Origin of the sequence: Clostridium omnivorum, from assembly GCF_026012015.1 — a bacterium.
In the GTDB taxonomy this organism is placed as follows: Bacteria; Bacillota; Clostridia; order Clostridiales; family Clostridiaceae; genus Clostridium_AX; species Clostridium_AX omnivorum.
Map to the genome: position 1 here is coordinate 1,145,072 of NZ_BRXR01000001.1, position 57,671 is coordinate 1,202,742.

The window sequence follows — 57,671 nt, forward strand, 5'->3', positions numbered from 1 at the left end:
TTGAATAACATAGATACCTACCATTCCAATAAGGGATCTTAATGCTATTGCAGTATCTACTTTCCTAAAAACACCTTTGCTTACGCCTGCATTAATAAAGTTTTCAACAATATCTTTTCCTTTAGTTACTACACTTTTTATAAAAACTTCTCTCAAATCTTTGTGAAACTGCATTTCAGTAGCTACTATTTTTATCATATCCCAGTACTTTTCAAACATCTCTAATCTATCTTTTACTATTGTTATAAGAATCTCTCTCTCAGATTTTTCTTTATTTTCTTCAAGCAGTTTAGTTAACCTTTCAATAATTAACTTTTCACCTAGTATTTCTACAACCTTAGCCATAACTTTAATAAGAATATCCTTTTTCGTTTTAAAGTATCTAAATATGGTTCCTTCAGCTACCCCAGCTTCTTTTGCTATTTCACTGGTAGTGGCAGCGCTAAATCCCTTTTCTGAGAATATTTTAATTGCTGCCTCCAAAATCTCCTCTTCTCTATTTCCTCTTACCACTTTTATCCTCCTAGTTTTCATAATTTCACAAAATGAGTGATTACTCACTTTTATAATATTCCTATTTTTACTTATAGTCAATATAGTTCTAAACTTTTTTAAATCAATATTCTTTACGCAAAAAGCCTGCAAACCTAAATTAAGAGGCTGCAGGCTTTCACTTTTTAGTATTTATCTTACTCTATAAAGGTAGAACATTTAGTTCCTTCACTATTATCTGCATTAACTCCAGAAATTTGTACATTGCTAGCAGTACAAATCCTACTGCTGTTATATGCACATTTTTCTGCATCACATTTAATATAAGGACTCATTTGTATTGAACCATTACTAAATACTTGCTTTATCTCCCCCATGATATTCATGTTGCCTATATGGGTAACAGCATTTGTAAATCCTTTTTCAGCAAAAGTATCACATAGAGTTTGAGAACTTGTGGTGGCATTAGTACCACCTACATGAATTTGATTTGCAGTGCAAAGTCCTCCTTGATTATGTACACATGCTTCTGCACTACAGCTAAGAGCTCCTGGCATTGAAATTCATCCTTTCTAAAATATATTTCAAATTATAAGATTCCTAGCTATATTTTTAGATATAATAATATTTTTATTCACAATAATATACAGCAGTATTATAAATAATAAATTTAATAAAAAAAAGAGCAGCATAGCTGCTAAATAGAATCAGTTGCCTATTATTGTCCATCAAATAATGATGTCCCATTTTTTATAATTTATACATTTTATTATATTACTTATTCATTAAAACACTTTTTTACTTCTTTTAACATCTTTCTAATAGGAAGATCATACGGGCATCTCTTTTCACAAGCACCGCATTCGATACAATCCTTAGCTGTTGCTTTATTAGCAAAATATCTCTCTTCTGCCCAGGAAGCTAAGTTATATTTAGTTTTATATCCTTTCATAACAAACATAGAAGGTATATCTATACCCTTTACGCAAGGAGCACAATATCCACATCTCCTGCAAAAGTTTTCGCCTAATTCCTTTGCAATTTCATGAGCACGTTCTCTTTCTTCCAAGGTTAAGGGCTTTAATTCATTTCCAACAGCAGCATTTTGTTCTACTTCTTCTATTAATGCCATTCCTGGTATAGCTGTAGTTATATTTTCATTTTCAAATATAAATTTTAATGCCAACGAGCCATCTTCTAGATTACCCCCTGCCATTGGCTTCATAGCGATTACTCCTATGTTAAGTTCCTTTGCTCTTCTAAATAATTCATTAGCTTGGGTTTCAACTATGTTATATGGGTACATTATAGTTTCAAACTTAGAACTTTCAATAGCTATTTTAAGCATATCCATACTATGTGAAGTAATGCCTATGTGTCCTATTTTCCCTTGAGCCTTTGCTTCCAATAGCGCCTCATAGGCTCCATTTTCATTCATTATTTTATCATAATCTTCTTGTGTTCTTACATTATGGAACTGATAAAGGTCTATATAGTCTGTTTTAAAATTTTTAAGGCTTATTTCCACGTCTCTTGCCATAGATTCCTTATCCCTTGCCATAGACTTGGTGGCAATAATCCATTTGTCTCTTCTTCCTTCAATAGCCTCACCAATTAATTCTTCCGATACTGTATAGCCTCTTGCTGAATCAATAAAATTTATTCCTAATTCCTCAGCTCTTTCAATAACCTTTTTTGTTTCATTCATGTCAATTCTCTGTACTGGAATTCCACCAAAACCAACTACTGAAACTTCTAAATTACTACATCCTAACTTTCTATAATTCAAACCTCTCTCCTCCTTATTCAAGAATTCACAATTTAAATTATAATCCTTTATATAAAAAAAGCCAATAAACAAAAAATTAAAAGGCACAGCATTTGCTGCGCCTTGAGTTATATTATATTATACTAAATTAACTTTACCACCATAAATTAATCCACGTCTAGCATCCAAAGTTATAAAGGATCCTGTTTTTAATATTTCTGTAGCTCCAGTTGCATCTAGTATAACTGGAATTTCTCTTGAAACGCATTCAATAGCAAATTCTGCAGCTATTGCTTCATCTTCAACTACCACACCTTCAACTTTATCCAATAAATCTAAATACTCTATATCAACAGATTTTGCTACAAGTATATCTCCTTCTTGTATAACCTCTTGAGCCTGTTTAAAGTCTTTAACTATGTTAACAGCACCATATCCAGGTTTTGAACCCTTACCTTTACCTTGAACAAGAATATCACCAACTACGTGAACCTTCATCATATTAGTAGTTCCAGCATAGTTAACTGGTATACCAGCAGCTATAACTACAAGCTCACCTTTTTTAATGTAGCCAGTTTCAAGAGCTATATTTGCTGAAACATCAATTAATTCATCAGTAGATTCCATCTTGTTTGCAACTATTGGGAAAACTCCCCAATTAAGTGCAAGCTTTCTAGCCACTCCTTCATATGGAGTTACAGCTATAATAGGACATTCTGGTCTATATGTAGATATCATTTTTGCAGTGTGGCCGCTTTGTGTTGCTGTTATAATAGCAGCAGCCTTTAAATCCATAGCTGTATTACAAGTTGCAAGGCTAATTGCATTTGGAACATTAGGTATATGATTTCTTCTTCTTCTCTTAAGTTTTTCTTCATAGTTTAGTGATTTTTCAGCTCTTTCTGCAATTCTTGCCATAGTAGCTACTGTTTCTACAGGATATTTTCCATTTGCAGTTTCACCACTAAGCATTATTGCATCTGTACCATCAAATATAGCATTAGCAACATCAGATGCTTCAGCTCTAGTTGGTCTTGGATTTTTAATCATAGAATCTAACATCTGTGTAGCTGTTATTACTGGCTTTCCTGCTTCATTACACTTTTCGATTATCATCTTTTGAACAACAGGAACATCTTCAGTAGGTATTTCTACTCCAAGATCCCCTCTAGCAACCATTATACCATCTGAAAACTTAATTATTTCATCTATGTTATTAACACCTTCATGATTCTCTATCTTAGAGAAAATAAGTACGTCACTGCCGCCATGTTCCTCAAGGAACTTTCTTATAGCAAGCACATCTGCAGCTTTTCTTATAAAGGAAGCAGCTACCATATCAATTCCTTCTTGAATACCAAACTTAAGATCATCCATATCCTTTTCAGTAACAGCTGGAAGTGTTGTTATAACACCAGGCACATTTACATTCTTGTTGTCTCCTAAAGAACCACTGTTTTTTACTGTACAACTGATTCTTTTTCCTTCTACTGTTTTAACTTCGAGCCCTACCAAGCCATCAGCTATTAAAATAGAATCGCCAACTTTAACATCTTTATATAAACCTTCATAGCTCACTGAACAAATTGTATCATTTCCAAGAACCTCTTCACCACAAACTACAGTAAATGGGGTTCCTTCTTTAAGCTCAACACTTCCGCCTTCAAATTTTCCAGTTCTTATTTCAGGTCCCTTAGTATCTAATATAATAGCAATTGGTTTATTATATTTTGATCTAAGCTCTTTTACAAGCCCGATTCTTTTACCGTGCTCTTCATGATCACCATGGGAAAAATTATGCCTTGAAGCATTCATACCAGCTTCAATAAGCTTGGATAACACTTCCGGATTTTCACTTTTAGGCCCGATTGTACAAATAATCTTAGTTTTTCTCATAATCTACTCCCCTTATTAAATTATTTTCTAAGCATAATAAAACTTCCAGTAAAATTAATTTACCACATTCTTCTGAAAACTACAATTAGTAGGATAGCACTCTTGCAACCTCATATAATTTTTCATCGAATTTTCTTGGCATAGCTAATGCTTCATTTATATCCAAATCAATTACTTTTGTTCCCTCAACACCAATTGCTCTAGCTGTTTTACCCTCTGCTAAAAGTTCTACAGCTCTGTATCCCATTTTTGATGCAAGGACTCTATCAAAAGCAGATGGACTTCCACCTCTTTGAATATGTCCTAGTATAGTTGCTCTTGTTTCAACATTAGTTACTTCTTCTATCTTCTCAGCAAGTTCATTAGCTCCTCCAACACCTTCAGCAAGTATTATAAGATTGTGCATTTTGCCTTTTAGCTTACCTTCAAGTATTGTTTTACAAATTTCATCCATGTCATAGCCCTTTTCAGGTACTATAATACTCTCAGCACCACCTGCAAGGCCCGCATAAAGAGCTATGTCCCCACAATTTCTTCCCATAACTTCAACAATACTTATTCTTTCATGAGAAGTTGAAGTATCCCTTAACTTATTTATAGCATCTAGAACTGTATTTAGTGCAGTATCAAAACCCAAAGTATATTCTGTGTAAGGAAGGTCATTATCAATAGTTCCTGGTATTCCGATTGTTGCAACTCCAAGTTCTGATAAAAGTCTAGCTCCTGTAAAGGATCCATCTCCGCCTATAACAACAAGTCCGTCAATTCCAAATACCTTAAGTATTTGAGCAGCCTTTTTTCTAACCTCTTCTTGCTTAAATTCCTCGCAGCGAGCTGTTCTTAGTATTGTTCCACCTTTATGAATTATATCGGATACGCTGTGTCTGTTCATTTCAAAAATTTCACCATTTAAAAGCCCGCTATATCCTCTTTGTATTCCCATTACTTTAAAGCCTCTATCAAGTCCAGCTCTTACAACTGCTCTTATTGCAGCATTCATTCCTGGAGCATCTCCACCACTAGTTAGTATTGCAATAGTCTTCATATTTCTACCTCCTTATACTAATGACACATATTATTGTGCCCATATTCTATTATAACATAGCAGTTATTATATAACACGCTTATGTAACCACTATGGACAATTTGTGTCCCGCATTGTTTATAATAAATGGAATCAAGCTATATTATATAAATTTAAACTATGACTCCAACTTAATTTTAATAAAATTTTAAGATATTTGCAATAAATTTCGACAAGCTTTTAAAAAAAATGTAGAAGAGTTTATTTTATCTACCTCTTCTACATAAAATTTAATGAATATGGTAAGAGTGAATAAGTATAATTGTAAAAACTCGAAGAGTTTTATCCTTAACACTTACCTTTTCACTATTACTTCTTACCTAGTATAATTTCCAGATTACTGTACCTTAACATTTTCATCTCCAAATTTATCTCTAAGCTCTGATAAAACTTCAATTTCTGTATTTATCCAATAATCTCTATCAAGTCTATACATCTTTTTATCAGATTTAACATAAAGATACATTGGTGCAGTTCCTCTATTTCTTTGAGCAATGCTTTTAAGATCTGCTAAAGCAACTTTAATAAGTTTACCATCTTCAATCTGTACATATACTTTATCATTACTTAACTTTATCAATGGCTCAATAGATTCACAAAGTACCTTTGGCTGTTCATCTTCCCTAATGCTTACTCTTCCCTTAACCAGCACAACACTGTCTGCATCTAAAATACTTCTACACTTTTCAAACACCTTAGGAAAAACCACTGCCTCAATGCTTCCGTACATATCCTCTAGTCTAATAAAGGCCATCATGTCATTATTTCTTGTAACCTTCTTGCTTATATCAGCTATAAGCCCGCCTATTATTACTCTGTCTCCATCACTTACCGACACACTATCTTCAGATATTTGTTCTTCTTCCAAGGATTCATTAACTACAATATCCGAAATTCTTGTATCAGTTTGAGCATTTAAGGTTTCTTCATATTCTTCCAAAGGATGACCAGTAATATATAGCCCTGTCATTTCCTTCTCCATAGCTAGAAGATACTTTTTATCAAATTCCTTAATTCTTGGATATTTAACCTCTAAGTCATTTGCAGCACCTATACTGTCTTTAAAATCCACAAAGAGGCTTATTTGTCCTTCAATATTTCTCTTCTTTTCGCTATGAACACCTTCCAGCAGCTTTTCATATACCGCTAAAAGCTGAGAACGATAAATCTTAAAGCTATCAAAAGCCCCAGCCTTTATTAAACTTTCTACTGCTCTTTTATTTACAGCTGCTATATCTATTTTATTGCAGAAGTCTGAAAGGCTTGTAAATTTACCTTTCATTTCTCTGCTCTTTACAATACTTTCAATTACATTAAAGCCTGCATTTTTTACAGCCGCCATACCAAATCTTATATTGTTATCTTTAACAGTAAATTTAGCATAGCTTTCATTTATATCTGGTGGCAGAACCTGAATACCAAGTTCATTTGCAAACCTTATATAAAAAGCTACCTTTTCACTGCTTCCCATAACACTATTTAGCATAGCCGCAATATACTCTGTTGGATAGTAGCGCATCAAATAGCCTGTCTGGAAGCCTATAACTCCGTAAGCTGCCGCATGGGATTTATTAAAGGCATAACTTGCGAAGTCCATCATCTGGTCAAATATCTTATTAGCTATATCTTCGCTTATCCCATTTCTTACGCAGCCTGGCACTTCCACATTACCATTTTCGTCTACTATTCCATGAATAAAGTTTCTTCTTTCTTCTTCCATGACCTTATGCTTTTTCTTTGACATTGCACGCCTTACAAGGTCACTTCTTCCCATTGAATATCCTGCCAGCTCTCTAACTATTTGCATTACCTGTTCTTGGTAGACCATGACTCCATAGGTAACATTTAGAATAGGCTCTAATTGCTGTGTTAGATATTCAATGTTCTCAGGATTTCTCTTATTTTCAATATACCTAGGTATTTCTGCCATTGGACCTGGTCTGTATAAGCTTATACCAGCTATGATATCCTCTAGATTGTCAGGCTTTAAGTCCTTCATAAAACTTGTCATTCCAGGTGATTCCAATTGGAACACCCCAACAGTTTTACCTTCTCCAATCATTTTATAGACTTCCTTATCATCAAAGTCTATATGGTCTAGGTCTATATCGATACCTGTACTTTCCTTAACAAATTCTACAGCATCCCTCATTACAGTAAGAGTTCTTAGGCCTAAAAAGTCCATCTTCAAAAGTCCAAGCTCTTCTAAGGTTCCCATAGGAAATTGAGTTACTATGTTCACATCATTTTTCTGCATAGGAACATAATTTACTAGCGGCTGTGAAGATATTACAACTCCAGCAGCATGAGTTCCTGAATGTCTTGGAAGTCCTTCAAGGGATTTAGCAATATCAATTAATTCTTTTACCCTTGGCTCTTCTTCATAGGCATCATTTAGCTCTGGATTTATTTCCAGTGCTTTTTCAATTGTTATTCCAAGCATGGTAGGAATCATTTTTGCAATTCTGTCCACCTCTGCATAGGAATAATTCATAGCTCTGCCCACATCTCTTATACAAGCTCTAGCTGCCATTGTTCCAAAGGTTATAATTTGAGATACATTATCCACTCCATATTTTTCTACTACATAATCAATAACCTCTTGACGTCTTTCGTAGCAAAAGTCCGAATCAACGTCCGGCATGGACACTCTCTCCGGATTTAAAAATCTCTCAAACAGCAGGTTATATCTCAAAGGGTCAATTTTAGTGATTCCTAGCGTGTAGGAAACTATTGATCCCGCTGCAGAACCTCTTCCTGCACCAGTAGCTATCTTATTTTCATTAGCAAACCTTATGAAATCCCAAACTATGAGGAAGTAATCTACATAGCCCATAGTTTTTATTACATCCAGTTCGTAATCTAATCTGTCTGTAATATCCTTGGTTATATCCTTATATCTTTCCTTTAACCCTTTATAGCAGACCTCCTTCAAGTATTCAAAAGGGTCTACCCCCTCAGGTAAAGGAAACTTAGGCAGCTTTGACTTATGAAATTCATAGTCATAATTACACTGCTCAGCTATTTTTACAGTGTTGTTAAGCGCATCAGCCACATAGGAAAAGGTCTCATGCATCTCCTCTGGAGATTTCAAATAAAATTCATGAGAAGGATATCTCATCCTATTCTCATCATCAACAGTTTTTCCAGTCTGTACACATAGTAAAATATCATGTGCTCTAGCATCTTCCTTGTGAATGTAATGCACATCATTGGTAGCAATAAGAGGTATCTCTAACTCTTTAGAAAGCTTCAACAGTTCTTCATTTACCCTTAACTGTTCATCAATGCCATGGTATTGAAGCTCAAGGTAAAAGCCTTCCTTAAATATTTCTTTGTAAAGTAGAGCTACCTCGGTTGCTTTGCTTCTATTGCCTGCATTAATGTAGGATTGAACTTCTCCACCTAAGCAAGCACTTAAAGCTATTATACCTTCACTGTGCTCTCTAAGAAAGTCATGGTCAACCCTAGGCTTATAGTAAAAGCCATCAACTGATGCCTTAGAAACAATCTTCATAAGATTGCTGTAGCCTATGTCATTTTTCACTAAAAGCACTAAGTGATGAGTATCATTTTCCTTATTGTTAGTCTTATCATACATAGATTTTGCAGCTACGTATATTTCACAGCCCAAAATAGGCTTTATGCCCTGTGCTTTGGCTTCTTTATAAAAATCTACACAGCCATACATCACTCCATGATCAGTTATAGCTATACTTTTCATGCCGAGTTCCTTAACTCTTGCAATTAGCTCAGGTATCTTTCCGGAGCCATCTAACAAGCTGTACTCAGTATGCACATGAAGATGTACAAAATCCCCACACCATCCTTCGTTTATTTCATCAGTCAATTTATCACATCCTTTCCTGTATAAAATTAATAAAAGGATTACTATAATTTTATATTTAAGCTAATAGTTTTTCAACCTAATTTCAATGGAAAAAGAAAAGAACGTGCCTAGGTTTAAGCACATTCAATATTATCAAATTAAATAATATTATTTTCAAATAAAAAGCCTTCATCCTTCATTATCTCTTCATAATTTCCATCTCTAATAATTTCATGGTCGCTGGAAAATACAACTGCTCTTTGAAATACTCCCTCTACATATTGAAAATCATGAGTTGAACATATTATAGTCTTTCCTGCTTTATTTAAAGTCAGCATAAAATCCCTCAGAAATCTTTTAGTCTTAGGATCTAGTCCATTCATAGGCTCATCAAAAACATAAACCTCAGGATTTAAAACCACAACAGAAGCTATTGCTACTTTTTTCTTTTCACCACCGCTTAAGTGATAGGGCTGTCTGTATTTTAGATTTTCAATATTCAATAATTTAAGGGTATCCAGCACTCTTTTGTGTACCTCTTCCTCATCCATTCCCATTTGCCTTGGTCCAAAAGCTATTTCATCGTACACATTTGAGCAAAAAAGCTGTACTTCAGAATTTTGAAAAACAAAACCTATCTTTTTATGAAAAGCCTTTGAAAAGCTGCCCTTCTGTAGCTTTTTATGTGTTATTTCATCCCCTTGAAAAAAGTAACTGCCAGAACTTTGTGAAACTAGCCCAGTTAGTATTTTCATCAAAGTGGATTTGCCGCTTCCATTAACTCCAACTAAGGCAATTGCTTCGCCTTTATCAGCATGAAAATTAATGCTTTTTAAAGCAAGAATGTTTTCATCATAAGAATAATAAAGATTTTTTATATCTATCATAAAATCACAACCTATCAAGATAGTAGTAAGCAAATATAAATATTACATTAAACATTATACAAATATAATCTATATATTTTAATGTGAACTTTTTATATATCCTATATTCTCCATTAAAGCCTCTGCACTCCATGGCCCCCTGCATGTCCTCAGCCATCTCCTTAGACTTTATAAACAGTGTACCCATGATTCCAGCAATAGAAGCATTTTTATTTTTACTTTTCCCTACAGAACGAAGCTTAAGCGCATAAAGCATACTTAAGGAAAACTCCCCCAAGGTAACTATATATTTCATAGTTATATCAAGTACAAATATAAAAATATCCGGTATATGAAACAGCTTAAGTGCTGAGATTAGGTCATTCCACTCCGTAGATGCAGCTAGTACATTCACCATAGTTACTGTGCATAAAACCTTTATGGTTATCATAAGGAAGTTTGAGCCGTAACCTAAAAATATTGATGGCAGTAAAATAATACAAGTAAAAACTCCAGCTGCCATGCTGATTTTTAATATTTGCTTTATTTGCTCTATGTGCAGAAAATTAATTATTACAAGCAAACATACACCAGCTGTTAATACAAAGCTAAAGTTTTTAGCAGCAGCTACAAATACAATAAATATTATAGCTGAAATTAACTTTATAAAAGAATTAATTGGGAGCTTATTTACTCTATGTTTTGTGTGTCTTCTAAACTTTGTTAAAATATTTAATAGAGACAAGATGCTTTTATCTATAAAAGCATTTTTATCTCCATTAGGTACATATTTGTCATCCTTCAAAAGCCATTCTGGCATTGTAGTATTCCTTTCTTCTACTTTATTCACTAATAATATTATCCTTCTTTGTACTTGCTATTAATCTAAATATTATTATCAATATTGAAACTCCCGCAACTGCAGATAATATATAACCAAAAATTTCAGGCATGCCATTTATTGAATAGTCAGGAATCATAGCTTTGAAGCTAAACCCGTTTTTCATTCCTTTTGGCACATATCCCAAGGTTTTGCCTCCATGCATTATAGTACTAATCTCATCAGTTCCCCATTCTCCCCAAGCTGTTCCAGTGGCCAAAAGTCCTATTGGAGAAAGACATATGAGCGCTATTAATAACGCATAAATTGGTTTTCTTTTAGCTTTATTGTTTTCATATATTATATCTGGTGAAACCTTTTTAATAAAGCTGTACACACCAACTGTAGCTACTGCTTCCACAAAGCCAGCCACTAAAAGATGTGGAAGTACCATTGCAGGTATTGATATTGATAGTGGATAAGGGCAATATAATGGCATACCAGCTGCATCCTTAAAGAGCAATGGCTGTATTCCAAATTCTACGGCAGTAAACAATGCTGCTATATTAATAGCTATATAAGAACTTATAAAGGCCGATATGTAATCACCTTTTTCAGTTTTGAATATTAATTTTAAAAACTTATAAATATAATAACCTGCATAAGGCATAATAAATGCCATATTAAAGGCATTAGCTCCAAAAGCTAATATACCTCCATCACCAAAGAGCAGTGCCTGTAAAAGCAGTGCTATTGTAATTGAAATACACGCTGCTTCTGGACCAAGCAAAATTGCAAGCAGAGTTCCTCCTACAGCATGTCCAGTAGTACCACCTGGCAGCGGAACATTAAACATCATGATTAAAAAAGATACTGAAGCCCCTACTCCAAGTAACGGCATTTTTTTCCTACTTACTTCTTTTTTTACTTTTTTAACTACCCTTGACCATATAGGAACCATAGCTGCTCCTAGCACTGCACAAGTTGATGGACTTAAATAATTATCTGGAATATGCATTGCTATACCCCCTTAAGCTACACAAAAAATAAGACCACAAGTGTTGAAAATTTCATATAACAATCAACCCTCGTGGTTATAAACAAAATATTATATATTTTTTACTTTCATTAGTACACCCTCGTAGCGTACAAATTAATATTACTATATTTCAATTATATTGTAAATATTAACTTTGTTCTTCTATTCTTAATTTAACTCTTTCTTCTATATAATCCGTTAATTCTTGTACTCCATCCATGGTTACTGAGGACACTCTCATAACCTGAGCCTCTGAATTTATCTTATCTATGTTATTTTGAACTCTTTTATCATCAAAATTAAAGTACTTAACCATATCATACTTATTTAGCACTACAACCTCTGCCTTGGAAAATAGCAGTGGGTACTTTTCTACCTTATCGTCTCCCTCAGGTATGCTTAAAAGTGCTATTTTCAGATCCTCCCCTATATCAAACTCAGCAGGGCATACAAGGTTTCCTATATTTTCAATAAAGATTATATTAGTTTCATCTAAGTCAAAGTATTCCACTATATTCTTAATAGATAAAGCCTCTATATGACAAGCTCCTTCTGTATTCAGCTGCACCACAGAAATTCCAAGTGCATCTATCTTTTCTGCATCTACCTGTCCAGCTATGTCACCTTCAACAACAGCAATATTATATTTATCCTTAAGCCTTTTAATAATCTCTATAATTAAACTAGTTTTACCAGCCCCTGGTGATCCCATGACATTTATCATATATACTTTTTTCTTTTTAAACAGCTCTCTTATTTCACTGCTGCAGTCTTCATTCCACTCTAGTATTTGCCTTACAACCTTAATGTCCATGTGCTCACCATCCAATAAATAATAATTGAAATTAACCCTGTTAATAATAGAATCTACTTCTATTTTATTATATAATAATATTTATGCAAACATATTTATCATTAAATATATTTATATATGCTGCTGCTTAAGAAGTATACCAGGAGGATCCTAATGAAAATTGCTGTAATCGATGCACAAGGTGCAGGACTTGGACAAACAATTGTAAAAAAACTTCGCAAGGAACTTATAGATAAAGAGCTTCAAATAATAGCCCTTGGAACAAATACCTTAGCTACTTCCAACATGGTAAGAGCAGGTGCAAATGTTGGATTAAGCGGCGAAAGAGCTATTTGTACTTTTCTTAGAACAAATGAAATAAATGGTATAGTTTGTCCTATAGGGGTACTTTTTAATGGAGGTATTAATGGGGAGGTAACTTCTATGATATCCAACTCCATATTTCAAACTGCTTGTACAAAATACATACTTCCTCTACAAAAGCATAATATTTATATTCCTGGTACAAGAGAACTTCAAATCAAAGACATAATTGATGAAATTGTGTTAGATATTAAAAATAAAACTTTATAATTTATTGAGCTAAGGTGATGTCCTCCTGAGCTTTCTTTTTTATGTTCATAACTAGCATTCCTAAAAGAATACAAATTCCTCCTGCTACTGTTCTCATACCCAACTTATCTCCGAAAAACATTGAAAATATTGCTCCAAACACCGGCTCAGCAAGATATATTATAGCTGCATGTGTGGGTTCAATGTAGGATTGAACCTTATTTTGTACACTGTGAGCAATAGCTGTACTAAAGATTGCTGTAAATAAAACTGCACCTATAACTGGTAACGTTAATGTAAATTGAAATTTTTCAACTGCCACCGCTGGTACTGCTCCCATGAGTCCAACCACCAAAACTTCTACACAGGTTAACACTACAATATCCACATCTTTAGTGTATTTGTCCACAACAAGCACTTGAACTGCGAATAATATTGCTGCTACAAAAGTTAAAACGTCGCCTTTGTTTATACTAAAGTCAGAGTTAATTGACATTATGCTAAGTCCAATAATTGAAATAATTATTCCAACCACCGTTTTAGCATCAGGCAGCTTCTTATATATTAGAGCAATTATAATAGGTACAAATATTACATTGAGCCCCGTTATGAAACCAGACTTACTAGGAGTAGTATATAGAAGGCCTGCTACTTGTAACGCACAGCCGAAAAATAAAACTGCACCAATTATAATTCCTGATTTTACTGTTAACTTGCTGATATTTTTAAAGTTTTTATAAAATACTACAGCTAATATAAGTGCTGAAAGTGTATATCTTATTGCTATGAATGAAAAGGTAGGTATATCTTTTAATGCCATACTCATAAGTGGAAAGCTTGCTCCCCATAGTGCTGTAACGCCTATTAAACTTAAATCTGCTTTTAATTCTTTTATCATGAAGTCCTCCTTAATTTGCTCATGTTAGTACTAGTTGCTTAATTGATATAAATATAATCAATTTACATTATATCAAAGTTGGACACTTTAAAAAATATATTTGCAAACATTAAAGTAAAAGAAGCGCCTCCTAGCCTCATGGCCATAAAGCGCTTCTTACTTTAAACTCTAATAAAATTTCTTGTATTCTTTTTCTAAGCTTTTAAAACCTAGTGTTCGAATGGAATGCTCTTCAATAATTCTTGCAATTCTCTCTTCATCACACTTTTCATATTGTATGCATATACCACAGGAAACAGAAAGCTCCCTAGGGGTTGGTACAATAGTATATTTTATCTTTTCTCTCTTTAAATAACTCTCCAAAGCAATACCATAGTTATAAGATGGGAACAATATGTAGTGCTTTATCATATTTTCGCACCCACTGTTTATATCATTTCAAGGAAAGCTTCTACTCTTGTCTTTATTTGTCCAGCATCTTCAGAGGAATAATCTGTTTCAATATTTATTACTGGAATACCTGCTTTCTTAAGAGCCTCTTCTACTTTTTTGTACTCAACTGCATAAGAATGACAGAAGGAAAGATTTGAGTAAACAACTCCATCTACCTTATATTCTTCTACGTATCTTAGTATATCATCAATTCTGCCTGTGTTTGGAGTAAAGCAAGCACAGTTAATTCCTAAATATCTGTCAGCAAGGTTTGTAATTAAATCCTCAATAGTTTCTCCTTCTTCAGAAACCTCATTTTCAAAATATCTAGTTCCTGTACAAGTTTCTTCAACAACAACCTCTGCTGGAAGTCCTTCTATAATAGTGTGAAGCTTCCAATTTGGTATAGCCATTGGAGTTCCTGTAATCATTATTCTCTTCTTACCTTCGCCCTGAGCCGCCTTTACTCTTTCATCAAGCTCGTCACATAGAGCATTTAATTGTTCAGTAAATCTTACTGGATCATCATTGAAGGCTATTTGTGAAATAAGTAGTGAATCTAATCCACTAATTGGTGAAGGTGTGAATTTTCTTAAGTCATAAAGTCTCTTTAGTGCTCTTCTCTTATTGTTACATACTTTAATTGCAGCTTTAAGAGCTTCTACAGTTACTTTATTTCCAGTCAATTCTTCTACCTTATCTATGAATAGCTTTATTTCATCCATCCACATAGCATAGTCCTTATTTCTCTTCATTTGAGGAAGATCCATTACATGTACTGGTACAAAATCCTCTAATATTTCCCATGCCTTTTTCTTTCCATCACAAGTAGTTTCACCAATTATCATGTCGCAGGATTGGAAGTAAGGGCATGTTCCACTTACCTTTGCTCCTACAGCTGCCTTTATTAGCGGACACATATTTCTTGGAAGGTGCTTTTCTCCATCTTCAACCCAAAATTGTGAACCTGCACAAAGTCCTACTGAAATTGCATTAGCAGCTAATATTACTTCATCTGGTACAAATACGCAGAAGGTTCCTAAAACTTTTCCACCATTGCTTTTATGATCATTTAATTCTTTAATTCTCAAACCGTGTACTTCTGAAAATACAAAATTAAAGTAATTCATTCCTTCAGGTCTGTTTTCTTGACTTAAGTATACAGAACCAAACATTTCAGGTAGTACTGCGCATAATTGATCATGTTTATCCAAATCCATATCAAGACTCTTCCAAAGTTCTCTGTAATCTCCCATTGCTAAAACTCCCCTTTGCATTATTTTTCATACACAAAAAATTATAACATTTTGTAGCTGTAAACGTTATTTTGTTTTGTAATACCAGTTATCTCAACTATTATGAAAAACTATAGTTACCTTATTCTTTTGTCATACCCCTTGCAGTAAGGGCAGCACCTATAGCTCCAGCGTATCTAGCAAGTTCTACTGTTTTAACTTCTTTTCCAAGCTTTAAGGATAAACTTTGAATAATATAAGCATTCTCACAAAGCCCTCCTGTTAAAAAATAATTGAATCCTCCACCGTGTCTTTGACATAGTGATTTAACTCTAGAAGTAATGGAATCAATTACCCCAAAAGCTATGTTTTCTCTCTTCTCTCCATTTCCTATAAGTCCAATAACCTCAGATTCAGCAAATACAGTACACATGGAACTTATAGTAACCCCACTGCCATGCTTTGCTAAGTCACTCATCTCATTTAGACCTACTCCCAAAGTATTTGCCATAAGTTCTAGAAATCTTCCTGTACCCGCAGCACACTTGTCATTCATAGTAAAATTAGTCACCATTCCATTTTCTACTGTAATTACCTTAGTGTCCTGCCCTCCAATATCTACTACAGTACAGTTTTCATTGAACAGGTAATATGCTCCTCTTCCATGGCAGGTTATTTCTGTTACGGTTTTATGGGCATAAGGCACAGAAACTCTTCCATATCCTGTAGCCACAATAGTACTTCCCTCATAAAAATCTAATTCTTGCAGTCTTTCCTTTATAGCCCTGGCAGTTTCTACACTGCTCCAACCTGTGTGCTGAACAAAGTAATGGACTATATTATCCTTATCCATTACAGCTACCTTTGAACAGGTAGAACCAATATCAATACCTATATAGTGCATATAAATTCTCCTTATCAATCTAAGTCATAGAATAGTATTTTATTTATATTAAAGCTTTTACATAACCCTGGACCATTAAAAACTAAAGCATCTCAATAAAAGCGGCTATACGGGTTTTAAGCTGTTCAACATCCGTTTGAGAATAATCTGTTTCTAGACTAATATACGGCTTTCCATTATTTTCAGTTACATGCTTCTTAACGCTGTAACTCTCAACGTTATAAGTGTGGCAGGCTTGAAGTATAACATCTATAACTCCATCTGCCTTGTACTCATCTATTAATGTGGATATCAATTTAAGCCTGTCATTATTTGGACTCATACAGGAACAGGGTACACTAAGATATTTTTCAGTTAGAGCTTCCATTGGTTCTTTTTCTTCATCCACCAATACGTAATTACCCTTTACTCCACTGCAATTTTCAAAGCAAACCACCACTCCACCATTTTCCTCAATCAATTTAACTACCTTTTCTGTAGCTCCACCAATAGGACATCCAGTTATGAGAATTCTTTTTGCCTTCTTAGAAACTTTTGTAATTCCATTTTCATGATTATCACTAAGCTCCAAGGTAATCTTATTAAGATCTCTTATCTGTTCTTCCTTATCCATTTTAAAGCTTGCCCCATATAGTACTTTCAGCATCTCTAATCCTGATATAGGTGGAGGATCTAACTTTCCTAATTCATAGAACTCTCTTAGAGCTGTTCTTTCTCTGTTTCTTAGCTTTATTGCAGCTTTCAAATCCTCTTCCTTAATTTCTACATCAAATTCATCTTCCAGCCTCACCTTAAGCCTATACATTTCTCTCATCCATAGATGAAAGGCATCCTCCCCCTTGCTAGTATTAGGCAGCTGCATTACATGCATTGGCTTTATTTCCCCTAAATATTCATACATTTTCTTCTTTCCATCGCAGGTTGTCTCACCAATTAACATATCTGAAAAATAAAAATATGGACATTTATCAGTAATTGCAAAACCATAGCTGGATTTAATAAGTGGGCACAAATTTCTAGGAAGGTGTCTCTCAGCTTCTTGTATTGGTTCCTCGCTCATGCCGCAAAGTGATATAGGCACCGCGCCTGCCGCAATAATTATTTCCCATGGAGTAAATACACAGTACGTTCCTACTACCTTCTTGCCCTGATCCTTCAAATTCTTTACTTCAATAAATCCTTTTTGCCTTGCTTCATTAAATTCATTAAAAATCTTTGGCAATTCATTCATATTAAGTACCTCACATTCTAATATAGAAATAAGTAAGAACTAAGAAGTAAAAAGTAAGAGTTTTTGTAAAAAATTCAGCTAAGCTAAATTTTAACCGCAACTATTACCGCTTAGTTATTAACTATTACTTCTCCTCTACAAATTATAGTTTATTTGATTACTCATAATCTAATTGATATTTCAAATAAAAAAAAGCTCAACTATTGATAATTTCAATAGTTGAGCATGACTTTTATAATTCGTAATCTACTGCCGCTGATCCTTTAAGCATTGGCTTTAGCTTAGCTAGTACATTGTTAACATGGTATGGATGAACTTGATAAGCATCCAGGTCTGCTTTACAGTCAAACTTTGTAATCAAAGCTATATCGTAAGATCTTTCAGTATGTAATAAATCCACTCCTACCTCTAAAGCTTTCAGCATAGGAATTTGTCCTTCCATAGCTAATAGTAGGTTTTTTGCTTGCTGAACATGCAACTCATCGGGTTCATTTAATTTAAAAAATACAATATGAGTAAACATAAAATCCCTTCTCTCAAATAATAATTCTATAATAAGTTTACTAAAACCTTATATAAATTTCTATAGTTTATTATGCCAGCATTAAATAATAAATACACGAATTGATTAAATTATTTATTTCTGAAGAAAATAAAGTTGTATCCACAATTTGCATAAATTATCTATTTATATTATTGCATAACATGGTTATTTAGCACTATTTTGCATATAGCCAAGTATCTACTATTTTGGCTCTTGATTTTAGGAGGTGCAACTTTAATGGAAAATCAATCCAAATATATTATTTTAAAACAAACTAGCTTTAGAATTATTTTATATTCTTTGCCATCGATAATAACCTTTTTTATATACTTAATTGGTTATTATCCTGGCCAAATGAATATAGACAGTTTTGAACAGTGGGAACAAATGATTACACATAATTACAATGATTGGCATCCGCTTTTTCATACTTTATTCAATCAGTTAATTACAGATATTTTGGGAAGAAATCCTGCAGCCATAGCCATTGTACAAATACTAATGATTACCTTAGTTTTTGGCTATGGTCTATATTGTTTAGAGAAAATTGGAGTAAAAAAATCATTACTATGGTTTTTTTCCGCAGCATTTGCTTTATACCCTGCAGGTGGAATATTATCCATATGCTTATGGAAGGACATTCCTTATACTGCCTCTATATTACTATTAACCATTTGTACTATAAATATAGTCTTTACTAATGGTGAATGGCTTAATTCTAAGCTGCATATTCTCATATTAATCTTAGCAAGCTTGGGCACTCTTTTCTTCAGACATAATGGAATATTATCCTTTGCAGCAGTATTTATACTTCTCCCAATTCTTTTTAGAAACCATTTTAAAAAAATTGGTTATATGTTTTTAATTATTGCTGCATGTTATGTAATAATCAAATTTCCTATTTATAGAGCCTTTCATATAGAACCTACTCAAAGTAGTGAGGCTATGGGAATACCATTAAATATAACTGCAGGTATTATAAAAAATGATGGATATATTACAGATTATCAGAGAGAAGTATTAAATTCTTTTTATCCAATTGAACAGTGGAAAAAGCAATATAATCCATATTGTATTAATCCAATTAAGTTTGATTCAAAATATTTAAATATGCCGCTTTTGTTAAGTTCAAAGAAAAAGTTTTTTACAATATGGCTGCAGCTTATGAAACAAAATCCTAAGCTTGCTTTAGAGGCTTATGGCAAACAGACATCAGTACTTTGGCAGCTGACAAATCCATCAAATGGGTCAGTATACATTATGAATAATGGTATACAAGACAATAAGTTCGGACTTAAAAACATTGAACTAGTGCCTCAAATATCGAAGTTATGCTATTCAATTTACGATTTTACACGAAGTAGTAATGTTATATGGTTTTTCTGGAGACCTGCGTTACATATATATCTAAGTCTTATTATTCTAGTTATGTTAATAATAAAGATTGGTTTTAAATCAATCATAATCATTGCACCAGTAATGATGAACTTAGCTGGACTAATAGTTGCAATACCTGCACAGGACTTTAGATATCTATATTGTAATGTACTTGCAACATTTTTGTTTATTCCGTTAATACTATTTATGTATAATAAAAACTTTAAAAATGAACCTAGGAAATGAGGTATGCTGCATGAAGGTATTGATTATAATTCCTGCTTATAATGAAGAAAAAAATTTGCCAAAGCTCATTAATGATATAAAAAGAACCTGTCCTGATTATGATGTTTTAATAGTAAATGACTGTTCCACTGATAATACTAAGTCCTTGCAGTTAAATAATTCAATAACAAAAATAGATTTGCCTTCAAATCTTGGAATTGGAGGTTCTGTACAAACAGGTTACAAATACGCCTATTATAATAATTACGATATTGCGGTTCAAGTTGATGGAGATGGTCAACATGATGTAATTTACATTGACTCCTTGATAAAAGAGGTAACATCTGGAGCAGACCTTTGCTTAGGTTCCAGGTTCATAGATAAGCAAGGTTTTCAATCTACTAAACTTAGAAGAATAGGTATTAAATATTTTTCTAGCCTTATCTATATGGTTTCAGGTCTTAAAGTAACAGACCCTACTTCTGGGTTTAGAGCATGTAACAAGAAAGCAATAAAGCTTTTTGCAAAATACTATCCAACTGATTATCCTGAACCTGAGACTCTAGTATATTTAAAAAGAAAAAAGCTTTGTGTTAAAGAAGTATCCGTAGTAATGAAGGAACGTACAAGCGGAAAATCTTCTATTAACTTTATTAAATCTATATATTATTTTATAAAAGTTTCAATGGCAGTATGTTTTGCATCCATGGCTAAGTAGCCTAACTTAATATTTTATACTTGGAGGAACAATTAAATGAACTCAAATTTACAAATAATTTTATTGATTGCCTCTATACTATTCTTTGTATTTATTGTTAAAATGGTATTAAACTATAAATTAGACTTAAAGTATAGTATTACTTGGATTTTTTCAAGCATTATTTTTATATTGATAACTATATTCCCAAATTTATTGTCTTACTTATCAAAACTACTGTTTATAAGGGAACCTGTAAATGCCTTGTTCTTAATAGTAATCTTTTTTCTATTAGTTATTGCATTTTCTTTAACCTTAGCTCTTTCAAAAAAATCCAATAATATAAAATCTCTAGTTCAAGAATTGGGAATACTTAAGTTACAAGTAGAAGATCTTTCAAATCAACTAGAGCAATTGCATGGGGGGGATTAGTATAGAAAAATTCTTTTTAGTATTCTTAAACTGTATATTACTAGTATCTGGACAAATACTATGGAAAATAGGTTTAAGAAACATAAAAATAGCTGGAATAAAAAGCTTAATTACTGCATTTTTTACGCCTAACATATTTGGCGGCCTTGTTATATACGGTTTTGCAACCTTGTTATGGTTCTATATTCTTAAAAGATATGACTTCACAAAAGTTTATCCACTTCAAAGTATGAGCTATATTTTAGCTCTATTTGCCGGGTACTTTATCCTAAATGAAACTATAACAAGAAATACAATTCTTGGCAGTTTAATTATTTGTGTTGGTATTTTTGTTTTATCAAAATAAAAGTTGGTTTATAGTTTAAATAAAGGGTTTGTCTTATAATAATTTATAAGACAAACCCTTTAGGTATTTTATATTATTTTAATAATCTTTATACTAAAACTCCACATTTATCTCTTAGTATCTTTTCAAAGTCATCCACCATCAGAGGCTTACTAAAGTAATAGCCTTGAATCATATCGCACTCTATATCTCTTAGTGCTTCAACCTGCTCCTCTAATTCAACACCTTCAGCATTTACCTCTAAATTAATCTTGTGTGCTAATTGAATTATACCATCAACAATATCTCTGCTGTTAGAGTTAATATGCATATCATCTATAAGACTTTTGTCAATCTTCAAAATATCAAAGTGTATATTTTTTAAGTAATTTAAAGAAGAATATCCAGTACCAAAATCATCTAGGGACATTGTCATTCCAAGTTCTCTTATTTCGTTAAAAACTCTCAAGTTTTGTTCAGTCATGGCAATCAAGGTACCTTCTGTTATTTCAATATTAATCCATTCACCTTTACATTTTGTCTTTTCAAGTATACTTTTAAGAGTTTCTACAAAATCAGGCTGTCTTATCTGAATAGAAGAAACATTTACAGATGCCATTTCTATATCATAGCCTTTTGATTTCCATTCAGTTATTTGCTCTGCTACCCTTTCAAATATCCAGTAACCTATTGGAATTATAAGACCAACATCTTCTGCTATGCTTATAAACTCGCCTGGGGAGACAAACCCTAATTCCTTATTAATCCATCTAATTAGTGCTTCCATTCCTCTTAGTTTTCCAGTTCTAGAATCAACTATTGGCTGGTAATTTACAAACAATTCCTCTTCCTTAATAGCCTCTCTTAGCTTATGTTCAATCAATGCTCTTCTCACCATTGCATTATATATCTTTTCATCAAAAAAGGTAAATCTGTTTTTACCCTCCATCTTTGATTTATACATAGATATATCAGCATTTTTCATAAGTACATTAACATTGCTGCCATCATCCGGAAATAATGTAACACCTAAGCTGGAAGTAGCATATATTTGGTTGTTTCCAACATTAAAGTTTTCTGAAAAATCCAGTAATATTTTATTGCAGATATCTTGAACATCTTCTAAATCTTCTATACTTGGAACTATAATAGAAAACTCATCTCCACCTGATCTATATACAGTACCATAGCAGGCAACTCTTTCCTTTAATACATTACCTACAGCTTTTAAAATCTCATCACCTATATTATGACCTAAAGTATCATTAATATCTTTAAAATTGTCTAAGTCAATAAAAATAAGTGCTCCCCTCATGCCGCAGGATGTAGATTTGCTAACTTGCGTTTGAAGATTGTTTAAAAAAAGTGTTCTATTTGGCATTCCAGTCAAACTATCATAATAAGCAAGTTTGTACATATTTTCCTTATTGCTTTGCAGTACTTTATATTGACCTCTAAGTTCTTCTTCAGCAGCAACAAGCTCCTCATTTGTGGCCTCTAAATCCTCATAGCTCTCTACTAGCTTTCTAACAAGAAATTCGTTTCTTTTAACACTGCTTTTTATACCGAAAAAAAGTACAAAAGTTGTAAGTAAAACAAATAAGCATCCCCTTATTGTATACATATTTCTAAGCATTGTTACATTATTTATTGAAGAATAAAGCACTCTATCTAATAAAATAATGAAAAGGCATCCTACTGCAAAATAAATTCCTACTACTTTTGCAATAACGGCATTAGATCTATAGAAGTTTTTTTCCTTATAAATTTTCCAAAAGTCATTTCCAATATCTTTAATTCTATCCTGATAATTTTTTCTCATATCGTCTCCTATACTTTCCTAAGCATGAATGCATCTATCTTCTCATTATTTTTGCAGAAAGCAGTGCCTTTGCAATTAACTCTTTTTTATTATCAAACATATCAACTTGCACTTTGCAAAAGTTTCTACCCATATCTATAATTTCAGTAAATATTTCTATCATACCATCCATCTGAACTGGTTTCATAAAATATGTCATAACACTATCCACAGATACATTTATTTGATTTTTTTGTCTGAAACTCATTATTCCCATGGTAGTTAGCAGCATATTTAATGAACTCCAAGATGCAGTTCCTATTGGATCAAGCATTTCAGGTATAATCTTACCCCAAAAATGCATTTTTTCATTGCTGCTGGAAAACTCAAAGTTTTTCAGGATCAAATCTTCCATGGTTTCGCCAACCTGAGGCTGTCTAGACATATATTGCAGTGCCTTTATTACGTCATGTCTGCTTACGACCCCTATTAGCTTTCTCCCCTCAATTACAGGGCACAATTCAATGCCTTCCCATCCCATAATATGGGCTGCATAAGCTACAGTTGTTTTAGGAGTAACAGTTATTGGATCCTTGCTCATAAGCTTACCTATAGGTGCTGAGTTGTCTACTTCTGAAGTCATATCCTTTAATGTTGCAATCCCCATAACTCTCATTTCATTGTCTACTATAGGATATCTTTCATGGCTTGTCTCTCTCATCATATCCTTCCACTGACCTACAGTATCAGTGACTTTCAGATAAACAGGATTAGTTTTCATTATATCTTCTACCAATATTATATCCTTTTTAATTAGACTTTCAGAAATTGCCTTATTTATCATACTAGCTACAGTAAAAGTATCATAGCTAGAAGAAATAATAGGAAGGCACTTTTCATTAGCCAATTTTTTTACTTCATCACTGCAGCCAAAGCCCCCGGTGATAAGCACTGCACATTCGTTCATTAGTGCCAGTCTTTGAACTTCTTCCCTATTTCCTACAATCACAAGACAATTAGGGGTTATATATTTCATAATAGCATCTATCGTCATGGCACCAATTATAAATTTACTTAATGTCTTATATATTCCATCTTTTCCACCGAGAAGTGATCCATCTGTTATATTTATCACTTCAGCATAGGTTAACGCCTCAATACTCTTTTTTTCAACCTTTTCTATTCTTACAGTACCTACTCTAGGAATTGTACTTACAATTCCCATAGTTTCTGAATCCTTAATTGCTCTATACGCAGTTCCGTCACTTACCCCTAATTCGCTTGCAATACTTCTAACAGATATTTTACTTCCTACTTCTAGAGAAAGTATATATTTAATAATATCCTCATGCTTTGACATAAGAGTTTCCTACCTTTCCTCTCTTCTAAGCTCATCTGCTATCTTTTCAATTCTTCTCAATCTATGATTCACTCCAGATTTTCCCACAGGTGGATCAAGTAACTCTCCAAGCTCTTTCAAAGATTCATCTGGATAACTCAGTCTAAGCTCGGCTATTTCCCTTAAGTTTTTTGGCAATCTTTGAAGTCCTATTTCCTTTTGAATAAGTCTAATGCTTTCTATCTGTCTAACTGCTGCATTTACCGTCTTACTCAAATTAGCAGTTTCACAGTTTACTAGCCTATTTACATTGTTTCTCATTTCCTTCATTATTCTTACATTTTCAAGTTGAAGTAAGGATCCATGAGCTCCAATTATATTTAGAAGGTCCACAATCTGCTCCCCTTCTTTAATATAGATAATGTAGCTGCCCTTCCTTTGAATAACCTTTGCTGTAAGTCCGTAGGTGTTTATAAGATTGCACAGTTCATCTGCATAGTCATTATTATGCGTTACAAATTCAAGGTGATAAGTCTTTTCTGGGTTACTAACACTTCCTCCCCCTAAAAATGCCCCTCTAATATAGGCTCTCTTAGCTTCATCTGATGCCACAAGCTCCTTTGGAATACCATAGTCTAATGAAAATACTCCCCCATTGTCTTTAAGTACACCCACCTTTTGAAGCAGGTCTCTCACACCCATATCTTCTGAAATTACCACAATATAGATATTGCTCTTTTTAAAGGAATTTCCCTTTTTTACTAACAGCTTTGTATGAATATTAAAATGCTGCTTTAGCACCTTGAACATATATCTGGCAATAGACGGATTTTCCGTTGTGACCTTGAAACTCAATTGCTTGTTTGAACCCAGGCTTAATGTTCCACTAACCTTCATTATGGCGGAAAGAATTGCCTTAGCTTCTTCTGTTGACATATTTGTAATTCTGCAAACTTCACTTTTAACTTTTGCTGAAAAAGACATCTAATTGCCTCCTTGTATTGTCGTAAGAACTCCAATTCTTAACTTTAATTTCCAATTTTACTTATTTTTATTTTCCTTCAATCTTTCTGATAGATAGAAGTATTCTATAATCTTCTTCTTATCTGCAAGAAGCTTCTTATCCATTATAGTTTCAATTAAAATATCAGCTAATTTATCTGAATTGTGTCTGATAAGTCCATTTTTAACCTTAATAAAATCGCCTTCAATAATTTTTACATTCATACTCTTTACTTTTTCTTCATCAATAGAAACCATTCCTGATGTCTCTTCCTTATACTTCACTTCTAATTCTTTATCTATCTTTCCTACATTTACTACTGCATAATCCACTGTGCCATCTCCACCATGTTTAAAGATAGCCTTTAAATGATCTTCCACACCATACCCATCTGTTTCGCCTGGCTGGGTCATTATATTTGAAACGTATATTTTTATAGCCTTTGTTCTATGGAGTGCACCTGAAATATCCTTAATTAATAGATTAGGTATTACACTTGTATACAAGCTTCCTGGTCCTAGAATAATAGCATCTGCTTCTCTTATAGCATCAACAGATTCTTGTAATGCTCTAGCATTAGAAGGCTCAATAAAAACTTTTTCGATAGGACTCATTTGTTCCAATGCCTGTTCTGGAATATTGGATTCTCCAGAAATTACTTTTCCATTTTTAAGCTTTGCCTTAAGTACTATATTGTCTAAAGTAACAGGAACAACCTTTCCTGTTACTGCAAGAACAGAGCTCATCTTTTGTACAGCTTCTTCAAAGTTACTAGATATTCCATCCATAGCTGCTAGAAATAGATTTCCAAAGCTCTGATTTTTTAATCTTCCATCCTTAAATCTATACTGAAGCAGCTCCTCCATCAAAGGCTCTGTGTCAGCGAGAGCTAAAATGCAGTTTCTTATATCCCCAGGTGGAAGTATTCCTAAATCTTCTCTTAAATCCCCAGAACCGCCTCCATCATCTGCAACAGTAACTATTGCTGTAATATTGGAGGTATAGTGCTTTAATCCTCTAAGCATAGTAGAAAGTCCGGTACCACCACCAATAACTACTATTTTAGGCCCTTTAACTAAAAGTCTTTTTTCATATATAAGATTTTCTAGCTTTCTAGAGTCCAAAGAAACATTTATATAACCTTTGTTAATCAATATAATAATAGATCTCATTCCTTGCGAAACAGCAGTATAGAGTATAAATGAACCTGCTGCTATGAGAAAAATATAAAAAGCAATATACATAAAATAATATAACCTATGCTGCACAAACTCTATAAGTCCAAAAGCTATAAGTAAGATTCCAAGTATGCCCAGTAATATCCACCTTTTCACCCTTACTCCTGGTTTTAACCAGTCTATAATCCTCATAGCTTTAACCCACCTTTATGCGCATCCTCATTTATATCTCTATGGTCTATATTTATTTTGTGTCCATTTTGCTTTAATCTTTCATATATCTCATTTGCAATTGATACAGAACGATGTCTGCCTCCTGTACATCCAATAGAGATTATTAGCTGTCTTTTTCCTTCCTTCAGATAATGAGGTATTAAAAATTCAACCATATCCTCTAATTTATTAACAAATTCCTTGGTTTCATCAAAATCAAATACATAATCTCTAACAGGCTTATCATTGCCTGAAAACTGCTTAAGCTCTGGTATATAAAATGGGTTTGGGAGAAATCTCACATCAAATACCAAATCAGAGTCCACCGGTATTCCATATTTGAATCCAAAAGACAATACAGTTATCATTAGTTGAGTTTCAAGCTGGCCTTCTTCTCCATATATAGAATTAATCTTATCTCTAAGCTCCCTTGCGGAAAGCTTTGTTGTATCTATAATATTATCTGCTCTATCCTTGACTTCCCTAAGTCTATTTCTCTCCATATCAATTCCGTTCAGCACTCTGCCGTCTGGTGCAAGCGGATGCTTTCTTCTTGATTCTTTAAATCTCTTAATAAGAGTTTCATCATTTGCATCTAAGAATAGTATTTCATATTTATAACCTTGTTCCATAAGATATTTTAAGCTTGTGAAAAGGTCATCGAAAAACTTTCCGCCTCTAATATCAATTACCAAAGCTATCTTGTCTATTCTTCCTTCTGTTTGGTAGCAAGCTTCTGCAAATTTTGGTATAAGTGTAGGAGGCATATTATCTACACAAAAAAATCCTAAATCCTCTAAATTTCTAATTGCCTGTGTTTTACCTGCTCCTGATAGTCCAGTAACTATTACAAATCTCATACTATTCCTCCCTAATTATCCGGAACACGGGGTAACCTATTCTTGTCAGTTCCCACTGACAGGTTACCCGTAAAAGTCCATTCAGGACTTTTACCTCCCTACGATCAAATGCATTGTAGTCTAAATAAACTAATACAGCTTTATTTTTAGATTATAACACACTTTTTATTAATTTTTAACGATTTCCGTGTAAATTACTACCTTTAAGCAAAATTATTTCTATTCACATTTCTATTTTACTATAACAGTATAATTAATAGTCTCAACTTTAAATTATTGCTATAAATATTTTGTAATATCTTTTTTGGCACTTCAGAAATTAGCTCAATTAAGCCTACTCCAAGAACTTTTCCTGATTCCTCTAGCCTATTTGTTACATTTATATCTTCATTTGATGGTGATCAATACCCTTTAATGGTAATTTTGTAATTAAATTTTTTTTAAAACTAAGCTTTCTTACGATGAATATTAATTACTATCTTGATGTCTTACTATAATTTCTTAAATCTCTTACAAACTGTATTTTATGAAGCAATTTATTTATTGCATTTGGTATAAATTCTTCTGGAGTTATTAAAAGTTCTGTACATATATTTTCTATCCTCGCAATTACATCAAAATCTGTAAGCTCTACATTTATAATTAATTTTACTTTTATATCATTCATATAATTAAATCTCCCTTATTTCTTTTATATTTTTTTACCTTTCATTTCCTATACACTTGACATCTAAATAGCATAAGTATAACCTTTTACTCTTGTCCTCTTCCTTATGATATCTTTTAAACTTCTACCCAAAATCTGTTGCCATTTCTCTACTTCTTTCAACTTATTTTTTTGCACAGAAAAAGAAGCTAACGTTCTAAACGTTAGCCCTCAATGTTTCTATTTTCATGATATATATTTGATTTAGCTTAAATCAGCTATTCATGAAGTTTTAACTGTATGTATTATAATTTTCTATGATAGTGCACTATTATCCCTTTTGATACTCCCACATAGTTTTCAGTAAACTTTTTCACATGTTAATTTCTTCTCATTGCAAAATTTTAATTATGCAGTGCTTTTTACAAGAAAATATACACATTAAAAAATTGTTATACGGTTATAACTTTTTGAGTGAATTTATTAATTTTAATGTATCAAGTGTAAATTAGAAATCTACCTTCGTAACAGGTGTAGCCATCATATCCCATTCAGATTCCCTGTATAGTTTTAGTGCTTCATCTGCTATATAAAACTTTTTACACTTACTCAAATGCATACTTCTTTTTATCCAACCTGCATAATATTTATATTTATCTTGAAAATATTTATTTTTTGTTATAATTTCTTCGTTAACATAATATTTAAATTCAGCCCACAGTCTACCATAATATAATTCATTTTTTTTACTTTTCTCACATCTACTGTACTCAATTACATCTGATTTTTCGGTATCTAAATATCCATTAGATTTTAAATAGATATTTTCATTATTTAACGCAATATAAACCTGATAATCATTACTATTAACAACATCCTTAAATAGCAATCTTTCTCCCTTAGATGTTACCATATAATCTCCAGATTGCTCTATCACCTTTACAAATTCCACTTCATCATTATACATTTGAAAAAACCTTATTTGCTTACCCACACTAACCGCCTCCTAATTATATGGAACAAAAATTGACTGATATCCAGATTTCAGTAGGTCCATTATGGCATCTCTCTCTCTCGGCACAGGCTTCCCTGATAATGTTTGTTTTCCAACTTGAACTATCCATTTTTCTCCGTTAGGTTCTGTAATAAGCAAATCGCCATATCTACTGCGTTTAAGTCCATTTTCTATTGGAACATAAAATTCGCGCTGTACTTTACAATCATACTTTTCTAGCAGACTCTGAACTTTTGAAATAGCTTCTTGATGTGCAGGTGAACCCTTTTTTCCATAAGGATTTCTTACTATTTTTTGAGTTGCATTTACTGCCTTCTGTATTATGTCTCTTCTAGAAACAGTCCTTTCTACAGATGACTCTATCTCTGGCTGTGATTTCTCTGCCATTGTCATGGCACCTAGAGCTATAAGCCCTCCTAAGCCACCGCCGCCGCCTTCTGTTTGGTCTCTCCAAGAGAATCCATCTGGGTCTTCCCTACTTATAGGATTATTACAACAGTATGCAAACACGTTATGGCTGAGTAATTCCCCTATCTTTCCCGCTACTGCATCAGCATTGATAAACCTCCCCCACTCTGGATTATAGTAACGGCTTTGAATATAATACAGCCCAGTCTCGGTATCATACCTATACCCTCTATATCTGTAAGGGTTTTTAACTCCAACACTATCTTTTAAGCTTCCATCAATTGATATAAGCTTACCCCAAGTATCATAAGTATAGCTTACTACCTGAGTACCATTCTTATCAAATAGTCCTATAATATCTCCTTGAGCATTTCTTATATAGTAATATTCTACACCATTGAGGTTCATTGAAACAAGGTGTGCTGAACTGTCATAAGTGTAATATATCTTATCTGTACCATTATCCTCATAAGTAACTTTATCTCCAATTAAATGATACTTGGTTACTGTTCCATTATAACTTTTTTCAGTTCTTATTCCAGCATCATTATACTTAAACCCTAAAGTTTTACCATTTCCGCTTATAGATTTAAGCTGTCTTCCCTGTTCCCAAGCATATGTGTAACCATCATATGAAATTGGATTTCCAATATTATCATAATCTATACTCTTATTATCATAGCTCTTAAGCTTGTCTTTCCAGTTTGAATCACCATAAGTATAATTATAGATTTTTAGTGGATTATTCGTTTCTATTTTTGTACCACTTTCTACTATTCTAATATCATCCACTGCAAGCCAGCTATAAGCTGTAGCATTAAATCCGAACCTTAATTGTATTGAATTAACTCCATCTGGACAAGTCCATGTTTGTGTATACTTAGTCCATACTGGATTTTCTGCAAAGGTCATATTAAGTCCAAGATAGCTACCATTACTTAGCCTAACATAGCTTGAATGACCATTAAATTTACCCGATGTTGCTTCCCTATGATAAAAGCTTATATCATAAGTCTTTCCTGGTACTACTGGAGTTACTGCGTTAAGATATGCATAGTTATCTCCAGCTCCACCATCCATGAAGAAGCATCTGCTTCCTGTTCTTGGATTATTATCTCCTGCAAAGCCTGGTCCAGTTATCCTTGTTGCTCCTATTCCAACTCTTCCTTCTATATCTCTAAGATTAGCCTCAAAACCACCATCTATAAGCAAATTATTTGCACTAGTTTCTTCAATTCTTATGTCATCTATTGCTAGCCAGCTGTAAGCTGTAACATTGAAGCCGAATCTTAGTTGTATAGAGTTTACTCCTTGAGGGCAAGTCCAGGTTTGAACATGAGGTCTCCATACTTGGTCACCTACTAGACTCATATTAAGTCCAAGATAGCTTCCATTGCTTAATCTTGCATAGCTTGAATGATCATTAAATTTACCTGCAGTAGCTTCCATGTGATAAAAACTTATATTATAAGTTTTACCCGGTACTACAGGTGTTACTGCATTCATATATGCATAATTGTCCCCTGCTCCGCCATCCATGAAGAAACATAAATTTCCCGTTCTTGGATTATTAGGTCCTCCAAAGCCAGGGCCGGTAACTTTAGTTGCTCCTGAGCCTACTCTCCCTACACCATATCTTGTACCTTGCTCAAAACTTCCGTCTCCAAACAATTCACTTCTTGGTTGCTCTAATATTCCATCAGTTATCATAGGTGCTGTTGTATATGCATACTCGGACTTAGATAGTATATTTCCACCAGCATCGTATACATATTTGAAAGTTTTGTTTAAAGATTCATTATCTTCTCTTATAGCCTCATTTGCTTCATTGTAATAATACTTTATTTTTTTACCATTCTGAGTAATAGTATCAATATTGCCGTTTTTATCATAAGTATAATTTATTTTGCTGCCATTATTATTTACTTCACTAACCTTAGTAGTAGCAGAGCCATTTACTCCAGGCAAGTAATCATAGGTTGTACTTACTGATGCAGCTCCAGTGCTAATTATTTTTGATTTAAGCCTTGCTATAGCATCATAGCCATAACTAACGGTTTGTCCACCATTTATTGTTGTAATATTAGGTTTGTTGTCTTTATCATAACTATAAATTGTAGAGTAAGTATTATTGTTAATTTTATCAGTTAATTTACTTAGGTTATTATTCTTGTCATACTCATATCCTATTGTATTACCATTTGAATCCTGTGATTTGGTAAGCCTGTCAGCTGAATCATAGATATATCTGTAGTTAATATTATTAACCAAATCACTATGGTATCCTAGGTTTCCATTAGCATCATACTTATACTTAAACTTTTCAACTCCGTCAACTTTTTTTGATATTACTCTATCTAAAACATCATATATATTTTCTACCTTTTGTGAATTTCCATATGTGGAACTCAGAAGTTTGCCAGTTCTAGGCTCATAGCTATTATTTATTAAGTTTTGATTTCCTACAGCTACAGCAGTATTATTTCCTAAGGAATCATATCCAAAGTTATAGCTGAATCCATTATGAGTTATAGTCTTTATTCTATCTTTTTCATAGCCGTAGCTGTTAGTTATGGTTTGACCGTCAACACTCTTTGATACACTATTAAGTCTATCCAAATTAGGATCATATTTATATGAAGTTACATTACTTTTTGCATCAGTAACACTGTTTAAAAGTCCCTTAGTTTCATCATAATCATACTTAACAGTATTTCCTAGTGAATCAGTTAAGGATTTCATATAGTTTCCACTATCAGTGTATGCTGCGTTTGATTCTACAAATAGAGTGGCATCACCTATTTTACTCTTCTTAGGATTTCCATAGGAATCATATTCAAATGAACACACCACATTTTCAGCAGAAGTTGATTTTGTTATATTATGTTTTCCATCATACTCATAGGTAAAGTTATTTCCCTTAGGGTCAGTGGCTTTTACTAAATCATTATTAGTGCTATATTCATATTTTGATTGCTGGCTTGACAAATCTACTGTGGATACTACATTACCCTTTGAATCATATTGATAACTTGTACCAAATTCCTCTTTATATATCTGAACTCCATCAAAATAAGCTGTACCAACGTTATTTTTGTAAACAAGGTATACACTTATATAACTATAATCTGTATCCGCAACTATCACATCGGATACATACTGCCATTGAGTGGAATAATAGCTTGGCCTTAATATCTTCCACTGAGAACCTCCTACAGCAATAGCATATTCACATCTCCTATCCCCATCTAATGGTACCGAATTAGCCTTTATCCATGCTCCAACAGTGAGTACATCGCCTTTCTTTCCAGATACATTAATGCGCTGTTGAAGTTCCTTATCCTTATTTATTGCACCTGTAAGCTTAAATGCATTTAAATCTAAGTTGCTGGCACCTATCGCTACATCACTTTGAGTTAGTGTATCTGAAGAATCAGAATTTACTACCTTGCTCCAGTAGCTTGGTGTATCTGAACCATATTTAAAGTCAGCATTTTCAACTAGATTATATCTATTTGCTAAATCTCCATCTTCAAGCTGTAAACAATCAAAATATGCTGTACCTGTAGCTCCAACTATACCAGGTCTAAAATATACAGTATTATCAGTTGCATTACTTGGTATAGTAAAGGACATTTCATATCTTTGCCACTCTGTATCGCCTGTTACGAACTGTGTATTTGCATTCTGCCAATTGCCGGCACCGTCCTTATATAGAACAAAAATCGTAGCGCCAGCATTACTAGCATTTGATATCCCCTTAGCCTTTACATATCCTGACAAGGTATAAGTCTTGCCCTTTTCAAGCTTTAGTTCCTGACTGAAAAATTGTCTTTCTGTAGTATTAGTTTTTACAACCTTTAAGCTTCTAATTCCAGAATAATTTTCTTCGGTTGCATAACTAGAAGAACCTGTTGAACCAGTCCAATAATCTGATATCCAATCAGAATCTAACTCTGCATTATGATTTTTCAGATAGTTTACTACAGTTTTCTGAAGCTTAGATTCAAGTTGAAGCTTATTTACTCCACCATTTGCATCATTTTTATTATAGTATTTATAGTATTTTGCATTTCCAAGGTTATCCTTTACACTAATGGTATTCCCCATATCATTAAAATAGTAGGTATTGCTCTTTTTGTTTGGATCTGCTTCATCTACATAAGTTGTACTGTTATTACTATAGGAAATGCTATACTCTCCTCCCATAGTACCATCCTTATGTTTTTCAATCACTTTACTTACCCTATATGGTACTGGGTTATAATATTGGTACTCAAGTCTATAGCCATCATAGTTTTCAGCACTTAACAACTTATCATCAGCATCATAAGAATACACTGTTTTATTTCCATCAGCATATACTATTTCTGTTAATCTCTCGCCATCATAATTATAGGTAGCTACTGTCCTTTGACTTGGGTCTACTATAGTTTTAAGCCTCTTATTAGCATCTACAAATAAGTTCGTAACTCTTCCTGCACCATCTTTTATAGTTCTCAGTGTAGTTCCATCATAACCAAGAATCATCATATTTCCATTTTTATCTTGAATATCTATTAAAAGTCCATCACTTCTAAAGTGCAGCTTGTTATCTTTATTATCTTTTACAGTATATGTACCATCAGAATTTTTAGCCATAGTTAAATCAAGGCCTGATTCATCCTTATATACACCTGAATTATTTTTAAAATAGTGCATAGTACCATCTTCATCAATATAGGTATAGTACATTTCACCATTCATAGGAACTTCATTAACCCTTTGATAATAATTAAGTCTCCAGCCTGATCCATATCCTATTTGTGTGTGCTTTTCATTACTATTGAATACATGCTTTATATTCATTGGAAGTCTGCTTCCACTCATACTATAATCATCATGAGTAAAGACTAAGTTTCCACTATAATCATTAATATAGCCTGTTCCTGCTCTTCCAGCACTCTGAGAATGATATATCCAGTAGCTTTCAAGTCCTGCATTACTTGTATAGTTTATTTGTGCGTAAGGTAGATACCCTCCAACATAACTTGTATTATCAGAGGCTGTAAATTCACAATAACCTGCATTCCCTTGATTTTTTAATGCTAGTCCATAATTAAAGCCAGAGGAGTACCAGTCCTTTGCAATGTTAGTAATGTTCCAAGTGTAATTTTTTAAAAAGGCTCCATGAACTATCTGATAGTCCTCTATTCTTTCATCAATGAGTGACCTATATCTCCATGTTATATTTTCTGATATCCAATCTTCTTTTACCTTGTGTACGTTTACTTGATTATCAATACCTGAGTCATTTTGAAGCGATAAGTTCAAATAGGCTCCAGTAACAACATCTGAAGATTTTATATTTGGTAGATTAAATTTAATATAAGTAATATTGTTGCCGTAGCTGCTGCTGTATCCTGTTCTAAGCAGCTGATTTGTATAATAGTTAGTATCTGGATATTTATCCGATACTACAGTGTCCTTTATTTGATTAGATCCTACAGGCGTAATAACTGGTGGATCAATAGTAACAGGGTATTTCCTTTCCTTATCATTAAGCCACTCTTTGTCTGGAATTACACTCAATACATATCCTGCAGGGTCCTTAACTAAATTTAATTTTATACTGCCGCTTGTTTTTTTATTAGCATCTATCATATAAGGTGCTGTCATTGTAAACAATACTTTTTTGCTATCTTTTTTATCATAAAACAGTACTGTGCTTTCATTTTCAAGCTTCGCTTCTAAATCTACGGTACCTAAATCAAATTTAAACTCTGGCTTATCAATTTGCTTATTAATAATTATATTTTCTTTTACCTTTTTTCCTGTTAGTATGTACTGCAAATCTACATTATTTAAAGCTTCTTTGAAAGTAACTGTAGAAGAGTACTTTTGTAAGGCTTTTTTCTTCTCATTGTTAGCAATAGTATCTTTAATGCTGTTCTTTTCTTCAGCACTCTTATTTTTAAATTTACTATCATTTTCTATCTTGTCTTGCGCTTCTTTATCTGCTTGCTTATTTATATCTTCTTCAGTAATTTCTTGAACTTTTGCCTTGGAATTATTAGCGTCCCTTAAACCCCAGTAGATTTCATAATTGTCTTTTTTTAAGCTTACTAATTTATTTGAGTTAGCATTCTTTGCTATTTTTGTTTTAAATTCATTATTTTTATTTTCAATAATATTTTTATCACTATCAACCCAATTGCTTAAGTTCTTTTTATTTCTTAATAATTCCTTATACATATTTCCTTCGGATTCATCGCTTTGTCGTATATCCGAAATCTTATCTTGAACCTTTAAATTCACATCATCTTTTTCTTCCAGAGTGTTATCAATGTCCTTCAACTTTCCGTCTTCTTGATAATGCACAGCCTCCGGATATACTACAGCCTCGTAGGTCATATCTTCCTTTAGGAAGTGTTTAACATTTTCCTCTCTTTTATCTTCCACCTCTTCTAGAATTTTAACTTCTTTACTCTTGTCTTCCTGGTCTTGTCCCCCATTTACTTTAGCTGCGCTCTCTGTGCTCTTATTGGAGTTAGATGTTACATTTTCCGCCAAAACTCTTGATGGTATTGCAGTGATTAACATCAAAACAGACAAAATCACAGAAATAACCTTATATTCTTTCTTCATAAAACCGCCCCCTGAAGTTGTAATAATAGCATAATTTTACATAAATTGTATCATAAATATGTTATTTTGTAAAATATTAGTTTTACCTATCAATAATTATACTATTTTAAAATCAATAATATCAAAATATAACTTTACTTTAATATCTTTTTGTATATAAGGTTCTAATATTAAATGGAGGCATATAAAAAATAATGCACAATATTACATTGTGCATTATAAATATGTTGCTTAAAATCTCTTTTCGTTATTTTACAAATCTTCCCCAATAATTCTTACTTCTGTATGAAGTTCCACTCCAAAACTTTCTTTAACTGTGTCCTGCACCGCTTTAATTAGGTCAAGAATATCTTTAGCTGATGCCTGACCTCTATTTATTATAAAGCCTGAGTGTTTTTTAGAAACCTCAGCATCACCGATGCTAAAGCCCTTAAGTCCACAGTCTTCAATTAATTTTCCTGCAAAATATCCTGTTGGTCTTTTAAAGGTACTACCTGCTGAAGGATACTCTAAAGGCTGCTTATCTTCTCTTCTTCTAGTTAAATCCTCTATTGTATTCTTAATTGTATTATAGTCTCCCTTTTGGAGTTTAAAGGTTGCTTCAAGTACTGTATATCCATATTTTATTACAGCGCTCATTCTATATCCTAGCTCTAACTGCTCTTTATTTAGTCTTAGAATATTTCCTTCTTTGTCAACCACTACTGCCTCTTCAATAACATTAGCGATTTCACTGATGTATGCTCCAGCATTCATAGTGACAGCTCCACCTACACTTCCTGGAATACCACAGGCAAATTCAAAACCTGTTAAGCTCATTTCTAAAGCTTTTTTAGATACATTAGAAAGTTCAGCTCCACTTTGAACTATAATTTTTTCACCATCTACTTCTAGTTTATTAAGACTTGTAAGCTTTATAACTACTCCTCGTATCCCGCCATCTCTAACAAGCAGGTTTGAACCATTCCCAATAATATAAAAAGGTACCTTTTCAATATTACAACTTTTTATAACGCTTATAGCCTGATCAATATTTTTTGGTGTAACTAAAATATCAGCAGCTCCACCCACTTTAAACGAAGTGTGATTCTTCATTGGCTCATCTATTGCTATATCTTCTGGATTTAATATATGTTTCAAATTTTCACTAAAATTTTTATATTGGTTCATCATGCCTCTCCTCAAAAATTATTAAAATTACGCATATATCAAGTATAATGTATGCTTTATGTGTGTATCAAGTTATTCTCGATTAACACTCATTCTAACACAAAACTATTTTACCATTTTGTGTATACTTTATCAATTATTGTCCTTAAAGTAGCTTAATATACTATCTGCAGCCTTTTTTTCTATAGACGGTGTATCTAAAAGTTCCTCCAAAGAAGCTTTTTTGATACTTTCAATACTTCCAAATTTCTTTAGAAGTTCTTTTCTTCTCTTTTCACCTACATTAGGTATATCTTCAAGTACTGAGTGTAAAACTCTTTTATCTCTTAAAGTTCTATGATAAGTTATTGCAAATCTGTGCACTTCATCCTGTATTCTAGTAATTAAGTGCATAACATTGGAAGTTGGCTTTATTTCAACCTCAATATTATTATATATTAAACCTCTAGTATTGTGCTTATCATCTTTTACCATACCACATACAGGAATATCTATATTAAAGCTTCTTAAAACCTCAAGTGCTATATTTACTTGCCCCTTACCTCCATCCATAAGGATAAGATCAGGAAACACACAAAACTTTCCAGAACTTAATTCTAGGTTTCTCTCCTGAATGTTCTGAATTTCATCTAAGCCGTGTTGAAATCTCCTCTGAAGTATTTCTCTCATACTATCATAATCATTAGCACCTTTTACAGTCTTGATCTTAAATCTTCTATAGTCACTATTCTTAGCCCTGCCTTCCTCAAAAACCACCATTGTTCCTACAGAATCTACGCCCTGAATATTAGAAATGTCATAAGCCTCAATTCTATGTGGCAATTCTTCTAAATCAAGAAGATCTGCAAGTTCTCCAAGGGCTACCTTATATAGTTCCTTATCTTGCATATATTTAAGTTTAAACTGTTCCAAAGTAATCTTTGCATTTTTTTCAACCATATTAAGCATATTTTTCTTCTCGCCCTTTTGAGGAAGTTTAATCCAAACCTTAGAACCTCTCTTCATTGTAAGCCACTGTTCTAAGAGTTCACCGTCCTCTAAGTCTGGAACATAAATGTTTTTAGGAACAAACGCTGTTCCTCCATAAAAACTCTTAATGAAATCTGAGAGAATTTCGCCCTTTTCTTCTCCTGAAGTGTTCTCTAAAATAAAATGCTCTCTTCCTGAAACCTTGCCATCTCTTACAAAGAACACCTGAGCACAACTGTCCATTTCATCGCTAAAAATGCTGATATAATCTTCGTCTTCAAAATTTCCACTCATCATCTTTTGTTTTTCTCTTATTTTCTCAACAGAAAGTATCTTATCCCTAAGAGAAGCTGCCTTTTCGAATTCAAGATTTTCAGCAGACTCCTCCATCTGAACCTTTAAATTATTAATAATTTTTGTGTCCTTTCCAGAAAGTAACTCTATTACATCATTAATAATCTTTCCATACTCCTCCTTACTAACATAACCGCCGCAAGGAGCATTACAAAGGCCAATATGGTAATTCAAACAAGGCCTTACCTTATTTTCGCCCTCTTTTATATGCATTTTACAGGTTCTAATAGGAAATATTTTTTTTATTAACTCCAAGGTTTCATATACAGCAGTAACATCTGTATAAGGTCCAAAATATTTTGCTCCATCTTTTGCTAACATTCTTGTCATAAATACTCTTGGAAAATCTTCATTTGTAGTTACTTTAATAAAAGGGTAATGCTTATCATCCTTAAGTAATATATTATATCTTGGTTTATATTTTTTTATTAAATTGCACTCTAAAATCAAAGCTTCCATTTCAGAATCAGTAACTATATACTCAAACTCCGCTATGTTTTTAACCATAGCCTTTACCTTTTCTGAATGGTTTTTAGAACTTTGAAAATACTGTCTTACTCTGTTTTTAAGTATCTTTGCTTTTCCAACATAGATAATCTCCCCAAGGGAATTTTTCATTAAATAAACCCCTGGTTTATCAGGTAAGTTCTTCAAATGGTACTCAAAGTCAAACATAAATTCTCCTTTCGTCGAAACACAGGGTAAGTATCTATTAAATATACGATATTAACCAATAATTTAAATGGGTATAATCTCACATATTGTCAATTTACCACCTATTTCCTTGAAAACACATAAAATATGCAAAATATTTCCCTGGAAATGTCGTTAGATGTTAATATATATTTCTCTTTTTAAAACAAAAAGAGCTCAATATCTGCAATATACTGCAAATATCAAACTCTATTATACCATAAAACATTTGTATATAAATAGGAACTTACTTTTTAAGTGCTGATTTCATAACTTGCCCAGCAATTTTTGCAGCAGCTATTCCTCCCTGACCACCGTCTTCTACAATAACAGCTACAGCTATCTGTGGATTGTCGTAAGGTGCAAAACCTATAAACCAGGAGTGAGGAATTGAATTAGGCTCATCATTATGATCCGCAGTCCCTGTTTTTCCTGCTACTTTTATTCCTGGAACCTCTGCATTTCCTCCAGTTCCATTTGTAACAACCGCTCTCATATAATCCTTCATAATAGCTGCATTATCCTTAGAAGTTACATTTGAAAGAATCTGAGGTTCTATGCTTCTTACTAGATTTCCCTTTGGATCAATAACTTCCTTAACTAAAGATGGTCTCATCATAACACCATCATTAGCAATTGTACTTGCTACAAGGGCCATTTCCATAGGAGTTGCCAAATCAGCTCCCTGTCCTATAGCAGTTTGAGCTATATTTCCAGGTTCAGTCTTAGGAACTTTGGGAAATTTGCTGTTCTCAATAACTAATCCCTCTGAAGGGATATTTTTATTAAAATAAAACTTTTCAGCCGTTTCCTTAAGCTTATCATTTCCAAGCTCCATACCTATAGTTCCAAAAAAAGCATTACTTGACTCATAATATGCCTCCTTGAATCCTATATTGCCAAGTACTTCTCCACCAAAATTATTTAAAGAGTACTTGTTATTAAAATATATCTTACCCTTATCTTCAAATCTTCTTGTGGTTATACCCTTTATATTCTCTAAAGCACTTACTGAAGTAACAGTTTTAAAGGTTGATCCCGGAGGATAAAGTCCTGAAGTTGCTCTATTAAGTAACGGTCTATTGCTGCCTTCCTTATTTAAATCAGCCCAAGAATTAGCCAAATCATTAGGATCAAAAGAAGGCTTTGATACAAGTGCAAGAACTTCTCCTGTCTTTGGATTTAACGCCACCACTGCACCTCTATTATCTCCCAGCATATCAAAGGCAGTCTTTTGAACATTATAATCCAAGGTTGTCTTTAAGTTCCTTCCTATCTTTTCTTCAGCCTTACCCTTATTTTTTATATACTCTATTAAACTTTGGCTCTGTGCATGCATTAAATCTGGGTCATAGGTGTTTTCTAATCCAGTCATGCCGTATTTAATATCTACGTATCCAAGGGCATGAGCAAACAGAGCACCACCTGTATACTCCCTTTTCTGAGTTTCTGTATTAACTCTATCACTCTTGGTTAGTGGCTTCATATTTCTATCATAAATTGTACCTCTAAGAACCTCATTTCTAATTGCCCAAAGTCTTTTATTATACTGACTCTTAGCAATATCCTGAGCTTTAAAAAGTTCGAAATATGTTATGTAGGAAATTATACTTATAAAGCAAAGTAAAAATACTATCATAACCTTTTTTATATTAATTGATATATCATTTTCCATTACACTCTCTCCTTCCTGCTAAGCCTCAGATATCTTTTGAATTATACCTAAAGAAGCAAAGGTAATTAACATAGAGGTCCCTCCATAGCTTACGAGAGGTAAAGTAATTCCTGTTAACGGAATAAGATTAACAACACCGCCGAGGATAACCAGTGCCTGTGAAGCTATAATTGCGCTATAGCCAACTGCTAAAAGCCTTGAGAATTTATCCTCTACATATATAGAAGCTCTCATACATCTGTAAAAAAGCAAGAAGTATATGATTATTATACCTAAACCCATTACTATTCCCAGTTCTTCGCATATAACTGTGAAAATAAAGTCAGATATATTTACCGGAATATATTTGGGAAATCCATAGCCTAAGCCAGTTCCAAACATTCCTCCCCATGCAATAGCAATTAACGACTGAACAATTTGATAACTTTGATCAGTAGCATAAGGCCAAGGATTCTTCCATATCATAACTCTTAGCCTTACATGACCGAACAGCTTATAGCTTAAAAATGCACCTATTATAAAGAGCACTAAAGCAGTAAGTACATATTTAAACTTTGAGGTAGATATATAAAGAATAGTAATAGAAAGTGCAAATATTATTAGCGCTGTACCAAGGTCCTTTTGAAGTACTACAAAACCTAGGCATACCATAACTACTATAGCAGGTTCAATTAAATCCTTAAAATCCTCATAATCTTTAAGTGCAGAAGCTAAATATGCAGTAAGAAAGAGTTTTCCCATTTCAGAAGGTTGAAAGCTAAAGCTTCCAATAAAAACCCAGTTCTTAGATCCATATCTTGCACTACCTATAGCTAATGCCATTCCCATAAAAATTATGGTCATAACTAAATAAAAGTATTTATATTTTTCATACTTTTTTAAATCTGGAAGCATGACAACAATAATTATATAAGCTGCAACACCTAGTGCAAACCAAATAAGCTGCTTTACAGCTGTAGAAGGCTCCAATCTATATAGTGTCATAATTCCAATTACAGAAAGTATACTTGCAAAAATAAATATGTATTTATCCCCATCAGGATAAAATCTTCTTATTACAAAGTGAGAATAACCTATTAATACACAGATTATTGCTGCAAAAACTAAGGCCCCTTTATCAAAGGGCTGCTTTAGAAGAGCCAAGTTTCCAAAACATACTAGACATAATAGATATGTGTACCTTAGAAGCTTCCTCTCATCTCTTACGCTATCCACATTATCACCTATCCTATTACTTTAAAGGCTGCGCTTCCTATTTCGATTTCATCCCCAACCTTTAATATGATTTTACCATCAATTCTTTCACCGTTTAATAAGGTTCCGTTAGTACTTCCCAAATCCTCAAGCATATAATCCGTATTCTTAATAAATACTCTTGCATGATGACCAGATACAAATTGATCATCCATCACAAGCACATTATTCTCTTTTCTTCCTATAGTCACTTCTCTGTTTATTGGAAGCACAGAACCTTTTTTTAGTATAGAGTTACGCCCTGGATCTAAAACCTCGAGTCCAAAAGCTTTTTTCCTTGTAACCTTTTTTCTTCCTCCATTTTTTATGTCCTTATACATAATCCTTAGAGCAAATAATATTATTATATATACTATCCCTATTATTATAAATCTAAAAATCACTGTAAGTCTGCTGAAATCCACTAAATCCACCTACCTTAAACCTATATTTTAAAATTAAAAAATTTTAATTAGCCTTTGATTCAAAATTGTAAATCGTCAACGTCAAAAGACTAGCATTAATTTTATATGCTAGTCTTTTATAATTATAACATCTTTTTTAAATATTGTCCTGTATAAGAATTTTCATTCACTGCAATTTGCTCAGGGGTACCTGTGCAAAGAATAGTTCCCCCATTATTGCCTCCTTCAGGACCTAAGTCAATAATATAATCAGCGGACTTTATCACATCAAGATTATGCTCAATAACTATTACAGTATTTCCACCATCTGTAAGTCTTTGAAGTATTGCTATAAGCCTGTTCACGTCATCTATATGAAGTCCTGTAGTAGGCTCATCTAGAATATAAAGTGTCTTTCCAGTACTTCTCTTTGAAAGCTCATAAGCGAGTTTAATTCTTTGAGCCTCTCCTCCAGATAGTTGTGTAGATGGCTGCCCAAGTCTTACATAACCTAAGCCCACATCCATAAGCGTTTGTAACTTATTCTTAATTCTAGGTACATTTTCAAAAAATACTATAGCTTCTTCTACAGTCATATTAAGAACTTCATCAATGTTTTTGCCCTTATATTTTACCTCCAACGTCTCTCTGTTGTACCTTTTTCCTTTACAAACCTCACATGGCACATAAACATCAGACAAGAACTGCATCTCAATCTTTATAATGCCATCACCACTGCAGGCTTCACACCTTCCGCCTTTTACATTAAAGCTGAACCTTCCCGGCTTATAGCCCCTCATTCTGGACTCAGCTGTAGTAGAAAACACCTCTCTAATCAGGTCGAATACCCCAGTGTAAGTTGCAGGATTAGAACGAGGTGTTCTACCAATAGGACTTTGATCAATATCTATAATTTTATCGATATTTTCGACCCCTAAAATCTCCTTATGCCTTCCTGGATTATCCTTTGAGTTATTTAATTTTTTATGGAGTCCCTTAAATAATATTTCATTAACAAGAGTACTCTTTCCAGATCCAGATACTCCAGTAACAGCGGTAAATACTCCTAATGGAAAGTCTACAGTTATATTTTTAAGGTTATTTTCTTTAGCACCAGCTACGGTGATTACCTTACCTGTTACAGCTCTTCTTTCACTAGGGACCTCAATCTTCTTCTTTCCGCTCAAATACTGACCAGTAATAGACTCTTCACATTTTTTTATATCCTCTAGAGTACCTACTGCAACTACCTTTCCTCCATTTTCACCGGCCCCTGGTCCTATATCTACAATAACATCAGAAGCTATCATAGTATCTTCATCGTGTTCAACAACAACAAGAGTATTTCCTAAATCCCTGAGATGCTTTAGTGTTGCTATAAGCTTGTCATTGTCCCTTTGGTGAAGTCCTATGCTAGGTTCATCCAATATATACAGTACTCCTACAAGGCTTGAACCTATTTGCGTAGCAAGTCTTATTCTTTGTGCTTCTCCCCCAGATAAAGTTCCTGCATTTCTTGCCAAATTAAGATAATCAAGACCTACATCTACTAAAAACTTTAATCTGCTTTTTATTTCCTTTAATATTTGATTACTGATTATAACATCCTTCTCTGAAAGCTTTAAGCCCTCAATAAAATCTAATTCTTCTTTAATGGCTAACCTGCAAAAATCACTTATATTTTTACCCCCAACTGTTACTGCAAGCGCTTCAGGTTTAAGCCTATCGCCCTTACACTTAGGACATGGAGAATTACTCATATAGTTTTCTATTTCATTCTTTATATAATCTGAATTACTTTCAAAGTACCTTCTCTTTAAATTGTTTATTACACCTTCAAAAGCATGATTAAACTCACCAGTCCCTGACTCTCTCTCATATCTAACCTTTACCTTATGTCCATTAGTACCATAAAGTAAAATATCCACAATTTCCTTTGGCAGCTCACATATAGGTGTATCTAAACTAAACTTATATTCCTTTGATAAGGCCTTTAAAACACTGTAAGTCCAAGAATCTTCTTTGCCGCTGGTGCCACTCCAAGGTACAATAGCTCCTTCAGCTATACTTTTGTTTTTATCAGGTATAACCAAGTCTTCATCTATTTCCATAAGTGTTCCTAGTCCATCACAGCTATCGCACTTACCAAAAGGAGAATTAAAAGAAAACAGTCTTGGAGCAAGCTCATCTATGCTTATTCCACAATCTGCACAGGCAAATTTTTCGCTAAATAGAATGTCCTCTCCACCAATAACATTCACTATAACTAGTCCTTCAGCTTGAGTAAGTGCAGTTTCTAGTGAATCTGAAAGTCTGCTTCTTATATCATCTTTTATAACAAGTCTGTCTACAACAGCTTCTATATTGTGCTTTATATTTTTTTCCAGCTTAATTTCTTCATCAGCAAGCTCTATTATTTCTCCATCGATTCTAGCTCTAACAAAGCCATTCTTCTTTATATTATCAAGAACCTTAACATGCTCTCCTTTTCGTCCTCTTATTATAGGTGCAAGGATCTGTATCTTTGTTCTTTCAGGCAGTTCTATAATTCTATCCACCATTTGATCTATTGTCTGCTGCTTTATTTCCTTACCGCACTTTGGACAATGTGGTACTCCTATTCTGGCATATAGAAGTCTTAAGTAATCATATATCTCAGTTACAGTTCCTACCGTGGAACGTGGATTTCTGCTGGTGGTCTTTTGGTCGATAGATATAGCTGGCGACAAACCCTCTATATATTCTACATCAGGTTTATTCATTTGGCCTAAGAACTGTCTTGCATAAGCAGAAAGTGATTCTACATATCTTCTTTGTCCTTCTGCATAAAGCGTATCAAAAGCTAAAGAAGACTTACCAGAACCTGAAAGGCCAGTGAATACTACAAATTTATCTCTTGGAATCTCTAAATCTACATTTTTTAAATTGTGCACCTTTGCACCCTTAATTATAATTTTATCTTTCATGCATTTCTTCCTTTCACTACTTTGTCTTCTGCTTTTTAAGCTTGAAGATTATATCTCTAAGCTGTGCTGCTCTTTCAAATTGAAGATCTTTTGCTGCCAGCTTCATTTCACTCTCGTATTTTTCTATGAGTTTATCAATATTTTCATTATTACCTTGAACTGCTTCTTCTAGACTGTTATATTCTGCATTTTCTTCTGCAACTGTAGATATTTCAATTAGTTCTCTTATTTCCTTCATAATAGTCTTAGGTACAATACCCATTTTTTCATTATATTCCATCTGCAGCTTTCTTCTTCTATTAGTCTCACTAATAGCAGCCTCCATAGACCTTGTAATATTATCAGCATACATTATAACTTTACTCTCGGAGTTTCTTGCAGCTCTACCAATGGTCTGAATAAGTGAGGTCTCTGATCTTAAAAAGCCCTCTTTATCCGCATCTAGAATGGCCACCATTGCTACTTCTGGAATATCTAAGCCTTCTCTTAAAAGGTTTATACCAACAAGCACATCAAATTCACCCTTCCTAAGATCTCTTATAATCTTAGTTCTCTCAAGGGTGTCAATGTCTGAGTGCATATAGTTGATCTTTACATTCATCTCTTTAAAATACTTTGTTAGATCCTCAGCCATTTTCTTGGTTAGTGTAGTAACAAGCACTCTAAACCCTCTATCTATAGTTTCATTTATTCTAGCATAAAGGTCATCAATCTGTCCCTTTACAGGCTTAATTACTATTTCCGGGTCCAGCAGCCCTGTAGGCCTTATAATCTGTTCCGCTACAACTTTAGAATGCTCTAATTCATAAGCTGCAGGTGTAGCACTTACAAATAAAACCTGGTTCATCTTTTGTTCAAACTCTGAAAACTTTAGAGGTCTGTTATCAAATGCACAAGGTAGTCTAAAACCATACTCTATTAAGCTTTCTTTTCTTGATCTATCGCCGCCATACATTGCTCTTACTTGAGGCAGTGTAACATGGCTTTCATCAATAAAGATCATAAAATCATCTGGAAAGTAATCAAGTAAAGTCTTAGGTGGAGTATTTGGTGCTCTGCCATCAAGTACTCTTGAGTAGTTTTCTATGCCGCTGCAATATCCAACTTCTCTTATCATTTCTATGTCAAAGTTTGTTCTCTGCTTTAACCTCTGAGCTTCCAGAAGCTTATCTTGAGCAGTAAGCTCCTTAAGTCTGTCTTCAAGCTCAAGTTCTATTTGCTTTATTGCAACTTCCAGCCTATCCCTTGAGGTAGCAAAGTGGGAAGCTGGGAATATAGATACATGCTTTAGTGAATTAATTATTTCTCCAGTTAATGAATCAAATTCCCTTATCCTATCTATTTCATCACCAAAGAATTCTACTCTAATAGCCTTACTTGTTGATGATGCCGGAAAAATATCTATTACATCCCCTCTAACTCTAAAGGTTCCTCTCACAAAATTGATTTCATTTCTCTCATACTGAATTTCAACTAGTTTTTTTATCACTTCGTCCCTGTCTTTAACCATACCTTCTCTTAAAGATATAGTAAGGTTTTTATATTCTTCTGGGTTACCTAGACCATATATGCAGGATACTGAAGCAACAATTATAACATCCCTTCTCTCAAATAGCGCAGATGTAGCAGAGTGTCTAAGCTTATCTATCTCATCATTTATAGATGCATCTTTTTCTATAAAGGTATCAGTCTGAGCAACATATGCCTCAGGTTGATAGTAATCATAGTAAGATACAAAATATTCCACACTATTTTCAGGAAAGAACTCTCTAAATTCGGAACAAAGCTGCGCAGCCAAGGTTTTATTATGCGCAAGTATTAAAGTTGGCTTTTGAACTCTCTCAATAACATTAGCCATAGTGAAGGTCTTTCCTGAACCTGTTACCCCTAAAAGTGTCTGAAATTTATCTCCTTTATTTATAGACTCAACCAATTTGTCGATGGCTTGTGGTTGGTCTCCCGTAGGTTTAAATTTTGAATGTATCTTAAATTCGCCCATATTCCCTCCTGAATTCCTTATATTATGCTAAATTCCAATATCCCATAAGATGTTTATGTCATATATTACTTAATGTACAATCGATAGTAATTATTGAACATTTGTTCGCTATATTAATTTTATACTTTCCTATTATTACTGTCAATAATTCTAATAGAATTGTATTAAAATTTCTATAGTAGATTTAAGGGGATTTTTAAATAGGGTTCCAAACAAACCGTCCCCGTAGCAAAAAAATAAAAGCAGAAAACCTCTGCTTTTACTCCTGACTGCTATTATTATCGTCCTTATTATTATCATCTTTATTGTTATCACTATTATCTTTCATTTTATTTAGAATGTCTCTAAACTTTGATTCTTCAAGTTTTACGATAGTACTCTCACTTGGAATATTTTTAGGCACAAATACTATTCCAAGCCTTTTGTTAGAATTAAGTTTATTGTACTCAACATCTTTTATTTCTTTTTTAGCATTTTTAAGTTTAAAGGATATAAAATTACTACCTTCCTTGGATGCATTGAGAATATCCTGCTCGTTCTCTATTTTCCTGCCATTAACATCTATTAGTAGATCTCCACTCCTTATTCCCATCTCTTCTGCAGGTGAGCTAGGTGCTACTTCTAATACCATAATACCTTCATCAGAACTAACATATTTTGGTTTACCTGATACCTCAAGGTATCTAGTATAGTACAGCATTAATTCGTGAGCTACAGGAGCAAATATTAGAACTAACGCTTTATAGAAAATTCCATATACAGACACTTGAGCTAATAGAAATAATGCAATACTATAAATTATAAGTGCTGTCCCTGAAACAAAAGTTTTTTCTTTTTTACTTCTAGTAAAAGTAATGCTGTTGTATCCAATTACCCCATAAAAGGCAAATAATCCAAGAGCTGCATCTTTAACAAGCGAAATTGGAGAAGTTCCTTTAAGAAGCGGCCACCAATTTGGAGTTGCCACTTGCTCAGTAAGTCCAACGCTTCCAGTTTTATGAACTATAAAAAACAATGCTATTGGAAGAGCCCAGTATCTTTTAAGGGCAAATCCACCTATAATTTTGTTATCTCTATTCGTAAACACAGGTAAAGCTCCTCTGCTGCCATCAACCATAACTAGTATTCCTTCTACCAAATGGAGCACTGCAACCATAGTCATTAGAGAGGTTATATCTATATTAAGTACATTTATATTAGCCATATCTATAGTATTTCCAGCAATATTTATACTTGTACCAGCATAGCTTTTTGCTATTATATCTAAAATTAAACTTATAGCTCCCAGCAGAGCACCTGAATAGGCAAAACAAATGAACTTTGGATTCCATAACATAAAGAAAATTGAAATTAAAAAAATTAAATATATGGCGGAATTTTCACTAAAAGCCACTCCAAGATATGATAGTATAATGCTTCCAATGGCTCCTGCAAAAATACCAATAACAATTTGAGAAACAGTAAGTTCCAAAGGCGAATTCATACCCTCTCCAATTATCATCTTTTGCATAGTTACTGTTTTCCTATTTTGACTATGTAGTATAAACGCTAAAATAATTAATATTAAAACAAGCTCTGGGTCAGTTATTGCATACGCCACAGATCTTAGGGTGTATATCAAAATGTCCATTAAAAAAAAGTTCTCCTCTCAACAGTAATATTATGGCATATACAAATTACGAACTTCCATAATTCATATATGCCTAATATACACTACAAATTGTATCTTAGTCTATTTCATTTTATCTTTTATTACTTCTATTGCTTTATTAAATTGAGGATCTAAGCTTCTATCGTACTTTTCAGCAACGCTCTTAGGTAATTCTACTTCTATATCCGGCTTTATTCCTGTACCGTGAATGTTCTCTCCATTTGGTGTATAATACTTTGATATTGTAACTTTAAGAGCTGTTCCATTTCCAGTGTCTAGGATAGTTTGAACTACACCCTTACCAAAAGTTTTCTTTCCTATTAGTGTACCTAACTTATAATCCCTTACTGCACCTGATACTATTTCTGAAGCACTAGCAGTACCTTCATCTGTAAGTACCACTAAAGGAAGATTTATAGCCGCTCCACCTTTAGAATCATACTTTTTCTCATTCTTATATTTATCAATTGTTGATACTATTGTTTTTCCCTTAGGAATGAAATTAGATACTACATCTACACATTCATTAAGAAGTCCACCTGGGTTTCCCCTTAAATCAAGCACTAATCCCTTCATACCTTTACCTTGAAGTTCTTTAAGCTTTTTATTAAAGTTTTTAGCTGTATTTTCATCAAACATGGATATTCTTATATATCCTATATTATTTTGGAGCATTTCACCTGTTACAGTTACCATTTCGATCTGTTCTCTATTAACCTTTACATCAAAATCGCCTTTTCCATCTCTAGTCAAGGTCAAGCTAACTGAAGTACCCTTTTCTCCCTTCATCATGCCCACTGCCTTTTCTAAATCCTGTCCTGTAACATCTACTCCATTTACCTTGTCGATTACGTCTCCAGCAAGAATTCCAGCTTTTTTAGCAGGTGAATCTTCAAAAGGAGCTATTACAACTATCTTATTGTCCTTTACTCCAACCTGTAATCCTAGTCCTGTATATGTACCTTCAGTTTGAGTGTTAAAAGAGTCAAACTCTTTTTTATTCATAAACACTGTATACGGATCTTGGAGAGCACTGGTCATTCCCTTTATTGCTCCTTCAACAAGTGCATTGTCATCTATTTTTCCATCATAATATTTGTATAGCTGATTTCTAACCATAAACATCTTTTCAAATTTAGAAATATCACTATATTGCTCCCCACCTATAGCTTTTCCGTTTGGAAGTACGAAAGAAAGCTTACTGCTAGCATAAAAAGTTAGCCCATTTGTAATTATTAGTGCTGCAACTGTTCCAATTATCCACTTCTTCTTGCTTGTCATTTTCACCCTCCTGAATTTCTTATTCCATATATAAACACCCTACTTATATATATTTATATAAATACTACATAATTATAACATTAAAAAAAATAAATTTGCAAAAACAATTGCAAATTTATTTTGAACAATCTATTTTAATTTTTTATTACATTTATTGGGCTATATCCCATAGGATCAACTGTTTCGCCATTAGCTTGTCTTATTTCAAAATGCAAGTGAGGACCAGTTGAATTTCCCGTACTTCCTGAATGACAAACAACTTGTCCACCTTTTACTTGCTGTCCCTCACCAACACTTATTGAAGAGTTGTGTGCATATAGACTAATAATATTTCCATGATCAATCATAACAACATTGCCATAGCCGCTCATCCAACCAGCGTAAATAATTTTACCATCAGCTAATGCATGTACGGCAGTTCCAGTTCCTACAGCAATATCTATTCCTGTATGAAGTATTCTCCTATTTAATATTGGATGTATTCTATATCCATAAGGAGATGTAATTCTATATGAGCCATCTAAAATTTTATAATACTTTCCATTAAAAGTAGGAGTCCCAGGCTTAGGTTTATCTGTAGGAGTTTTTCCCCCATTCTGCTGTTTTTTAGCTTCCTCATCCTGCTTTTTCTTATCAGCTTCTTTTTGCTTTATCAAAGCAGCTATATTTTTCGATTGAGCCTCTTCTTCAGCAATAGCCTTTTCATAAGCAGTTTTATCATTATCAAGATCCTTCATAATATCTTTTTTCTTATCAGTTAATTCCTGCAAATTTTTTACTTCTGCATCTGCCTGCTGCTTTAAGGAAAGAGTAGTTGTCTTTTTCCTTGCTACCTCTGCCTTCCAGCCTTCAAGATTCTGCTTTGCATATTCCATATTCTTAAGAAGATTTCTATCGTAATCCATTATCCTCTTAACATACTCAAATCTTGTGAGCATATCCGAAAAATCTTTTGAACTAAAAAACACATCCAAATAACTTGTAGTACCTGATATATATATAGCTCTTGCTCTTTCTCTAAAAACTTGAGCTTGTTCATTATATTCCTTTTGTGCCTTTTCTAACTCCTTTTGAGAAGTGACAACTTCGCTGTTAAGTTGTACTATACTATCGTTAAGACTGTCTACCTTACTAGCTGCAGAAGTCATGCTGGTATCCAAGCTTTTAATATCCTGTTCAACCTTCTGCTTATTCTTATTTATATTGTTAAGCTCTTCTTTTTTAATTTTTAATGAATCTTGCACTTTATTTAGTTGATTTTGTGCATCCTTCAAATCATCAGCTTTAACAGTGATGCCTCCAGCCAGAATAAAACATAAAATTAAACTTAGAACCCTTCTCATTGGCCCGTCCCCCATTCAAACTACACAAACTTTATGGTTATACGGTTAAGAATTTTCTGATTGCCATTATACTTCCTACTCCACCAATCAATATACCAGATAACAAAAATTCCCATGAGATTATACTTAGCACATAGCTTGGTCTAATAAATTGCATTGTTACTACTTGTGACATCAGTTTTACATAGGCAAATCTATAAGCAAAATACAACAAGATTAAAGATAGCAATGCTCCCAGTACACCTAGTAATACACCTTCCATTATAAAAGGCCATCTTATAAACCAATCGGTAGCCCCAATGTACTTCATAATTCCAATTTCTCTTCTTCTTGAATACACAGTAAGCTTGATAGTATTTCCTATAAGGAATAGTGAAACTCCTATAAGCAGCAAGAAAATAGCTATACCAACCCACTTAATGGTATTTACAACACTCATAATCTTATCCACTAATTGTCTTCCGTCTTTTATACTATCTATGCCTGGCATACCCTTTACCTTATCAACAACAGTAGTAACCATTTCCGGTTTTTCTACTTTTACAATAAAAGAAGTTGGCATAGGGTTATCCTTTTCTAGACCTTGTACAAGATCCTTGTTTTCTTCACCTAATTGTTCTTGAAGCTTTTTAAGCGCATCATTTTTACTTTCAAAGGTTACATCAACTACTCCTGCAGTATCTTTTATAGCCTTTTCGATATCGCTCTGCTCATTCATTTTAATGTCTTCTTTTAAAAACACCTTAACTTCAACTTTTGATTCTACATCTTTTATTGCAACATTTACATTAAGAATAGTAAGCAAAAATACACCTAAAATAAATAAGGAGGCCGCTACAGTAGCAGCTGATGCTGTACTTAAAGTTCTATTTCTTCTAAGGTTTCTTAAAGCATCTAAAAGAAAATGCTTATATGTGTTAATCTTCATATCCGTAGCCTCCTCTTAGCTCATCTCTAGCAATAACGCCTTTTTCTATAGCAATAACTCTCTTCTTCATATTATCCACAATTTCCTTTGCATGAGTAGCCATTAGTATAGTAGTTCCTGCATGGTTAATATCGTTTAAAAGTTCCATTATTCCCATTGCTGTTTCAGGGTCTAAATTTCCTGTTGGCTCATCGCAAATAAGCAGTGATGGGTTATTTACTATAGCTCTGGCTAAAGACACCCTCTGCTGTTCCCCCCCGGAAAGTTCATTAGGAAAAGCCTTATACTTATTTGAAAGACCAACCATGGCTAGTACCATAGGAACCTTTTTCCTAATATCCTTTTGCGATGCCTCAATAACTCTCATAGCAAAAGCAACATTTTCATATACACTAAGAGTAGGTATTAATCTAAAGTCTTGAAATACTACTCCTATCTTTCTTCTGTAAAAAGGAACTTGTCCTCTTTTTATACTTGTGATATCAGTATTAGTAACAATAATCTTTCCGCTGGTTGGTTCAACTTCCTTAAGAATCATTTTTATAAATGTAGATTTACCAGCTCCACTAGGTCCAACAAGGAAAATAAATTCTCCTCTATTAATTTTTACGCTTACGTTAGATAGTGCAGTAACGTTATTGTCATATATCTTACTAACATTTTTAAACTCAATCATTGTTATTTCTCCTTATAAACCTATATTTTCACTACAAAATTCATAATTCACATAAACATTATAACATAATATGACTTTAAATCAAAAATTAATTTGTATTAAATTTTTTCCAATTAACCTTTTAAAGCACAAAAAAGAGTATCATTTTTGATACTCTTCTGAATTATTCTTCTATTATATCTTTAAAACCCTCTCCTAGTACTTCATGAGCTTCACTAACTGTTATAAACGCCCTATTATCAACTTCTTTTATATGAGTTTTAAGCTTTATAAATTGCTTTCTGCTTAATACAGTATAAAGGATAGAAGAGTCCTTATCTGTATATCCTCCTCTTCCCTGAAGTATAGTACACCCTCTATCAAGTTCATCCATAATATACTTACCAATCAGGTCAATTTTTGAACTAACTACAACTATTTGCTTACAGGAGTTTAAGCCCTCAATTACATTATCAATTATAAACCCATTTATTATAACCGCTAATAGTGCATACATACCTACTTCAGCACCAAAGGATGCTAAAGTAAATAATACTACAATAAAATCTACAGATAATAATGCCTTTCCCATATCTAAATGTACAAATTTATTTAGTATTTTTGCAAGAATGTCTGTACCTCCTGTAGATGCATTTTGATTGAATACTATGGCCATACCTATACCAGATATTAGAGTACCAAAGATAGTTGCTAATAGAAGGTCCTTTGTAATAACGTACTTTGAAACTCCTATTTTGTCCATTAGCCATATAATTCCTGATAAAGCCAAACTTGCATAAATGGTCTTTCCACCAAATTTATTTCCAATAACTATAAAAGCTATAACAAACAAAATTATATTCATTATAAGCATTAACAATCCTATTTGAAGACTTGGGACAAAATGATTAATTATAATTGCAATACCACTTACTCCACCTGCTGCAATATTGTTAGGAGCTAAAAATAGTTCCAGTGAAAAGGAAACTAATATAACGCCTATTGTTATAAGCATATATTCCTTAAATTTCTTCATTAAATCACCTCATTTACATGAACCTCAATATATATGCTGTGCCTTGGAAAATAAACTTATACTAAATACCAAAATATATTTATCACTGTTCTAGTTTAGCAGATGTAACACTTCCTAGGCCTCCATCTGCTGGAAGTTTATTATCCTTTTGAAATTTAATTAAAGCCTGCTTTGTAGCAGCATCAAAAATCCCAGTAATATCTCCATTATAACATTTGTTCTTCTTTAATAAGTACTGTAGCTTTTTAACATCATCACCCTTTGAATTTTCTGCAAGCACTCTAGTAAACTTTACATTAGAATAATCCTCATCTTTTTGTGTAGCTGTAGTATTATCAGTTGTTGGCGATGTTGTAGTATTAGTTGTTGGCTGTGAAGCTTCAGTAGTTGATACATTGCTCTTATCTTTTTCATTAGATGAGGTTTCAACTGCATTCTGCTCCTTATCCTTATTTAATTGTTCTTTTGCCTTGTTCACTACACTTTTGTAATTAAAATATGTCTCTCCACCTCTAGCTATCTTATAACCCGAAAAAACAACAGTTACAATAATATATATAATAAATATAAGTAATATTTTTTTATCAATTTTCATATCTAATCCCCCTTAACTATCTTATTATATCTTGTATTATAAAAGCTATGGCAATGATTACTGATGATATTATTAATATAACAAAGGGTAAATTAAGCTTTTTAAAATATGTTTCCCATTCTCTTTGATAATTAAGCGGTCTCATAAGGTCAGTTTTCACAAATGATATACCTGCAAGTGCAAGTCCTGTGCAGCCTAAGTATTGCACCACTCTGCATCCCCAAATTATTATTTGCATCATATCCCTTCCATGTAAAATAAGTCCTATAATAGCACCTATAGCAAATGGAATAATAAAAAAATAAATAGATAGCTTCAAACAGTACAGTATGTCCTCAATATATTCCTTCAAGATAATTTCCTCCTTAGCATCCGGAACATGGGATAATTAATTGTGCCAATTCCCATCGGCAAATATCCAGGGTAATTTAGCTAATTATAATTAGATAAATTACCCGTAAAAGTCCATTTAGGACTTTTACCTCCACATATCACAAAAATTCTGATTATAATTATATCATAAATTTAAATGTAAAAACATACTATAAAAATACATTAATTTACACCAATTTAATAGTAGTATCTTTCAATCTACAAATTCAACTATATTTTTAAGTATAAAAATAAGGGGCTAAATTAGCCCCTATTGTAAATCTAAGCTTATCAAAAGTGCTTCATCCACTTTAATCATGTCTTCATCGGTCATGTGCCCTATTCTTTCTTTAAGCCTTTTCTTATCGAGAGTTCTTATTTGTTCAAGCAAAACTACAGAGTCTTTATTTAGTCCATACTCTTCAGAGGATATCTCCACGTGAGTAGGAAGTTTTGCTTTGTTTATCTGAGAAGTTATTGCAGCAACAATAACTGTTGGGCTGTACTTATTACCAACATCATTTTGAATAATGATAACCGGTCTTATTCCACCTTGTTCTGACCCAACTACAGGACTTAGGTCAGCATAAAATATATCTCCTCTTTTCACTACTGTTGTCATTTGGAAAATCACTCTCCGAAAGCTTCGCTTCATACTTTTTTAGCTCATCTATATCTTTTGCAAAGCCCATTTCTGAAATCTCAACATTTAATTGAGCCATCTCCATATATCCCTTCCTCATCTGTTCAATGAGGCTTAATCTTTTTTTCTCCTCAATATATAGTATTATAGCTTCCCGAATAAATTCACTTCTTTTTTTACAATCTTGCTCAAGTGCCTTATTAAATTCATTATTAAGTGATTCGGACAGGTTAACTACTAATTTTTTTGAACTTGACATGGGAACATTCCTCCTGGTAATCCTTATGTGCTAAATGCACAGGTAATTACTTCAAAATATACCTTCTCTTAAGCCTCTAACTAAAAGGATTTATAATAAAATATAAATAATATGTCTATATACGCCATATTCTTCCCTCAATGGCAATAAAAATATTTTACGTCTAGAGATAGACGCAAATATGTATATTTTAATTATAATTCACAGCATGTCAATATGTCAAAATAATTATGCATATTACAACATTTTTCCACAAGAAATACTATACATAATTTCTTATTTTTACAACCTTCCCCTGTCTTACATACACTCTTGGAACCCGTTTGCTTATCATACAAGTTACTTCGTAATTAATGGTTCCCAAAAGCTCAGCTATATCATCTGCTGTAAATTTAATTCCATTTTGTTCTCCCATTAAAATTACTTCATCTCCAACTTTAACTCCCTCAACTTCTGTGACATCAATCATACATTGATCCATACATATCCTACCTATTACAGGTACAAGCTTATCATTTACTATTACTTTTGCCTTGTTAAAAAGAAGTCTTGTATATCCATCCGCATAACCTACAGGAAGGGTTGCAATAATGCTTTCCTTACTTGTTTGAAATTTTCTTCCATAACTTATATATTCCCCAGGAGGAACCTTCTTTATGTGAACAATATTGGTTTTTAAAGACATTACTGGTTTTAAATCAATTTTTTCTTTATAAACTTCATTTGATGGATAATAACCATATAGTATTATTCCTGGCCTTACTGCCTCAAAGTGGGTCTCAGGCAAATCAATTATAGCAGCACTATTAGCAATATGTCTTATATTAATATTAATATCTTTTTCTTTTAATCTGTCATAAAACCAATTATACTTTTCAAACTGCATAGAAGTATA

At 33.2% G+C, this 57,671-nt stretch carries 47 protein-coding genes (2 of these 47 running past the window's edge); 5 read left to right on the forward strand and 42 right to left on the reverse strand.

What is annotated here, in order from left to right:
- From bsdE14_RS05270 to hypB, 10 genes are all read right to left on the reverse strand, one after another.
- A protein-coding gene (locus tag bsdE14_RS05270; protein ID WP_264848914.1) for a TetR/AcrR family transcriptional regulator crosses the window boundary here: on the reverse strand, window positions 1–513 show its 5' portion. 96 nt of this gene lie to the left of the window's left edge; 513 of the gene's 609 nt are visible here — the first part of the coding sequence; it begins with the start codon at window positions 511–513; its stop codon lies beyond the left edge, outside the window.
- A 176-nt stretch (window positions 514–689) separates the two neighbouring features.
- Entirely contained in the window at window positions 690–1,049 is a 360-nt protein-coding gene (locus bsdE14_RS05275; RefSeq protein ID WP_264848915.1) for a DUF1540 domain-containing protein, read from the reverse strand.
- A 221-nt stretch (window positions 1,050–1,270) separates the two neighbouring features.
- Window positions 1,271–2,281: an aldo/keto reductase gene (locus tag bsdE14_RS05280; protein ID WP_264848916.1), complete on the reverse strand. Its 1,011-nt coding sequence runs from the start codon at window positions 2,279–2,281 to the stop codon at window positions 1,271–1,273.
- A gap of 117 nt (window positions 2,282–2,398) precedes the next feature.
- Window positions 2,399–4,156, reverse strand: coding sequence for a pyruvate kinase (gene pyk, locus bsdE14_RS05285; RefSeq protein WP_264848917.1), 1,758 nt, complete (start codon window positions 4,154–4,156; stop codon window positions 2,399–2,401).
- An 85-nt stretch (window positions 4,157–4,241) separates the two neighbouring features.
- A complete protein-coding gene (gene pfkA, locus bsdE14_RS05290; RefSeq protein WP_264848918.1) occupies window positions 4,242–5,201 on the reverse strand; it encodes a 6-phosphofructokinase in 960 nt (319 codons plus the stop codon).
- Between the two features lie 376 nt (window positions 5,202–5,577).
- On the reverse strand, window positions 5,578–9,090 hold the full coding sequence (locus bsdE14_RS05295) for a DNA polymerase III subunit alpha (RefSeq protein ID WP_264848919.1): 3,513 nt from the start codon (window positions 9,088–9,090) through the stop codon (window positions 5,578–5,580).
- Window positions 9,091–9,227: 137 nt separating this feature from the next.
- Window positions 9,228–9,956 (reverse strand): energy-coupling factor ABC transporter ATP-binding protein, encoded by a 729-nt coding sequence (locus tag bsdE14_RS05300; RefSeq protein ID WP_264848920.1) that lies wholly within the window; start codon window positions 9,954–9,956, stop codon window positions 9,228–9,230.
- A gap of 4 nt (window positions 9,957–9,960) precedes the next feature.
- The gene (locus tag bsdE14_RS05305) at window positions 9,961–10,785 is read right to left on the reverse strand and encodes an energy-coupling factor transporter transmembrane component T family protein (protein WP_264848921.1); all 825 of its coding nucleotides are present in this window, start codon (window positions 10,783–10,785) and stop codon (window positions 9,961–9,963) included.
- Entirely contained in the window at window positions 10,778–11,773 is a 996-nt protein-coding gene (gene cbiM / locus bsdE14_RS05310) for a cobalt transporter CbiM (protein ID WP_264848922.1), read from the reverse strand. The genes bsdE14_RS05305 and cbiM overlap by 8 nt, the downstream gene beginning before the upstream one ends.
- 169 nt (window positions 11,774–11,942) lie before the next feature.
- Window positions 11,943–12,608 carry a hydrogenase nickel incorporation protein HypB gene (hypB, locus tag bsdE14_RS05315; RefSeq protein WP_264848923.1) on the reverse strand — a complete coding sequence of 222 codons (666 nt, stop codon included), beginning with the start codon at window positions 12,606–12,608 and terminating at the stop codon, window positions 11,943–11,945.
- Between the two features lie 153 nt (window positions 12,609–12,761).
- On the opposite strand from hypB, the gene bsdE14_RS05320 reads away from it, so the two are divergent.
- Window positions 12,762–13,181: a DUF3842 family protein gene (locus bsdE14_RS05320; protein ID WP_264848924.1), complete on the forward strand. Its 420-nt coding sequence runs from the start codon at window positions 12,762–12,764 to the stop codon at window positions 13,179–13,181.
- A 1-nt stretch (window position 13,182) separates the two neighbouring features.
- On the opposite strand, the gene bsdE14_RS05325 is transcribed toward bsdE14_RS05320, so the two are convergent.
- From bsdE14_RS05325 to bsdE14_RS05350, 6 genes are all read right to left on the reverse strand, one after another.
- Window positions 13,183–14,058 carry a DMT family transporter gene (locus bsdE14_RS05325; RefSeq protein WP_264848925.1) on the reverse strand — a complete coding sequence of 292 codons (876 nt, stop codon included), beginning with the start codon at window positions 14,056–14,058 and terminating at the stop codon, window positions 13,183–13,185.
- A 168-nt stretch (window positions 14,059–14,226) separates the two neighbouring features.
- Window positions 14,227–14,469 (reverse strand): putative Se/S carrier protein, encoded by a 243-nt coding sequence (locus tag bsdE14_RS05330; RefSeq protein ID WP_264848926.1) that lies wholly within the window; start codon window positions 14,467–14,469, stop codon window positions 14,227–14,229.
- A gap of 17 nt (window positions 14,470–14,486) precedes the next feature.
- Window positions 14,487–15,746, reverse strand: coding sequence for a double-cubane-cluster-containing anaerobic reductase (locus tag bsdE14_RS05335; protein WP_264848927.1), 1,260 nt, complete (start codon window positions 15,744–15,746; stop codon window positions 14,487–14,489).
- A 121-nt stretch (window positions 15,747–15,867) separates the two neighbouring features.
- On the reverse strand, window positions 15,868–16,629 hold the full coding sequence (locus bsdE14_RS05340) for an acyl-CoA dehydratase activase (protein ID WP_264848928.1): 762 nt from the start codon (window positions 16,627–16,629) through the stop codon (window positions 15,868–15,870).
- An 82-nt stretch (window positions 16,630–16,711) separates the two neighbouring features.
- Complete coding sequence (locus bsdE14_RS05345; protein WP_264848929.1) at window positions 16,712–17,860, reverse strand: double-cubane-cluster-containing anaerobic reductase; 1,149 nt, start codon at window positions 17,858–17,860, stop codon at window positions 16,712–16,714.
- 232 nt (window positions 17,861–18,092) lie between these two features.
- Window positions 18,093–18,383, reverse strand: a complete 291-nt coding sequence (locus tag bsdE14_RS05350) for a Dabb family protein (protein WP_264848930.1) — start codon at window positions 18,381–18,383, stop codon at window positions 18,093–18,095.
- 258 nt (window positions 18,384–18,641) lie between these two features.
- Between bsdE14_RS05350 and bsdE14_RS05355 the strand changes: the two genes are divergently transcribed.
- From bsdE14_RS05355 to bsdE14_RS05370, 4 genes are read left to right on the forward strand one after another with little or no spacing between them, the layout of a single operon-like run.
- Window positions 18,642–20,027 (forward strand): DUF6020 family protein, encoded by a 1,386-nt coding sequence (locus tag bsdE14_RS05355; protein WP_264848931.1) that lies wholly within the window; start codon window positions 18,642–18,644, stop codon window positions 20,025–20,027.
- 10 nt (window positions 20,028–20,037) lie between these two features.
- The gene (locus tag bsdE14_RS05360) at window positions 20,038–20,724 is read left to right on the forward strand and encodes a glycosyltransferase family 2 protein (RefSeq protein ID WP_264848932.1); all 687 of its coding nucleotides are present in this window, start codon (window positions 20,038–20,040) and stop codon (window positions 20,722–20,724) included.
- A gap of 36 nt (window positions 20,725–20,760) precedes the next feature.
- A complete protein-coding gene (locus tag bsdE14_RS05365; protein WP_264848933.1) occupies window positions 20,761–21,135 on the forward strand; it encodes a DUF2304 domain-containing protein in 375 nt (124 codons plus the stop codon).
- Window positions 21,122–21,481: an EamA family transporter gene (locus tag bsdE14_RS05370; RefSeq protein WP_264848934.1), complete on the forward strand. Its 360-nt coding sequence runs from the start codon at window positions 21,122–21,124 to the stop codon at window positions 21,479–21,481. Before bsdE14_RS05365 ends, bsdE14_RS05370 begins: the two co-directional genes overlap by 14 nt.
- A gap of 88 nt (window positions 21,482–21,569) precedes the next feature.
- On the opposite strand, the gene bsdE14_RS05375 is transcribed toward bsdE14_RS05370, so the two are convergent.
- The 26 genes from bsdE14_RS05375 to alr form a co-directional block, all read right to left on the reverse strand.
- Window positions 21,570–23,282 carry a putative bifunctional diguanylate cyclase/phosphodiesterase gene (locus tag bsdE14_RS05375; protein ID WP_264848935.1) on the reverse strand — a complete coding sequence of 571 codons (1,713 nt, stop codon included), beginning with the start codon at window positions 23,280–23,282 and terminating at the stop codon, window positions 21,570–21,572.
- Window positions 23,283–23,316: 34 nt separating this feature from the next.
- The gene (locus tag bsdE14_RS05380) at window positions 23,317–24,621 is read right to left on the reverse strand and encodes a DRTGG domain-containing protein (protein ID WP_264848936.1); all 1,305 of its coding nucleotides are present in this window, start codon (window positions 24,619–24,621) and stop codon (window positions 23,317–23,319) included.
- 9 nt (window positions 24,622–24,630) lie between these two features.
- A complete protein-coding gene (whiA, locus tag bsdE14_RS05385) occupies window positions 24,631–25,584 on the reverse strand; it encodes a DNA-binding protein WhiA (protein WP_264848937.1) in 954 nt (317 codons plus the stop codon).
- A 57-nt stretch (window positions 25,585–25,641) separates the two neighbouring features.
- Entirely contained in the window at window positions 25,642–26,973 is a 1,332-nt protein-coding gene (locus tag bsdE14_RS05390; RefSeq protein ID WP_264848938.1) for a gluconeogenesis factor YvcK family protein, read from the reverse strand.
- Window positions 26,970–27,854 (reverse strand): RNase adapter RapZ, encoded by an 885-nt coding sequence (gene rapZ, locus bsdE14_RS05395; RefSeq protein ID WP_264848939.1) that lies wholly within the window; start codon window positions 27,852–27,854, stop codon window positions 26,970–26,972. Before rapZ ends, bsdE14_RS05390 begins: the two co-directional genes overlap by 4 nt.
- Before the next feature lie 475 nt (window positions 27,855–28,329).
- Window positions 28,330–28,521, reverse strand: coding sequence for a hypothetical protein (locus bsdE14_RS05400; RefSeq protein ID WP_264848940.1), 192 nt, complete (start codon window positions 28,519–28,521; stop codon window positions 28,330–28,332).
- A gap of 487 nt (window positions 28,522–29,008) precedes the next feature.
- Complete coding sequence (locus bsdE14_RS05405) at window positions 29,009–29,494, reverse strand: hypothetical protein (protein ID WP_264848941.1); 486 nt, start codon at window positions 29,492–29,494, stop codon at window positions 29,009–29,011.
- A gap of 12 nt (window positions 29,495–29,506) precedes the next feature.
- On the reverse strand, window positions 29,507–36,550 hold the full coding sequence (locus bsdE14_RS05410; protein WP_264848942.1) for a carbohydrate binding domain-containing protein: 7,044 nt from the start codon (window positions 36,548–36,550) through the stop codon (window positions 29,507–29,509).
- A gap of 252 nt (window positions 36,551–36,802) precedes the next feature.
- Window positions 36,803–37,720: a UDP-N-acetylmuramate dehydrogenase gene (gene murB, locus bsdE14_RS05415; protein ID WP_264848943.1), complete on the reverse strand. Its 918-nt coding sequence runs from the start codon at window positions 37,718–37,720 to the stop codon at window positions 36,803–36,805.
- A gap of 132 nt (window positions 37,721–37,852) precedes the next feature.
- Entirely contained in the window at window positions 37,853–39,718 is a 1,866-nt protein-coding gene (uvrC, locus tag bsdE14_RS05420; RefSeq protein WP_264848944.1) for an excinuclease ABC subunit UvrC, read from the reverse strand.
- A gap of 265 nt (window positions 39,719–39,983) precedes the next feature.
- The gene (locus bsdE14_RS05425) at window positions 39,984–41,411 is read right to left on the reverse strand and encodes a peptidoglycan D,D-transpeptidase FtsI family protein (protein ID WP_264848945.1); all 1,428 of its coding nucleotides are present in this window, start codon (window positions 41,409–41,411) and stop codon (window positions 39,984–39,986) included.
- Between the two features lie 18 nt (window positions 41,412–41,429).
- A complete protein-coding gene (locus bsdE14_RS05430; protein ID WP_264848946.1) occupies window positions 41,430–42,626 on the reverse strand; it encodes an FtsW/RodA/SpoVE family cell cycle protein in 1,197 nt (398 codons plus the stop codon).
- 8 nt (window positions 42,627–42,634) lie between these two features.
- A complete protein-coding gene (locus bsdE14_RS05435; RefSeq protein WP_264848947.1) occupies window positions 42,635–43,069 on the reverse strand; it encodes an FHA domain-containing protein in 435 nt (144 codons plus the stop codon).
- Window positions 43,070–43,191: 122 nt separating this feature from the next.
- Window positions 43,192–46,014, reverse strand: a complete 2,823-nt coding sequence (gene uvrA / locus bsdE14_RS05440; RefSeq protein ID WP_264848948.1) for an excinuclease ABC subunit UvrA — start codon at window positions 46,012–46,014, stop codon at window positions 43,192–43,194.
- A gap of 16 nt (window positions 46,015–46,030) precedes the next feature.
- Complete coding sequence (gene uvrB / locus bsdE14_RS05445) at window positions 46,031–48,013, reverse strand: excinuclease ABC subunit UvrB (protein ID WP_264848949.1); 1,983 nt, start codon at window positions 48,011–48,013, stop codon at window positions 46,031–46,033.
- Between the two features lie 259 nt (window positions 48,014–48,272).
- Complete coding sequence (locus bsdE14_RS05450; RefSeq protein WP_264848950.1) at window positions 48,273–49,643, reverse strand: PDZ domain-containing protein; 1,371 nt, start codon at window positions 49,641–49,643, stop codon at window positions 48,273–48,275.
- Window positions 49,644–49,745: 102 nt separating this feature from the next.
- Window positions 49,746–50,945 (reverse strand): S41 family peptidase, encoded by a 1,200-nt coding sequence (locus bsdE14_RS05455; RefSeq protein WP_264848951.1) that lies wholly within the window; start codon window positions 50,943–50,945, stop codon window positions 49,746–49,748.
- 134 nt (window positions 50,946–51,079) lie between these two features.
- Window positions 51,080–52,288, reverse strand: a complete 1,209-nt coding sequence (locus bsdE14_RS05460; protein ID WP_264848952.1) for a murein hydrolase activator EnvC family protein — start codon at window positions 52,286–52,288, stop codon at window positions 51,080–51,082.
- 37 nt (window positions 52,289–52,325) lie between these two features.
- Window positions 52,326–53,216: a permease-like cell division protein FtsX gene (gene ftsX / locus bsdE14_RS05465; RefSeq protein ID WP_264848953.1), complete on the reverse strand. Its 891-nt coding sequence runs from the start codon at window positions 53,214–53,216 to the stop codon at window positions 52,326–52,328.
- Window positions 53,206–53,892, reverse strand: a complete 687-nt coding sequence (gene ftsE / locus bsdE14_RS05470; RefSeq protein WP_264848954.1) for a cell division ATP-binding protein FtsE — start codon at window positions 53,890–53,892, stop codon at window positions 53,206–53,208. Before ftsE ends, ftsX begins: the two co-directional genes overlap by 11 nt.
- A 163-nt stretch (window positions 53,893–54,055) precedes the next feature.
- Window positions 54,056–54,907, reverse strand: a complete 852-nt coding sequence (locus tag bsdE14_RS05475) for a YitT family protein (RefSeq protein WP_264848955.1) — start codon at window positions 54,905–54,907, stop codon at window positions 54,056–54,058.
- Between the two features lie 82 nt (window positions 54,908–54,989).
- On the reverse strand, window positions 54,990–55,502 hold the full coding sequence (locus bsdE14_RS05480) for a peptidoglycan-binding domain-containing protein (RefSeq protein WP_264848956.1): 513 nt from the start codon (window positions 55,500–55,502) through the stop codon (window positions 54,990–54,992).
- A 16-nt stretch (window positions 55,503–55,518) separates the two neighbouring features.
- Window positions 55,519–55,854 (reverse strand): hypothetical protein, encoded by a 336-nt coding sequence (locus bsdE14_RS05485; RefSeq protein WP_264848957.1) that lies wholly within the window; start codon window positions 55,852–55,854, stop codon window positions 55,519–55,521.
- Between the two features lie 291 nt (window positions 55,855–56,145).
- On the reverse strand, window positions 56,146–56,496 hold the full coding sequence (locus bsdE14_RS05490; protein WP_264848958.1) for a type II toxin-antitoxin system PemK/MazF family toxin: 351 nt from the start codon (window positions 56,494–56,496) through the stop codon (window positions 56,146–56,148).
- Window positions 56,456–56,776: a CopG family ribbon-helix-helix protein gene (locus bsdE14_RS05495; protein WP_264848959.1), complete on the reverse strand. Its 321-nt coding sequence runs from the start codon at window positions 56,774–56,776 to the stop codon at window positions 56,456–56,458. The genes bsdE14_RS05490 and bsdE14_RS05495 overlap by 41 nt, the downstream gene beginning before the upstream one ends.
- A 262-nt stretch (window positions 56,777–57,038) precedes the next feature.
- On the reverse strand, window positions 57,039–57,671 hold the 3' portion of the coding sequence (alr, locus tag bsdE14_RS05500; RefSeq protein ID WP_264848960.1) for an alanine racemase. The gene runs 528 nt beyond the window's last position; 633 of the gene's 1,161 nt are visible here — the last part of the coding sequence; the start codon falls outside the window, past its right edge — the gene reads right to left on this strand; it ends in the stop codon at window positions 57,039–57,041.

What these genes read in the sequence shown, in the direction of transcription:
- bsdE14_RS05380 (WP_264848936.1), bottom strand. Translation starts at nt 24,621, where the DNA reads ATGTCAAAGCATGAGGATATTATTAAATATATACTTTCTCTAGAAGTA.
- bsdE14_RS05345 (WP_264848929.1), bottom strand. Translation starts at nt 17,860, where the DNA reads ATGAATGAATTGCCAAAGATTTTTAATGAATTTAATGAAGCAAGGCAA.
- cbiM (WP_264848922.1), bottom strand. Translation starts at nt 11,773, where the DNA reads ATGCATATTCCAGATAATTATTTAAGTCCATCAACTTGTGCAGTGCTA.
- bsdE14_RS05475 (WP_264848955.1), bottom strand. Translation starts at nt 54,907, where the DNA reads ATGAAGAAATTTAAGGAATATATGCTTATAACAATAGGCGTTATATTA.
- bsdE14_RS05350 (WP_264848930.1), bottom strand. Translation starts at nt 18,383, where the DNA reads ATGTTTACTCATATTGTATTTTTTAAATTAAATGAACCCGATGAGTTG.
- uvrA (WP_264848948.1), bottom strand. Translation starts at nt 46,014, where the DNA reads ATGAAAGATAAAATTATAATTAAGGGTGCAAAGGTGCACAATTTAAAA.
- bsdE14_RS05490 (WP_264848958.1), bottom strand. Translation starts at nt 56,496, where the DNA reads ATGACAACAGTAGTGAAAAGAGGAGATATATTTTATGCTGACCTAAGT.
- bsdE14_RS05320 (WP_264848924.1), top strand. Translation starts at nt 12,762, where the DNA reads ATGAAAATTGCTGTAATCGATGCACAAGGTGCAGGACTTGGACAAACA.
- bsdE14_RS05450 (WP_264848950.1), bottom strand. Translation starts at nt 49,643, where the DNA reads ATGGACATTTTGATATACACCCTAAGATCTGTGGCGTATGCAATAACT.
- pfkA (WP_264848918.1), bottom strand. Translation starts at nt 5,201, where the DNA reads ATGAAGACTATTGCAATACTAACTAGTGGTGGAGATGCTCCAGGAATG.
- bsdE14_RS05355 (WP_264848931.1), top strand. Translation starts at nt 18,642, where the DNA reads ATGGAAAATCAATCCAAATATATTATTTTAAAACAAACTAGCTTTAGA.
- murB (WP_264848943.1), bottom strand. Translation starts at nt 37,720, where the DNA reads ATGAACCAATATAAAAATTTTAGTGAAAATTTGAAACATATATTAAAT.
- pyk (WP_264848917.1), bottom strand. Translation starts at nt 4,156, where the DNA reads ATGAGAAAAACTAAGATTATTTGTACAATCGGGCCTAAAAGTGAAAAT.
- whiA (WP_264848937.1), bottom strand. Translation starts at nt 25,584, where the DNA reads ATGTCTTTTTCAGCAAAAGTTAAAAGTGAAGTTTGCAGAATTACAAAT.
- bsdE14_RS05275 (WP_264848915.1), bottom strand. Translation starts at nt 1,049, where the DNA reads ATGCCAGGAGCTCTTAGCTGTAGTGCAGAAGCATGTGTACATAATCAA.
- bsdE14_RS05410 (WP_264848942.1), bottom strand. Translation starts at nt 36,550, where the DNA reads ATGAAGAAAGAATATAAGGTTATTTCTGTGATTTTGTCTGTTTTGATG.
- bsdE14_RS05370 (WP_264848934.1), top strand. Translation starts at nt 21,122, where the DNA reads ATGGGGGGGATTAGTATAGAAAAATTCTTTTTAGTATTCTTAAACTGT.
- bsdE14_RS05400 (WP_264848940.1), bottom strand. Translation starts at nt 28,521, where the DNA reads ATGAATGATATAAAAGTAAAATTAATTATAAATGTAGAGCTTACAGAT.
- bsdE14_RS05375 (WP_264848935.1), bottom strand. Translation starts at nt 23,282, where the DNA reads ATGAGAAAAAATTATCAGGATAGAATTAAAGATATTGGAAATGACTTT.
- bsdE14_RS05425 (WP_264848945.1), bottom strand. Translation starts at nt 41,411, where the DNA reads ATGGAAAATGATATATCAATTAATATAAAAAAGGTTATGATAGTATTT.
- bsdE14_RS05460 (WP_264848952.1), bottom strand. Translation starts at nt 52,288, where the DNA reads ATGAGAAGGGTTCTAAGTTTAATTTTATGTTTTATTCTGGCTGGAGGC.
- rapZ (WP_264848939.1), bottom strand. Translation starts at nt 27,854, where the DNA reads ATGAGATTTGTAATAGTTACTGGACTATCAGGAGCAGGTAAAACACAG.
- uvrC (WP_264848944.1), bottom strand. Translation starts at nt 39,718, where the DNA reads ATGTTTGACTTTGAGTACCATTTGAAGAACTTACCTGATAAACCAGGG.
- ftsE (WP_264848954.1), bottom strand. Translation starts at nt 53,892, where the DNA reads ATGATTGAGTTTAAAAATGTTAGTAAGATATATGACAATAACGTTACT.
- bsdE14_RS05335 (WP_264848927.1), bottom strand. Translation starts at nt 15,746, where the DNA reads ATGGGAGATTACAGAGAACTTTGGAAGAGTCTTGATATGGATTTGGAT.
- bsdE14_RS05455 (WP_264848951.1), bottom strand. Translation starts at nt 50,945, where the DNA reads ATGACAAGCAAGAAGAAGTGGATAATTGGAACAGTTGCAGCACTAATA.
- bsdE14_RS05300 (WP_264848920.1), bottom strand. Translation starts at nt 9,956, where the DNA reads ATGATAGATATAAAAAATCTTTATTATTCTTATGATGAAAACATTCTT.
- bsdE14_RS05365 (WP_264848933.1), top strand. Translation starts at nt 20,761, where the DNA reads ATGAACTCAAATTTACAAATAATTTTATTGATTGCCTCTATACTATTC.
- bsdE14_RS05390 (WP_264848938.1), bottom strand. Translation starts at nt 26,973, where the DNA reads ATGAGGATTATAGACTGGTTAAAACCAGGAGTAAGGGTGAAAAGGTGG.
- bsdE14_RS05360 (WP_264848932.1), top strand. Translation starts at nt 20,038, where the DNA reads ATGAAGGTATTGATTATAATTCCTGCTTATAATGAAGAAAAAAATTTG.
- hypB (WP_264848923.1), bottom strand. Translation starts at nt 12,608, where the DNA reads ATGGACATTAAGGTTGTAAGGCAAATACTAGAGTGGAATGAAGACTGC.
- bsdE14_RS05495 (WP_264848959.1), bottom strand. Translation starts at nt 56,776, where the DNA reads ATGTCAAGTTCAAAAAAATTAGTAGTTAACCTGTCCGAATCACTTAAT.
- bsdE14_RS05330 (WP_264848926.1), bottom strand. Translation starts at nt 14,469, where the DNA reads ATGATAAAGCACTACATATTGTTCCCATCTTATAACTATGGTATTGCT.
- bsdE14_RS05480 (WP_264848956.1), bottom strand. Translation starts at nt 55,502, where the DNA reads ATGAAAATTGATAAAAAAATATTACTTATATTTATTATATATATTATT.
- uvrB (WP_264848949.1), bottom strand. Translation starts at nt 48,013, where the DNA reads ATGGGCGAATTTAAGATACATTCAAAATTTAAACCTACGGGAGACCAA.
- ftsX (WP_264848953.1), bottom strand. Translation starts at nt 53,216, where the DNA reads ATGAAGATTAACACATATAAGCATTTTCTTTTAGATGCTTTAAGAAAC.
- bsdE14_RS05340 (WP_264848928.1), bottom strand. Translation starts at nt 16,629, where the DNA reads ATGCACTATATAGGTATTGATATTGGTTCTACCTGTTCAAAGGTAGCT.
- bsdE14_RS05325 (WP_264848925.1), bottom strand. Translation starts at nt 14,058, where the DNA reads ATGATAAAAGAATTAAAAGCAGATTTAAGTTTAATAGGCGTTACAGCA.